The organism is Neisseria flavescens, from assembly GCF_001618065.1.
GTDB lineage: Bacteria > Pseudomonadota > Gammaproteobacteria > Burkholderiales > Neisseriaceae > Neisseria > Neisseria flavescens_A.
Genome location: NZ_LAEI01000007.1, coordinates 57,672 through 106,772, shown reverse-complemented (window position 1 = coordinate 106,772; position 49,101 = coordinate 57,672). Strand labels below are relative to the sequence as shown.

At 48.5% G+C, this 49,101-nt stretch carries 47 protein-coding genes and 1 pseudogene (1 of these 48 cut by a window edge); 30 read left to right on the top strand and 18 right to left on the bottom strand.

Annotated elements, in window-relative coordinates; translation table 11 throughout:
* Positions 1-226: 226 nt before the first annotated feature.
* Entirely contained in the window at positions 227-2,242 is a 2,016-nt protein-coding gene (locus TW89_RS02500) for a prolyl oligopeptidase family serine peptidase (RefSeq protein ID WP_128580445.1), read from the bottom strand.
* Positions 2,243-2,344: 102 nt separating this feature from the next.
* Positions 2,345-4,402 carry a polyphosphate kinase 1 gene (ppk1, locus tag TW89_RS02495; protein WP_070461136.1) on the bottom strand — a complete coding sequence of 686 codons (2,058 nt, stop codon included), beginning with the start codon at positions 4,400-4,402 and terminating at the stop codon, positions 2,345-2,347.
* Positions 4,403-4,610: 208 nt separating this feature from the next.
* Here ppk1 and fabI point away from each other — a divergent pair, with 208 nt between their 5' ends.
* Positions 4,611-5,399: an enoyl-ACP reductase FabI gene (fabI, locus tag TW89_RS02485; RefSeq protein ID WP_003748060.1), complete on the top strand. Its 789-nt coding sequence runs from the start codon at positions 4,611-4,613 to the stop codon at positions 5,397-5,399.
* Positions 5,400-5,848: 449 nt separating this feature from the next.
* Positions 5,849-6,292 carry a large conductance mechanosensitive channel protein MscL gene (mscL, locus tag TW89_RS02475; protein WP_049323121.1) on the top strand — a complete coding sequence of 148 codons (444 nt, stop codon included), beginning with the start codon at positions 5,849-5,851 and terminating at the stop codon, positions 6,290-6,292.
* 243 nt (positions 6,293-6,535) lie between these two features.
* On the opposite strand, the gene TW89_RS02470 is transcribed toward mscL, so the two are convergent.
* Complete coding sequence (locus tag TW89_RS02470) at positions 6,536-9,430, bottom strand: Rne/Rng family ribonuclease (protein WP_128580444.1); 2,895 nt, start codon at positions 9,428-9,430, stop codon at positions 6,536-6,538.
* A 514-nt stretch (positions 9,431-9,944) separates the two neighbouring features.
* Between TW89_RS02470 and TW89_RS02465 the strand changes: the two genes are divergently transcribed.
* From TW89_RS02465 to TW89_RS02425, 9 genes and pseudogenes are all read left to right on the top strand, one after another.
* Entirely contained in the window at positions 9,945-10,931 is a 987-nt protein-coding gene (locus TW89_RS02465; protein ID WP_128580443.1) for an RluA family pseudouridine synthase, read from the top strand.
* Positions 10,932-10,970: 39 nt separating this feature from the next.
* Entirely contained in the window at positions 10,971-11,462 is a 492-nt protein-coding gene (locus TW89_RS02460) for an SHOCT domain-containing protein (protein WP_070826668.1), read from the top strand.
* Between the two features lie 87 nt (positions 11,463-11,549).
* Entirely contained in the window at positions 11,550-12,200 is a 651-nt protein-coding gene (locus TW89_RS02455) for an HAD-IA family hydrolase (protein WP_128580442.1), read from the top strand.
* Positions 12,201-12,256: 56 nt separating this feature from the next.
* A pseudogene (locus TW89_RS02450) lies at positions 12,257-12,774 on the top strand (DUF4189 domain-containing protein).
* Positions 12,775-12,839: 65 nt separating this feature from the next.
* Positions 12,840-13,478, top strand: a complete 639-nt coding sequence (locus TW89_RS02445; RefSeq protein WP_128580441.1) for an MBL fold metallo-hydrolase — start codon at positions 12,840-12,842, stop codon at positions 13,476-13,478.
* Positions 13,479-13,937: 459 nt separating this feature from the next.
* Complete coding sequence (locus TW89_RS02440; protein WP_070587953.1) at positions 13,938-14,453, top strand: outer membrane protein assembly factor BamE; 516 nt, start codon at positions 13,938-13,940, stop codon at positions 14,451-14,453.
* An 8-nt stretch (positions 14,454-14,461) separates the two neighbouring features.
* Entirely contained in the window at positions 14,462-14,890 is a 429-nt protein-coding gene (locus TW89_RS02435; RefSeq protein ID WP_049332858.1) for a hypothetical protein, read from the top strand.
* 301 nt (positions 14,891-15,191) lie between these two features.
* On the top strand, positions 15,192-16,409 hold the full coding sequence (locus TW89_RS02430; RefSeq protein WP_128580440.1) for an MFS transporter: 1,218 nt from the start codon (positions 15,192-15,194) through the stop codon (positions 16,407-16,409).
* A 150-nt stretch (positions 16,410-16,559) separates the two neighbouring features.
* Positions 16,560-17,015, top strand: a complete 456-nt coding sequence (locus TW89_RS02425) for a four-helix bundle copper-binding protein (RefSeq protein ID WP_128580439.1) — start codon at positions 16,560-16,562, stop codon at positions 17,013-17,015.
* Positions 17,016-17,083: 68 nt separating this feature from the next.
* Here TW89_RS02425 and TW89_RS02420 read toward each other — a convergent pair whose 3' ends face one another.
* Positions 17,084-17,617 carry an acyltransferase gene (locus tag TW89_RS02420; protein WP_128580438.1) on the bottom strand — a complete coding sequence of 178 codons (534 nt, stop codon included), beginning with the start codon at positions 17,615-17,617 and terminating at the stop codon, positions 17,084-17,086.
* Between the two features lie 281 nt (positions 17,618-17,898).
* Here TW89_RS02420 and rpmE point away from each other — a divergent pair, with 281 nt between their 5' ends.
* From rpmE to TW89_RS02370, 11 genes are all read left to right on the top strand, one after another.
* Positions 17,899-18,114: a 50S ribosomal protein L31 gene (gene rpmE, locus TW89_RS02415; RefSeq protein WP_003681847.1), complete on the top strand. Its 216-nt coding sequence runs from the start codon at positions 17,899-17,901 to the stop codon at positions 18,112-18,114.
* Positions 18,115-18,349: 235 nt separating this feature from the next.
* On the top strand, positions 18,350-20,008 hold the full coding sequence (locus TW89_RS02410) for an ArnT family glycosyltransferase (protein ID WP_128580437.1): 1,659 nt from the start codon (positions 18,350-18,352) through the stop codon (positions 20,006-20,008).
* Between the two features lie 148 nt (positions 20,009-20,156).
* Positions 20,157-21,044 (top strand): hypothetical protein, encoded by an 888-nt coding sequence (locus TW89_RS02405; RefSeq protein ID WP_283114305.1) that lies wholly within the window; start codon positions 20,157-20,159, stop codon positions 21,042-21,044.
* Positions 21,045-21,266: 222 nt separating this feature from the next.
* Entirely contained in the window at positions 21,267-22,067 is an 801-nt protein-coding gene (locus tag TW89_RS02400) for an ABC transporter ATP-binding protein (protein ID WP_049350936.1), read from the top strand.
* Between the two features lie 47 nt (positions 22,068-22,114).
* The gene (locus TW89_RS11925; protein ID WP_283114294.1) at positions 22,115-22,396 is read left to right on the top strand and encodes a cold shock domain-containing protein; all 282 of its coding nucleotides are present in this window, start codon (positions 22,115-22,117) and stop codon (positions 22,394-22,396) included.
* Between the two features lie 14 nt (positions 22,397-22,410).
* On the top strand, positions 22,411-22,710 hold the full coding sequence (locus TW89_RS11920) for a CFI-box-CTERM domain-containing protein (RefSeq protein ID WP_283114292.1): 300 nt from the start codon (positions 22,411-22,413) through the stop codon (positions 22,708-22,710).
* An 81-nt stretch (positions 22,711-22,791) separates the two neighbouring features.
* Positions 22,792-23,568: a lipid asymmetry maintenance ABC transporter permease subunit MlaE gene (gene mlaE / locus TW89_RS02390; protein WP_128580436.1), complete on the top strand. Its 777-nt coding sequence runs from the start codon at positions 22,792-22,794 to the stop codon at positions 23,566-23,568.
* Positions 23,569-23,617: 49 nt separating this feature from the next.
* Positions 23,618-24,112: an outer membrane lipid asymmetry maintenance protein MlaD gene (gene mlaD, locus TW89_RS02385; RefSeq protein WP_049329454.1), complete on the top strand. Its 495-nt coding sequence runs from the start codon at positions 23,618-23,620 to the stop codon at positions 24,110-24,112.
* Positions 24,113-24,144: 32 nt separating this feature from the next.
* Positions 24,145-24,735: an MlaC/ttg2D family ABC transporter substrate-binding protein gene (locus TW89_RS02380; protein WP_004519056.1), complete on the top strand. Its 591-nt coding sequence runs from the start codon at positions 24,145-24,147 to the stop codon at positions 24,733-24,735.
* Between the two features lie 63 nt (positions 24,736-24,798).
* On the top strand, positions 24,799-25,077 hold the full coding sequence (locus TW89_RS02375) for an STAS domain-containing protein (RefSeq protein WP_128580435.1): 279 nt from the start codon (positions 24,799-24,801) through the stop codon (positions 25,075-25,077).
* On the top strand, positions 25,074-25,898 hold the full coding sequence (locus TW89_RS02370) for an MlaA family lipoprotein (RefSeq protein ID WP_128580434.1): 825 nt from the start codon (positions 25,074-25,076) through the stop codon (positions 25,896-25,898). Before TW89_RS02375 ends, TW89_RS02370 begins: the two co-directional genes overlap by 4 nt.
* A gap of 224 nt (positions 25,899-26,122) precedes the next feature.
* Here the strand turns inward: TW89_RS02370 and TW89_RS02365 are convergent, their stop codons facing one another.
* Genes TW89_RS02365 through TW89_RS02335 form a run of 7 tightly spaced genes read right to left on the bottom strand, consistent with a single transcriptional unit; the run spans position 26,123 to position 36,368 of the window.
* A complete protein-coding gene (locus TW89_RS02365) occupies positions 26,123-27,601 on the bottom strand; it encodes a hypothetical protein (RefSeq protein WP_128580433.1) in 1,479 nt (492 codons plus the stop codon).
* A gap of 45 nt (positions 27,602-27,646) precedes the next feature.
* Complete coding sequence (gene tssE, locus TW89_RS02360; RefSeq protein ID WP_049332879.1) at positions 27,647-28,060, bottom strand: type VI secretion system baseplate subunit TssE; 414 nt, start codon at positions 28,058-28,060, stop codon at positions 27,647-27,649.
* Positions 28,060-28,599 carry a type VI secretion system lipoprotein TssJ gene (tssJ, locus tag TW89_RS02355; protein ID WP_049332881.1) on the bottom strand — a complete coding sequence of 180 codons (540 nt, stop codon included), beginning with the start codon at positions 28,597-28,599 and terminating at the stop codon, positions 28,060-28,062. Before tssJ ends, tssE begins: the two co-directional genes overlap by 1 nt.
* Positions 28,600-28,618: 19 nt before the next feature.
* A complete protein-coding gene (tssG, locus tag TW89_RS02350; RefSeq protein ID WP_128580432.1) occupies positions 28,619-29,728 on the bottom strand; it encodes a type VI secretion system baseplate subunit TssG in 1,110 nt (369 codons plus the stop codon).
* Positions 29,692-31,458, bottom strand: coding sequence for a type VI secretion system baseplate subunit TssF (tssF, locus tag TW89_RS02345; RefSeq protein WP_128580431.1), 1,767 nt, complete (start codon positions 31,456-31,458; stop codon positions 29,692-29,694). Before tssF ends, tssG begins: the two co-directional genes overlap by 37 nt.
* Before the next feature lie 9 nt (positions 31,459-31,467).
* Complete coding sequence (gene tssA, locus TW89_RS02340) at positions 31,468-33,090, bottom strand: type VI secretion system protein TssA (RefSeq protein WP_283114285.1); 1,623 nt, start codon at positions 33,088-33,090, stop codon at positions 31,468-31,470.
* A 2-nt stretch (positions 33,091-33,092) separates the two neighbouring features.
* Positions 33,093-36,368 (bottom strand): ImcF-related family protein, encoded by a 3,276-nt coding sequence (locus TW89_RS02335; protein WP_128580429.1) that lies wholly within the window; start codon positions 36,366-36,368, stop codon positions 33,093-33,095.
* A 415-nt stretch (positions 36,369-36,783) separates the two neighbouring features.
* Between TW89_RS02335 and TW89_RS02330 the strand changes: the two genes are divergently transcribed.
* The 7 genes from TW89_RS02330 (at position 36,784) to cysS (ending at position 41,858) form a co-directional block, all read left to right on the top strand.
* Entirely contained in the window at positions 36,784-37,146 is a 363-nt protein-coding gene (locus tag TW89_RS02330; RefSeq protein WP_003681812.1) for a hypothetical protein, read from the top strand.
* Positions 37,146-37,529: an acyl-CoA thioesterase gene (locus TW89_RS02325; RefSeq protein WP_128580428.1), complete on the top strand. Its 384-nt coding sequence runs from the start codon at positions 37,146-37,148 to the stop codon at positions 37,527-37,529. The genes TW89_RS02330 and TW89_RS02325 overlap by 1 nt, the downstream gene beginning before the upstream one ends.
* Complete coding sequence (locus tag TW89_RS02320; protein WP_004519060.1) at positions 37,526-38,014, top strand: peroxiredoxin family protein; 489 nt, start codon at positions 37,526-37,528, stop codon at positions 38,012-38,014. The genes TW89_RS02325 and TW89_RS02320 overlap by 4 nt, the downstream gene beginning before the upstream one ends.
* A gap of 143 nt (positions 38,015-38,157) precedes the next feature.
* Entirely contained in the window at positions 38,158-39,312 is a 1,155-nt protein-coding gene (gene obgE / locus TW89_RS02315) for a GTPase ObgE (protein WP_128580427.1), read from the top strand.
* 69 nt (positions 39,313-39,381) lie between these two features.
* A complete protein-coding gene (locus TW89_RS02310; protein WP_128580426.1) occupies positions 39,382-39,570 on the top strand; it encodes a hypothetical protein in 189 nt (62 codons plus the stop codon).
* Positions 39,551-40,165, top strand: a complete 615-nt coding sequence (locus TW89_RS02305) for a zeta toxin family protein (RefSeq protein WP_128580425.1) — start codon at positions 39,551-39,553, stop codon at positions 40,163-40,165. The genes TW89_RS02310 and TW89_RS02305 overlap by 20 nt, the downstream gene beginning before the upstream one ends.
* 64 nt (positions 40,166-40,229) lie before the next feature.
* Positions 40,230-41,858 (top strand): cysteine--tRNA ligase, encoded by a 1,629-nt coding sequence (gene cysS, locus TW89_RS02300; RefSeq protein ID WP_283114284.1) that lies wholly within the window; start codon positions 40,230-40,232, stop codon positions 41,856-41,858.
* A 112-nt stretch (positions 41,859-41,970) separates the two neighbouring features.
* On the opposite strand, the gene TW89_RS02290 is transcribed toward cysS, so the two are convergent.
* Positions 41,971-42,576 (bottom strand): nitroreductase family protein, encoded by a 606-nt coding sequence (locus TW89_RS02290; protein ID WP_128580424.1) that lies wholly within the window; start codon positions 42,574-42,576, stop codon positions 41,971-41,973.
* A 15-nt stretch (positions 42,577-42,591) separates the two neighbouring features.
* Positions 42,592-42,987, bottom strand: a complete 396-nt coding sequence (locus TW89_RS02285; protein ID WP_128580423.1) for a DoxX family protein — start codon at positions 42,985-42,987, stop codon at positions 42,592-42,594.
* A gap of 127 nt (positions 42,988-43,114) precedes the next feature.
* Here TW89_RS02285 and TW89_RS02280 point away from each other — a divergent pair, with 127 nt between their 5' ends.
* Complete coding sequence (locus TW89_RS02280; protein WP_128580422.1) at positions 43,115-44,005, top strand: LysR family transcriptional regulator; 891 nt, start codon at positions 43,115-43,117, stop codon at positions 44,003-44,005.
* Positions 44,006-44,062: 57 nt separating this feature from the next.
* On the opposite strand, the gene TW89_RS02275 is transcribed toward TW89_RS02280, so the two are convergent.
* The 5 genes from TW89_RS02275 to TW89_RS02255 all read right to left on the bottom strand — a co-directional run.
* A complete protein-coding gene (locus TW89_RS02275; protein WP_003683849.1) occupies positions 44,063-44,404 on the bottom strand; it encodes a hypothetical protein in 342 nt (113 codons plus the stop codon).
* A 200-nt stretch (positions 44,405-44,604) separates the two neighbouring features.
* Entirely contained in the window at positions 44,605-46,878 is a 2,274-nt protein-coding gene (locus TW89_RS02270; protein WP_128580421.1) for a Tex family protein, read from the bottom strand.
* Positions 46,879-46,941: 63 nt separating this feature from the next.
* Positions 46,942-47,592 (bottom strand): ABC transporter ATP-binding protein, encoded by a 651-nt coding sequence (locus TW89_RS02265; RefSeq protein WP_003747991.1) that lies wholly within the window; start codon positions 47,590-47,592, stop codon positions 46,942-46,944.
* Complete coding sequence (locus tag TW89_RS02260) at positions 47,589-48,386, bottom strand: ABC transporter permease (protein WP_049332909.1); 798 nt, start codon at positions 48,384-48,386, stop codon at positions 47,589-47,591. Before TW89_RS02260 ends, TW89_RS02265 begins: the two co-directional genes overlap by 4 nt.
* On the bottom strand, positions 48,386-49,101 hold the 3' portion of the coding sequence (locus tag TW89_RS02255; RefSeq protein ID WP_128580420.1) for a capsule biosynthesis protein. Its footprint extends 454 nt past the window's final position; only the last 716 of its 1,170 coding nucleotides appear in the window; its start codon lies beyond the right edge, outside the window — the gene reads right to left on this strand; the stop codon is at positions 48,386-48,388. The genes TW89_RS02260 and TW89_RS02255 overlap by 1 nt, the downstream gene beginning before the upstream one ends.

Here is a 49,101-nt window from a genome sequence, read left to right as displayed (position 1 = left end):
AAGGGAGATTAAGGGGATATTTGAGTAGAATCGGTGGATATTTGAAACGAAAACAGCCGAAATCCTGTTTTGGGCTTCGGCTGTTGAGGAAAGGGCTATTTTGCAAAGGTCTCAGGCCGTCTGAAAAACTTTAATATTCGTTTTTCAGACGGCCTTCTTTTCACTTGCCGAAACAAGAGTATTTTGTTTCTCAACTTTACAAAACGGTCAGTCTTGCTGCTTGCTTCTACCCCAAAAATTCTTTTAAAAACAGCAACACGCAGGCAAGTTCGTCGGCGGATTCGCGTTGCGTGCCGTTGCCGGTATGGCCGCCGCCGTCAGGTGAGTAGAGCCAAGATTGCGGCGAGGTTTCGCGCAGTTTGGCGTAGAACTTGAGCGCGTGGGCGGGATGGACGCGATCGTCGCTAAGGCTGGTGGTAATGAGCGCAGGCGGATAATCGATGCCGTCTGAAAGATTGTGATACGGCGACAATTCGCCCAGCCAGCGTTTGCAGACTTCGTATTTCTGCGGATTGCCGTATTCGTCCGTCCAGCTTGAACCGGCGGACAGCAGCGGATAACGGATCATGTCGGTCAGCGGCACTTCGCACACCAGCGCGCCGATACTTTGCGGCTCGCGCACGAAGGCGGCAGCGGTAATCAGGCCGCCATTGCTGCCGCCCTGCAAACCGATGTGTTTGGGCGAACTCATGCCGCGTTCGGACAAATCGCGCACGACGGCAAGCAAATCATCAACGCTTTTATGTTTGCTGATTCCCTGCGCCGCCTGATGCCAACGCGGGCCGAATTCGCCGCCGCCGCGGATGTTCGCCAACACAAAGGCATTGCCCTCTTCCAGCCAATATTTGCCGACGCTACCCAAATAATGCGGCAATTCGGGAATACCGAAACCGCCGTAGGCATAGACTAAGGTCGGCGTGTCGGGCGTGGCGTTTTTGCCGACGTGGAAATAAGGAATGCGCTCGCCGTCGGCCGAAGTCGTCCAAAACTGCTGCACGTTGATGCCGTCTGAATCAAACTGCTGCGGCTGACGGCGCATGACGGTCAGTTCCATCACGTTCAAATCCAATGCAAACAGCGTCAGCGGCGTGGTGAAATCGCTGGCGGCAAGGTAAACCACGTCGCCGCCCCAAGGCTGGTCGGTCATTTCCAACGCACCCGAAGGCAGGCGCGGCAACTCGGCTTCCTGCCATTTGCCATCGGTAAAGCGCCATGCTTTCAGACGGCCTTGTACGTTTTCCAGCAGGCTCGCTACGACAAAACGCTTGGTCGTTTCCACGCTTTCCAATGCCTGCGTTTCATCGGGTGCAAACAAAAGCTGCGCCGCGCCGAGTTCACCCCGATTCAGCTTTACCGCCACCAATGCGCCGCTCGGATAGCTTTGGTTCGCGCGGTTCCAGTCTTTACGCAACGTCAGCAAAAGATGTCCGGCCAAATAGCCCACCACGTCGCAATCGTTGGGCAGGTTTAACGGTTTCGCCTCGCCTTCGGCCGACACTTGCAAATAGGTTTTGGTGTAAAAACCGTCCGATGCTTCAATCAAATCAATCGGCGAACCTTGCGGATCGAGATAACGCCACGCGTTCACCATCATCCCGTCTTCGGCAATTTGATACACCGGCAGGCTTTCCTCGAAACTCTTACCGCGTTCCACCAGCCACACTTCGCGCGGATAGCCCGATTCGGTCAACTGGCGTTCGTCCCAAGCCGGACACACCCACACGCTGTTTTCATCGCGCCACGACACATGGTTTTTGCCTGCCGGAAAGTGAAAACCGCCCTCTACCAATTCCCCTGCTTCCAAATCCACTTCCAGCGTGTACGCCGTATCGCCGCCCGATTTGCTCAGTGTTAACAACGCGCGGTTGGGCTTTTCCACCAAGTGCGACACGCCGCCTAGATATACATCGTCGCCGAGCAACTCGTCGAAATCCGCCACTGAAAACAGGATTTTCCACTCAGGATAGCCGGAACGGTACGTCGCCGCTGTACATACGCGGTACACGCCCTTCGGATATTCCGCGTCCTGATGGAAATGGTACATCCGCGCGCGGTGTTCCTGACAAAACGGAATCTGCCGCGTGTCCTGCAACTGCGCCAAAATGCCGTCAGACAATTCGCGCGCCTTGTCGTTTTCTAAAAAACGCTTGCGCGTTTCGGCATGCGCCGCGGCGGCAAAATCTTGCGTTTCGGGAGATTCGAGGTTTTCAAAATGGAGATAGGAATCGGGGTAAGATTTCATAGGAAAAGGCCGTCTGAAAGATTGGGAAACGGAATTATAACGGCAAAATCAAAAAAGGCCGTCTGAAACCTGCGTTTCAGACGGCCTGAGACATTATCCAACTTAACGTCCGTATATTTTCCACAAACCTTCCTGCAAACCAAACGCAGGCTCGCCGTCTTGCGGCTGGGTGCGGACATAGCTGCCGTCAGGCTGCATCAGCCAAGCCTGGGTATTGTCTTCCAAAGCCATTTCCAAACCTTCACGGATCACGCGTTCTTTGAGTTCGGGCGTGGTAATCGGCGTGGCAACTTCAATGCGGCGGAAGAAGTTGCGACCCATCCAGTCGGCGCTGGAGATAAAGGTATCGTCTGCGCCGTTATTATGGAAGCAATACACGCGCGAGTGTTCGAGTTGGCGGCCGATAATGGAGCGGACGCGGATGTTTTCGGACAAGCCTTTTACACCCGGGCGCAAAGTACACATACCGCGCACAATCAGGTCGATTTGCACGCCTGCCGTGCTAGCTTGATACAGCGCATCAATCACGCTCGGCTCGATGAGGGAGTTCATCTTGGCGGTAATCCGCGCCGGTTTGCCTGCTTTGGCGTGTTCGGTTTCCTGCTTGATGCGGTCGATGACCATTTTGTGCAGGGTAAACGGGCTTTGATAGAGCTTGTTCAGACGGCCCGGTTTGCCCAAACCTGTGATTTCCATAAACAAAGTGTTCACATCGGCAGTAATCTGATCGTCGGCGGTGATGATGCCGAAGTCGGTGTAGATGCGCGATGTGCCTTGGTGGTAGTTGCCGGTACCGAGGTGGGCATAACGCTTGAGCACGCCGTCTTCGCGACGGATAACCAAAGCCATTTTGGCATGAACTTTGTAGCCGAATACGCCGTACACGACGTGCGCGCCTGCCTCTTCCAGCTGTTTCGCCCAGTTGACGTTGTTGGCTTCGTCAAAACGCGCCATCAGTTCGACGACGACGGTAACCTGCTTGCCCGCTAGTGCGGCCTTCATCAATGCGCGCACAAGCTCGGAATTGCTGCCGGTACGATAAATGGTCATTTTGACGGCCAACACATCCGGATCGGCAGCGGCCTCGCGTATCATTTGGACAACCGGATCGAAAGACTGATACGGGTGGTGCAGCAAAATCGGCGACTGTTTGACCAGTTTGAATACGGAGCCATTTTTACGCAAGGCTTTCAGACGGCCTGCATTGCGCGGCGGAAACTTCAAATCCGGCCTGTCCACCAAATCGGGGACGGCATTGAGGCGCACCAAATTGACCGGCCCTTTGACCTGATACAGCTCGGCAGAAGTTAGCTTGAACTGGGCAAGCAAGAAGTCGTGAATATGCGCCGGACAAGTGTCCGCTACTTCCAAGCGCACGCCGTCGCCGTATTCGCGGTCGTGCAACTCGTTTTGAATCGCGGCACGCAGGTTTTTCAAATCTTCTTCATCGACCGTCAAATCGCTGTCGCGCGTGAGGCGGAACTGATGGCAGTCTTTAACCTTCATGCCGGGAAAGAGTTTGCCGACATGGGCGTGCAAAATCGAAGACAAGAACACAAAGCCTGCATCACCGCCGCAAATTTCAGACGGCATGGGGACGACGCGCGGCAAAATGCGCGGCGCCTGAACAATCGCCATTCCGGACGGACGGCCGAACGCATCCGTGCCTTCGAGTTCGACGGCAAAGTTGAGCGATTTGTTTAACGGGCGCGGGAACGGGTGTGACGGATCAAGGCCGATGGGGGTAAGAATGGGCAACAGCTCGTTGTCGAAATAGTTTTCGATCCATTTTTTCTGCGCAGCCGTCCATTTGTGACGGCGATAGAAATGAATGCCGGCGCGGCCGAGTGCAGGCTGCAATACTTTGTTAAACAGATCGTACTGCTCGCGGATCAGAGCCTGCGCCTCTTTCGCCACCGCTTCGATGGTTTCGGCTGCGGTTTTTCCGTTGTCGAGCAGTTGATGCGGACGCAGTTTGTTTTCGCGTTTCAACCACGCCATGCGCACTTCAAAAAATTCGTCCAAATTGGAAGACACGATGCACAGGAAACGCAAACGTTCCAACAAGGGAACTTTCGTATCCTGCGCCTGAGCCAGTACACGGCGATTAAACGCCAACAGGCTGAGTTCTCGGCAAAGAATGCGGTTTTGCTCGGGCATGGTTCACTCCTGAAACATCGGTCATTAAGACTATAAAGTATAACGTTTTGCCGCCGTTCCGTCAGGTTTCAGACGGCCTTGGCAGAAAACCTTATCCCTATTTGAGGCAAGACAAAGGGTTATCCGTTTTTTTCTATGCCGAAACAGCGGTTTTTGCTATAATGCGCAGTTTAATGCAACCGCAATACCACTGCTAAAGGATAAGAAAATGGGCTTTTTGCAAGGCAAAAAAATTCTGATTACCGGCATGATCTCCGAGCGTTCCATCGCTTACGGCATCGCCAAAGCCTGCCGCGAACAAGGCGCGGAATTGGCATTCACTTATGTTGTCGACAAACTGGAAGAGCGCGTCCGTAAAATGGCTGCCGAACTCGGCTCCGAACTCGTGTTCCGCTGCGACGTTGCCAGCGACGACGAAATCAACCAAGTTTTCGTTGACTTGGGCAAACACTGGGACGGCTTAGACGGCCTCGTTCACTCCATCGGCTTCGCACCTAAAGAAGCTTTGAGCGGCGACTTCCTCGACAGCATCAGCCGCGAAGCGTTCAACACCGCTCACGAAATCTCCGCATACAGCCTGCCTGCGCTGGCAAAAGCCGCCCGTCCGATGATGCAGGGCCGCAACGCCGCAATCGTTGCCCTGAGCTACTTGGGCGCCGTTCGTGCCATTCCTAACTACAACGTTATGGGCATGGCCAAAGCCAGCCTCGAAGCCGGCATCCGCTTCACTGCCGCCTGTCTGGGTAAAGAAGGCATCCGCTGCAACGGCATCTCTGCAGGCCCGATCAAAACTCTGGCCGCTTCCGGCATCGCCGATCTCAGCAAACTCTTAGGCCACGTCGCTTCCCACAACCCACTGGGCCGCAACGTTACCACCGAAGAAGTCGGCAACACAGCCGCCTTCCTGCTGTCCGACCTCGCTTCCGGCATCACCGGCGAGATTACCTACGTTGACGGCGGTTACAGCATCAATGCGCTGAACGACGAAGAGAACTAAACGGTTTACACACCAAACGCACTTTCATGATGAAAGTGCGTTTTTTATGGCCATTACATTATGGCTTTAATAACTGCATGATAAAAAAGGCCGTCTGAAAGTCAAATACGGATACGAAACATTACCTTTACAGGATTTCAATGATTATGTTTTTAACATTATTATATTATCATTCTATCTCAATTTGAAATTCCGATAGAGCATTGATTCTAAAGATAACATTCATGTTATCTGATACTTAGCCGCTGATAAAAAGTGGTGCAAAAAAGTAACAAAAAAAATTTAGACGGCCTGTTTTTTCATACAGAAGGCATAGAAGCCGGGCATTTTTAGCATAAAATACAAAATTTAACATTAATGAATTTTTCTTAACCGATAAAGCGTTAATATGCCTGCCGTTTTATTGAACTACATCTGATTTTGACTCAAACACATACAGGAGATTAATTATGTCAATCGCTTCAGAATTTAAAGAATTTATTATGCGTGGCAACGTTGTCGACCTCGCAGTCGGTATGGTTGTCGGTACAGCATTCAGCGGCATCGTCAAATCATTGGTTGACGATGTAATCATGCCTCCTATCGGTCTGCTGATCGGCGGCGTTGATTTCTCCAACCTGTTCATTACCCTGAAAGACGGCGCACAAGCCGCTCCTGCTGAAGGTTACGCCAACCTGGCAGCCGCTCAAGCAGCCGGTGCCGTTACCCTGAACATCGGTCTGTTCATCAACACTGTAATCAGCTTCCTGATCGTTGCCGCTGCCATCTTCTGCGTGGTTAAAGCCATCAACTCCTTGAAAAAAACCGACGCTCCTGCTGAAGAAGCACCAGCAGAGCCTAGCGAAGAAGTTCTGTTGTTGCGCGAAATCCGTGACTCTCTGAACAAAAAATAATCATAATACCCAAACATACACACACAAACCAAGGCCGTCTGAAACCATTTCAGACGGCCTTTTCTCATACTAATCTGGTATAACCTTTAAGTCCTTCCCGCTGAAAGAATTACGCCCTTCCCTTTCTCAGCAAGTTATTCTGCTTTTTTAACCATGAAGCAACCCTCAAATGAGCAGCGCAACTCCTTGCTAATAAAAAAGCCCGATGCATTCAACATCGGGCTTTGAACTAGAAAACCAATCTTAGTCTTTGCGTGTTTCCACCAAAATCATTTCGACTGCTACATCTTCCACTTCTACTTTAGGCACATCCGAACGGCGTGTTTTAGCAACAGGTTCAGGTTGTGGCTGCGCGGCAAAAGCGGCAACGGCTTGCGGATCGGTTTCAACGAAGATCAAATCGCCCAAACCTTCCGGCAAAACAGCGGCAACAGGCGCTGTTTCAGCTACGGCCTCAGTTTGCGTTGCCACAGTTTCAGTTGCTGTTTCAACCGGTTCTGCGACTTCTGCAACGACTGTTTCATTCGGAGACAATACCGCGGAAATGGCTTCTTTGACGTTGTTGACTGCAGAAGTCAGCAGGGCTTGCTCGGCATCGGCGCTTTCAGTTTGCGCGACGGCAGGTTCGTCTTCGCTTTCAATCGCAAATACGAATGGCTCTGCGCTGGCAACTTCAGGCTCGGATACCACAATCACCAGTGGCTCGGCTTGATCGCTTTCAGAAGACAATGTCGTATTTGCGGCTTCAACCGTTTCGTTCAAACCCAAAACATGCGCTACGGCAAAGAGGACTTTGTCGGCGGTATCGGTAATGTTCAGGTATTGCTCGATTTTTGCCGAAGACGGAATATTGCGTTTTTTGCTGTTAGAACGGCGGTCGTTGCGGTTGTTACGCTGACGGTTATTGCGCTCACGTCCTTGACGGCCGTTGTTTTTCGCACCTTCTTCGCTGCGGGCGTTGTCGTCCGCTTCAACTTGCGCCTGTTCGCCATCGGCTTGAACGTTCACGTCCTCAACACGGTTTTCCGCAGGTTGATGACGGTTGCGCTCGTTACGACTGTTGTTGCGGCGGCGTTTATTGCCGTTTTGTTCCGCTTGGTTTTCAGACGGCATCTCAGCCAGTGCAGCCACTTCTTGAACGTTTACGTCTTCAACCACTTCCTCAACACGGTTGCGCTCGTTATTGCGATCATCGCGGCGGTTGTTGTTACGATTGCGGTTGCGGCGGGTGTCTTTACGCTCGTCGTTACGGCTTTCGCTTGATTTGCTTTCTTCAAACTTGCTGTCGGCAACTTCGGCATTCACTTCGCGCACTTCAACTTTGCTGCCGTCGTTTTTGTTGTTGCGGCGTGGATTTTGACGGCGGCTGTTTGAACGGCGGTTGCTGTTTTGGTTGCGGTTGGTTGTAGTGCGTTTTTCGGCAGGCTCTTGAGCAACTGCGGCAGGTGCAGGCTCGCCGCCGAAAATGCGTTTCAACCAAGCTTTGAAGCTGTCCCACCAAGAGGCTTTTTTCTCAGGGGCGACAGTCGGCGCAGGCTGGGTATGGCGCACGCCTTTGACAGCTGGCTCAGGACGGGAAGCTTTGGCTTTCTCGCTACCGAAAGGTTTGGCGGATTCGTCTTCTTCCGGCTCAGCAACGCGTTTGTAGCTCGGTTCGCCATCTTCTTCTACGTCATCGATACGGATGCGGTTGATTTCGTAGTGCGGATTTTCCAAGTGGATGTTTGGAATCAGGACGACATTCACATCCAAACGCTCTTCCATCGCAAACAGCTCGGCGCGTTTTTCGTTCAACAGGAAGGTAGCAACATCGACAGGCACTTGTGCGTGTACTTCGCCGGTGTTGTCTTTCATTGCTTCTTCTTGAATGATACGCAACACGTGTAGGGCGGTGGATTCGATGCCGCGGATGACGCCGGTACCGGCACAGCGCGGACACGCAACATGGCTGCTTTCGCCCAGAGCCGGTTTCAAACGTTGGCGGCTCAATTCCAAAAGACCGAAACGCGAAAGTTTGCCCATTTGCACGCGGGCACGGTCTTTTTTGAGCGCGTCGCGCAGTACGTTTTCAACATCGCGTTGGTGTTTCGGATTTTCCATGTCGATGAAGTCGATCACGACCAAACCGCCCAAGTCGCGCAGGCGCATTTGACGGGCAACCTCTTCGGCAGCCTCCATATTGGTTTTGAACGCGGTGTCTTCAATATCCGAGCCGCGTGTGGCACGCGCAGAGTTGACGTCGATGGAAACCAGGGCTTCGGTGTGGTCGATCACAATCGCGCCACCGGAAGGCAGGCTGACGCTGCGTGAGAACGCACTTTCGATTTGGTGTTCGATTTGGAAACGGGAGAACAGCGGCGTGTGGTCTTGATAGAGTTTCAGACGGCCTACATTGCTCGGCATCACGTAGCTCATGAACTCGGCAACTTGGTCGTAAACTTCTTGATTATCCACCAGAATCTCGCCGATGTCGGGACGGAAATAGTCGCGAATCGCACGAATCAGCAGCGAGCTTTCCATAAAGAGCAGGTAAGGGTCATGATGCGCTTTGCCTGCTTCTTCAATGGCTTGCCAGAGTTGCTTGAGGTAGTTCAAGTCCCATTCCAACTCTTCCGCGCTGCGGCCGATGCCGGCTGTGCGAGCAATAATGCTCATGCCGTTCGGAATGTCGAGTTCGGCCATGGCGGCTTTCAACTCTTGACGCTCCTCGCCTTCGATACGGCGGGATACGCCGCCGCCGCGCGGGTTGTTCGGCATCAATACCAGATAGCGGCCGGCCAGACTAATGAAAGTGGTCAGTGCCGCACCTTTGTTGCCGCGCTCGTCTTTTTCGACTTGGACGATAACTTCCATGCCCTCTTTGAGCACGTCCTGAATACGCGCCCTGCCGCCTTCGTAGTCGCGGAAATATGAACGCGATACTTCCTTAAACGGCAAAAAGCCGTGGCGGTCGGTTCCGTAATCGACGAAACACGCTTCCAGCGACGGCTCGATGCGGGTAATGATACCTTTGTAAATATTGCCTTTACGCTGTTCTTTGCCCAGCGTTTCGATATCCAAGTCCAAAAGGTTTTGGCCATCGACAATGGCAACGCGCAGCTCTTCGGCCTGCGTTGCGTTGAATAACATTCTTTTCATAGTCACCTCGTGAACAGCGGCCGTTTGATTTGTGAATATCTTTTTCAGACGGCCTGTCTGTCCGGTTGGCACTCTTCAAAGGCAAGATGGGAAAATCCCCGTGTAACCAGTATTTGATTTGAAATCCGCAAGGTTGCATGCTTGAGCTCAAGCCATGTGCGGACGGATTCGGATAAAGAAGGAAATAAAGAACAATGCGGCGGAAAGGTTGATGGTTCCGCTGCCGTCCGAATGCTGATGCTTCGGACAAAATAAGGCAGCCTACATCTTCTTATTATCGTAGCGCCGGTAATTTCGGACGGTGCTGCGCAGACTGCGTCTTACGCCCGGCCGGACGGCAGGTTCAATTCAAACTTAATTACGGGATTGCGTTTGCCGGCTTTGAACAAACACAAGGAAATGCTTTGCGGAGTGCGTTTTTAATATAAAATCTCGTTTTAACAATAAATCCGTTTCAGACGGCCTGCGACGGCAGGTTCAAGTCCTGAAACGGACGTTTGGGATTATAGAGAAAATGCACGCAATACGCAAAGATTCAGTCAGCCTGATTGCCGTTGCCGAACACGAGGAAGGCCAACGCCTTGATAACTATCTGATAAAAATCCTCAAAGGCGTCCCGAAAAGCCATATCCACCGCATCATCCGCGCCGGCGAAGTGCGGCTGAACAAAAAACGCTGCAAACCCGACAACCGTATTCAGGCAGGCGATACCGTCCGCATTCCGCCGATACGCATCGCCGAAAAACAAAGGCCGTCTGAAAGCCAGGCCGCGCCTGCGCGCGAATTTGACATCATTTACGAAGACGATGCGCTTTTGGTCATCAACAAACCGTCCGGCATTGCCGTTCACGGCGGCAGCGGCGTGAGCTTCGGCGTCATCGAACAAATCCGCCGCGCCCGTCCCGAAGCGCGTTATCTCGAACTCGTCCACCGCCTCGACAAAGACACCAGCGGCCTTTTGATGATAGCCAAAAAACGCAGCGCCTTGGTGAAACTGCACGAAGCCATCCGCAACGACCATCCAAAAAAAATCTATCTCGCGCTGGGTGTCGGCAGGCTGCCGAACGACCGCTTCCACGTCAAGCTCCCCCTGTTCAAATACACCGGCGCACAAGGCGAAAAAATGGTGCGCGTCAGCGAAGACGGCCAATCCGCCCACACCATCTTCCGCGTGTTAAACCGTTTTTCAGACGGCCTTTTGCACCAAGTCGGCCTCTCCGACCTGACCTTTGTCGAAGCCACCCTGAAAACCGGCCGCACCCACCAAATCCGCGTCCACCTGCAATCGCAAGACTGCCCCATTGCCGGCGACGAACGCTACGGCGACTATCAGGCCAACAAACGCCTGCAGAAACTCGGTTTGAAAAGAATGTTCCTGCACGCTTCCGAGCTGCATCTCGCCCATCCGCTGACCGGCGAAAAACTGATCCTGAAAGCCCCCCTGCCGCAAGAATTGGCGCAATTCGTTGTAATGTTGGAAAATCAGGAAAAGGCCGTCTGAAATCAAATAGATTTACTTAACCCAAAATAAGGAAACGTCATGTCTAAATTTTATCTTCTATTAGCATTAATTTTAGCTGGTTGTACAACTGCATCGGGAATCCAAATCGTTGAAAAGGGAAACTCGGGTTTTGATACAGCAATCATTTACAAAGGCAAAGAAACTATTTTAGATGTTAATGAAAATAATGAACAAGAATATCGCATATTCCACCAAGGAGCATCAGGATTTACTCCTTCAACTGCTGTGAGACACAGTGCTGAAAAAAGAGCACAGGCTTTCTGCAAACAAAAAAATAAAAGTATGAAAGCAATTAGAGAAAGAGCATCTACTCCTCCTCACATCTTAGGGAATTGGCCTAGGATTGAAATTATTTTTATCTGCACAGAGACAAAACAAGTAGATATTGATAATTCAAGCAACAACAAAAAATATGATCAATTAGTAAATTTAAAGAAATTATTAGATCAAGGTATTCTTTCCGAACAAGAATTCAATCAAGAAAAAGTTAAAATATTAAGTAACCCATAGTTCTATTCGTGTATTTTGGTGAATTCAGCTACATCAAAATACACTTTTAAAATAATAAGTTATTCAAGGACGTCTGAAAGGAAAACCATGAAACCCAAACTCATTATTTTCGACTGGGACGGCACGCTTGCCGACACCACCAACCCCATTATCCACACCTTTCAGCAAAGCTTTGCCGATTGCGGCCTGCCTGTTCCCGAAGCCGACCAAATCCGCCCACTCATCGGATACAGCCTCTCCGGCATCATCCGCCGCCTTGCCCACAACGTCAGCGAACACGTTCAGGAAACCCTGATTGAGACCTATGCCGCGCACTATCTCAATCCCAACAACCGCAACATGACCCTGTTCCCCGAAGCCTTGCCCTGCCTGCAACGCTTGAAACAACAAGGCTATTGGCTTGCAGTAGCGACCGGCAAAGGCCGAAGCGGCTTGGACAAAGCCATCGCACAAACCGACACCCAAAACTTTTGGCTGGAAACCGCCTGCGCTAGCGAATATCCGTCCAAACCCGCGCCCGATATGGTACTCGCCCTCTGCGACCGACTGGGTGTTGATCCGGAAGATGCCGTCGTCGTCGGCGACACCACCCACGACCTAGAAATGGCCGCCAATGCCAAAATCCGCGCCATCGCAGTTACCACCGGCGCACATACTGCCAAACAGCTTTCCTCCATGCCCCATGTCGCCATGCTCAACAGCTTGGCCGAATTGCCTGATGTATTGGAAACCTTATAAATGATGGCGTGCATCAACTGACAAAGATTTAGATAACTAACAAATTTGGACTTGAAATGAAAAAAATGCTTTTTGTGTTATTAGGGCTGGCAGGCCTTAATGTCTGCGTTGCCAACCCTACTTATGATGTAACTAGAGGTGCATTGCAAAACAATTCGGCATTGTGTGGGTATGGCTACAATCCTAACTGCAGTTCCTCTGGTCAACACCAACAAAGACGGACTAAGGAAATTGTTACCATTACTGTCCCCTCAAAATACGGGGCATGGGCAATGAATGTTAAAACTGGCATTGCTGCTGGCGCACTTGATATGGATTCACTTTCAGCTGCTAAAAAACAAGCTATTGAAACCTGTGAACAAGGTGGAAAAATAAACCGTGTAAAGTTTTGGTTTGGGTTAGGAATGGCTGTATCGCTGTTGCTCAAGGAAAAGATGGTGAATCATGGAGATATTTTTTTGGGGCAACTTCTCCAGGCTTTTCTGAAGCAGAAGCTTTAGAAAAATGTCAAAAATATGGGCTTACACAATGCAAAATTGTTGTAAATGAAGCCTGCTCAATGCCTAAATTCTAATTAGACCAAAGACCGTCCGAAACGTAAACAAACATTAAATAAATAAGCATTTCCTAGGAACACCCATGGCACTCCAATTTGAAATCAACGCCGTTACCCCCTTCCGTCAAAACTGCACGCTGATTTGGGATGACGAAACAAAAGAAGCCGTTTTGACCGATGTAGGCGGCGACGTCCCTTATTTATTGCAACAAGTCCAAAACAAAGGCCTCAAGCTGACCGCCATTTGGCTGACCCACGGCCATCTTGACCACGCAGGCGGCGTGGTTGAGCTTTTGAAAACCTGCGACGTACCTGTTCTCGGCCCGCACAAAGACGACGAATTCCTGCTCCAAGCCCTTCCGCAAACAACGGCGCAATACGGCTTCCCTGTTTCTCCGTCATTCACGCCGACACACTGGCTGGAAGAAGGGGAAACGCTCAAAGTCGGCAACCATAGCTTCCAAGTCCTCCACATTCCCGGCCACACTCCCGGCCAAGTCGTTTTTTACAACGCCGAAAACGGTCTTTTAGTCGCAGGCGATGTTTTATTTTATGAGACCGTTGGTCGCACAGATTTTCCGCGCGGCAATCATGATGACCTCATAAACAATATCTGCGCTAAACTATTAACCCTGCCCGAAACCACGCAAGTGATAGCCGGACACGGCCGCATGACCAGTATCGGGCATGAGAAAAGGTACAATTCGTTTCTAGTTCGTTAATATGAATGTTGTATAAAGCCAACATTCTGGCATACACAGATTATGCGTATAAAGGAAAACTGGCATACAATTTGCAGGGATAACACCCGAAAGATTAAGTACCTAATCTCCGGCAAATGCCAAAATGAACTAAAGCACAAAGATAACAAGGTATTACGCAATACAACCTGATTTATCGAAAACCGGACATCTCTAAACCCCAAGCCTTACTCGCAGTGAAATTGTTACAAAGTGACAATAAATGTCAGTCAGGCCGTCTGAACGGTTCTGCCGATTCAGGCGGATACAACGGAGATGAGGCGCAATGCCCTGCCGGAATGTGCCGATGTTCTATTTGTCAAACCGTCGGGTACATCTTTAAGAAGCACAACATTATTTGGGTAAACCGGCAAACTCGCTGCCGGCACTAACAGGCCGTCTGAAAAGTTCGGCTGGTAAAATCAATAAAAGGATTATCAAATGAAAAAAATCGCAAAAGTGGGCTTCGTCCTGCTGGCTACCGGCCTGCTGGCCGCCTGTGCTACTAAGAGCAAAATCACTCCTGAAGGCACTACAGACGAGCCACGCTTCCCTAAACCTTACTCCCTGACCTTCAACAAAGACCGCGGTACATTCCCGACTTTTGACGAGCTGGATCAAATGCGTCCTGGCCTGACCAAAGACGACATCTACAAAATCCTCGGCCGTCCTCACTACGACGAAGGCATGGTTGGCGTGCGTGAATGGGACTACCTGTTCCACTTCTACACCCCAGGCGTAGGTGTTGACCCTGAAAACACTTCCGGCGTTGAAGGCATCACTACTTGCCAATACAAAGTGATCTTCGACAAAGACAAATTTGCACGCAGCTTCTTCTGGAATCCAGTATTCCCTAAAGATGCCGTATGTCCTCCTCCAGCACCTACACCTAAACAAGAGCCTCAAGTGATCATCCGCGAGATCATTAAAGAAGCTCCTCAACGCATCCGTCAATAAGGACAAATTTGAAACGGATCCTATTAGGTATAGCCTTGGCAGCAGGCCTGAACTCTTTGGCCGCTGCCGATGCTGTCAGCGACTATATCCAACGCAAAAAAGTTGTGGTCAATACAGCTAAGGCTGAGCTTTGCTTTGCCGATGACGGTCAGTGCCATCCGGTACTGATTGGCAAGACCACGCCGAAAGGCAAATTCAATATGACGCCGATGATGACCAGCAAACCGGGTTACGGTGGCGAGGTTATCGGCTTCAAAGAAGAAAATGACTTTCTGTTTGCGTTACACCGGGTATGGACGCTCAAGCCGCAGGAAAGACGCATGGAACGCATCGCTTCTCCTCATGTGGCCGACCGCATCATAACCAATGGTTGTATCAACGTACAAAATAATGTGTACGAAAAACTGCGTCAGTATTTCATTCTAGAAATCATCTGATGTAAGTCAGTCAAACAAAGGCCGTCTGAAACTTTTCAGACGGCCTTTCTTCTCAAACGAAAATTCAACAGCAATTTGCTTGCTCTGTCAGTACCAAACGAAGAATATTTGACCGTTTCATTCTCAATTCATCCTCAAGCCATATCACTTTTTACCATATCCAAAGAACCAACGGTTATTTATGCCGTTTCCCGCCCAATGCTAGAATCGCGCGTTTATATATCGGCTCGCCGAGAAATCAAATAAATAATATAGTGGCAGGAATAGCTTTTATTCCCTGCCCCCCTTACACACAAACATCATGACCGATTCTTCTGCCAAATTACCCAATTTGTGGCTGCTGATTGCCGCTGCCGCCTCTATCCTACTGATTACCATCGGCATGAGGATGACTTTAGGGCTTTTTGTCCTGCCCGTCGTCAACTCGACCGAATTGAGCATGACCCAGTTCAGCCTGATTATTGCCGTTTTCCAATTGATGTGGGGCATATCGCAACCCTTGTCCGGCGCGTTGGCCGACCGTTTCGGCGCGTTTAAGGTTTTAGCCGGCGGTACGGTTCTGTTGATTGCCGCCTGTCTGATGGTTCCGCAAATGCCGACTTATTGGGGGCTGATGCTGGGTATCGGTTTATTGTTGGCATTTGGTACGGGTTCGGGCGGATTTTCCATCATTATGGGACAGGTCGCCGCCAAAACGCCGCCTCATCGGCGTGGCTTGGCTTCCGGCCTGGTCAATGCAGGCGGGTCCGCAGGGCAATTTTTGTTCGCGCCGCTGGTTCAAGGTTTGATTGCCTTCCCCCACGTCGGCTGGACGGGGACATTTTATGTTTGGGCAGTCATTGCCATCTTGATTTTGCCGATTTCTTGGTGGCTGGCCGGCGGCAAACATGCTTCTCACACCGTCCATACCGACAACGGCGGCCAAACCCTGAAGCAGGCCGTCTGCAAGGCTTTCGCCAACCGCAGCTATATCTTGCTGCATTTGGGTTTCTTTACCTGCGGTTTCCACATCGCCTTTTTGGTTACCCACCTGCCAACCGAAATTTCACTTTGCGGCCTCCCCGCTACGGTCGCTTCGACCTCCATTGCCATTATTGGTTTGGCAAACATCGCCGGCTGTATTTTTTCAGGCTGGTGTACCGGCAGATTTTTGGGCAAATACGTCCTCTTCGGTTTATATGCTTCGCGTGTCGCCATGATATTGATTTATCTGGCCGCACCTAAAACCGATTTAAACTTCTATCTTTTCGCCGCCGGACTCGGTTTCACTTGGCTGGCAACCGTCGCCCCCACCGCCGCCATTACCGGCAAACTTTTCGGCACGCGCTACTTGGCCACCCTCTTCGGGTTGACCATGTTGAGCCACCAAATTGGCGGCTTTTTGGGTTCGTACATCGGCGGCATCGTCATCACGCGCTTCAACGATTACGGCTGGATGTGGTACGCCGACGCAGTCTTGGCAGGCGCGGCCGCCCTGTTGAATTTACTGATTCATGAACGGAAAGCGGCTGCCGCCTGACGCGAAAACCTTGACATTTTAAGGCCGTCTGAACGTGTTATCGATACCTTCAGACGGCCTGTTGTTTAAAAACGAATAACATGATAACCTTTTAATAACGGATGAAATAATTCGTCCAATATTTCTATAAAGCAAAAAGGACTCTATCTTATGAACCGTCGTCAATTTATCGGCAGCGCTGCTGCTGTTTCCCTCACCGCCGCCGCTTCTTTCGCCCGCGCTCACGACCATGCACACCATGCCGGTCATGCTGGTCACGCGCATTCTGCACCGCGCGCCTACGAAGCTGCGCGCAAAGCAGCCGCACATTGCGTTGAAGCCGGTCAAATCTGTTTGGCACACTGCATTGCCCTGTTGAGCGAAGGCGATACCTCCATGAAAGACTGCGCAGCCGGCGTTAACCAAATGTTGGCACTGTGCGGCACCTTGCAAAACCTCGCTGCCCAAAATTCACGCCTGACCCCGTCTTTGGCAAAAGTGTGCATCGAAGCCTGCAAACAATGTGCTGCCGCCTGCAAAGAACACGCCGGCCACCACGCTGAATGCAAAGCCTGCTACGAATCTTGCTTGGCTTGCATTAAAGAATGCGAAAAAATTGCCGCTTAAGCACTATTGAAATTGAAAAAAGGCCGTCTGAAATTCAGACGGCCTTTTATTTTGCTATTTTGTTTACGCTATTCGGCTGCAAGCTCTTGCTCATCCAGCAGTTTTTTCCGAACAATCGCAGGGTTACCCGCAGCCACGCAATAAGGCGGCACATCTTTGGTAACCACCGAACCTGCGCCGATTACCGCGCCCCTGCCGATGGTAACGCCGCCCATGATAATCGCACGCCGGCCGATCCAAACATCGTCTTCAATCACAATCGGGCTGATGTCTGTATAACCTTCAAAGCGGCGGGTTTCAGGGTTGAATTTGTGGTTGGTCGAATAAAACAGGCATTCCGGCCCCATCATCACGTTCTTGCCAAGGGTTAAACCGCGGCAGATTTCGCAATTGACGCCGATACCCGAATTGTCGCCGATTACCGTATCTGGAAAAACATATCCGCCTTTTTCAATATTGACGTTTTTGCCGATGTTAGGGGAAATGCACGCAGCCAAAGCAGCGCGGAATTTTTGCGCAATTCTGCCGAATGGTTTGCAATAAGACGGAGGCAACATTCCTCCCCAAACACGCAAAATGCACGTCAATATCCTTTTCCACATTGATTCCGTCTCCTGTTCGTACAAGCGTAAATATTATTCAGACTATTATTCTTCTTAAAGTTTCACATCTAGAAGAGGTTTTACATCCTCTTTTCAGTTAGATTACAGCCCGATTACACAACATTTGGTTTGAAACTCTATTCTAAACTGTTCTCGCCTGTTGCGAAACTGCCCGCTACGCAAAATATCCGCTTGACGAAACAGCCAAAAATAGCGAAAATCCCACGCTTAACTGAAGTACAGGCAAAACCCCTGTGCCCGCTTAATCGAAAGGAAATCAAATGAAACAAGGTATTCACCCGAACTACCACGAAATCAACGTTACCTGCTCTTGCGGCAACAAATTCGTGACCAAATCCGCAATGGAAAAAGACAGCTTCAACGTTGAGGTTTGCTCTCTGTGCCACCCTTTCTACACCGGTACTCAAAAAATCGTCGACACTACCGGTCGTGTGGACAAATTCAACAACAAATTCGGCAACCTGTTCAAACGCTAATTGCCGCTTTGTCAAAAAGACTGCTTCGTGCAGTCTTTTTTGCATTCAGGCCGTCTGAAACATTTCTTTCAGACGGCCTGAGCTTTTTGTCGTCAACCGAATGCCATATCATTCCAAACACCCGATAAAAACGAGCCGTAAGCATTATTTTACAAAGCTCCCCGGTCCGGCATATCGCACAAACCCGTCAAACCCTGTACCATTGCTATTCAAACCAACCGTTTTTTGACCTTCCATGCTGACTTACACACCGCCCGATCCGCGCCGCCCCCAAAAAACCCATGAAAAACCATGGCTTCTGCTGCTGATGGCCTTTGCCTGGCTGTGGCCGGGCGTGTTCTCGCATGACTTGTGGAACCCTGCCGAACCCTCCCTCTTTACCGCCTCCGAGTCCATGAAAAACGGCGGCAGCCTGCTGATTGCACAAATCTTCGGTCAACCCGACTTTACCATCTCCCCTGCTTTTTTGTGGGCGGCAACCGCATTCCAAACCCTGTTTTCTCCTTGGGCTGCCGATGCCTATGATGCCGCGCGTTTTGCCGGCGTGGTATTTACCGCCATCGGACTGACCGCCTGCGGTTTTGCCGGCTTCAACTTTCTCGGCAGACACCACGGCCGCAGCGTTGTCTTAATCCTTATCGGCAGCATCGGTTTGCTGCCCATCGCCCACTTCCTCAATCCCATGTCGGCCGCTTTTGCCGCGTTTGGATTGATTCTGTGCGGCTTTTCACTGGCACGCCGCCGCGTCATTATTGCCATTTTGCTGTTGTGCGGCGGCTGGGTTTTACTCTCCCTCTCCTCAGGCTACCTGCTGACTGTGGCCATGATGTTTTTGGCACTTGCCCTGTCGTTCCATTCTACTTGGCAAAGCAAACGCTATCTGCTGACCCTGATTGGCGCCATCGTCGTTTCCCTGCCCCTGCTGATTTTGTATCCGCTGGTTTTATCCAAAACCAATCCCGAATGGTTTGAGGTTTGGTTCAACCATTATTCCTTAGGCGTATTCGGCGGTTTCCATCAGATTCAGACGGCCTTCAACCTGCCCTATTATCTGAAAAACCTGCTGTGGTTTACCCTGCCTGCTTGGCCGCTGGCGGCATGGACGCTCAGCCGCACGCGTATCCACGATAAAAACTGGGGCATTCTGAGCCTGTCGTGGCTGGTTATCATGACAGCCCTGCTCGCCATCAACCCTCAACGCCTGCAAGACAACCTCGTTTGGCTGTTGCCACCGCTCGCCCTGCTCGGTGCGGCACAACTGGACGGCCTGCGTCGCGGTGCAGCGGCATTTATCAACTGGTTCGGCATCATGGCATTCGGTTTGATTGCCGTCTTCCTGTGGCTGGGCTTCTTCGCCATGAACTACGGCTGGCCTGCCAAACTGGCCGAACGTGCCGCCTATTTCAGCCCGTATTACATCCCCGACATCGACCCGATTCCGATGGCCGTCGCCCTGCTGTTTACCCCGTTGTGGCTTTGGGCGATTACGCGTAAAAACATCCGCGGCCGCCAAGCCGTAACCAACTGGGCGGCCGGCGTTACCTTGGCTTGGGCTTTGCTGATGACCCTGTTTTTACCGTGGCTCAACGCCGCCAAAAGCCATGCGCCGGTGGTTCACCAAATGGAAGCTGCTCTTTCTTCCGAATTGAAACAGAAACTTTCAGACGGCCTCGAATGTATCAGCATCGACGGCCAAGACCAGCGCACACGCATCGCGTGGACACAATACAGCCATATTAAAACCACGACCGACAACCCGTCCTGCCGCTACCGCCTCATCCGCCAAGCCGCCAATGTCGGCGCACCTTCGGGCTGGCAAACCTTGTGGCAAGGCGCAAGACCGCGCAACAAAGCCGAGACTTTCCTATTACTGGAAAAAACTGCAGCGCAATAAATCCGTGACACTAGCCATAAAGCTGAATATTCCTGCTACATTCAAATAAAAGGCCGTCTGAAAGAACTTTTATACTTTCAGACGGCCTTTGACTCACTTTAACACCGCTTCCCGTACAATGGCCCTTTTCCCTTATCTGCCTAAAAATATGAAGCCCAACCGCCTTTTGCCCCTCGTCCTCTTATTGACCGCCCTCTCCGCCCATGCCAAAGATTTCATCATCTACGACCGCATGGACTACGTCGGCAAACCCGACCTGACCGCCGACAAACTCTCCAAAGTGTTCTTGGTTTACGAAAGCGAGCTGGTCAAACCCGATCCGACGGGCAAACGCAAACACGGCGTACTCAACGAAGAGCGTATCCGCGAATTGGCCAAACAATCGTGCCGCGAAGGCTACCGCACCATTTCTACCGACATCGAAAGCTGGTTTGCCGAAAAAGACGGCCAACTGCTGACACCCGATGAATTGAAAACCGACTTCGCGCGGATGTACCAAATCTTCAGAGAAGAAAACCCGCGCGCCGTCATCAGCAACTACGGCATGCCTTCCGAACACCTGCACGGCATCCGCCACTACCGCCCCAACGTTGACAACGAAACCATCTTGGCCAAATGGCGGCAAGTCAGCAAACGCCGTGCGCCCACCGCAGCCATCAGCGACTATGCCAATCCTGTGTTTTACATCACTTCCCCCGATTTGGTGCAATGGGAAAAAGACGTGAAAACCGCCGTTGACGACATCCATCAACGCTTTCCCAACAAAAAAATCATCGGCTACATCTGGCCACAATATTATTCGGCCACCAACAGCCCTTATTTCAAACAGTTCATCGACCCCGTCCGCTGGCGCAAAATGCTCGAAATCAGCAAAAAATACACCGACGGCGTGATTATCTGGTCAGACAAGCGCGATGAAAACAACCAAATCGTGCGTTGGAACAATCCGCGCATCCAAGCCACGATGAAAGCGACTCAAGCCTTCATCAATGCCAATGCCAAAGAAATCAAGGTAGAAGGTTTGCAGAAATATTAAAAACAAGGCGGGCATATTTGCCCGCCTCTTTATATACCTACACAGCTGTCTGTATGTTTGACACAACACGCGACAAAACGACCGTGCTACCAACGCTTCTGCATTCTTTCACACGTTTTTACCCGTTATTCCTACGCGCAGGCCGTCTGAAAATTGCCCGAATATCCAATACCCTTTACAATACCCGTAATTAAAATACATTTTTCGACACCCCTCTCCTGCATGAGTTCCACACCCTTCATCGAAATGAAAGACGTTGCCTTCGCATATGGCGACCGTCCTATTCTGAACAACATCAACTTCAGCATTCCACAAGGCAATTTCGCCGCCGTAATGGGTGGTTCGGGCAGCGGTAAAACCACGCTGATGCGCCTGATTACGGGTCAAATTCACCCGCAATCGGGCAAAGTGCTGATTGAAGGGCGAGATTTGGCCGCATTTTCGGCGCAGGAGCTGTACGAACACCGCCGCCGCATGGGCGTTTTGTTCCAACACGGCGCATTGTTCACCGACTTATCCGTCTTCGACAACATCGCTTTCCCCATGCGCGAGCTGACAGATTTGCCCGAAGCGGTCATCCGCGATTTGGTGGTGTTGAAACTGAATGCAGTCGGTTTGCGTGGTGTTGAAAACCTGATGCCTTCCGAGCTTTCCGGCGGTATGTCGCGCCGTGTCGCCCTCGCGCGTACGATTGCGCTCGACCCTGAAATCATGTTGTATGACGAGCCTTTCACCGGCCTCGACCCGATTTCGTTGGGCGTTATCGCCCACCTCATCAGTCGTGCCAACAAAGCCCTGCGCTCAACCAGCGTGATGGTAACGCATGACATCGAAAAATCGCTGGAAATTGTCGATCAAGTCATTTTCCTGGCACACGGCAAAATCATGTTCTCCGGCTCGCCCGAAGAAATGCGCGAACTCGACTCGCCTTGGGTACGCCAGTTTGTCGGCGGTTTGGCAGATGGCCCCGTCGCATACCGCTATCCGGCGCAAACGACTTTAAAACAAGACTTGCTTGGGTAGTTTTCAGACGACCTGTTATCACTCAACCTAAACCTTAAAGGCTCATTATGAACGGCAAAGTTAAATGGTTTTCTGAAAGTAAAGGATACGGATATATCGTTTCTGAAGAAGGAAAAGAATACTATTTCACAGTAAAACATATTCAAGGGGCAGAGTTGCCACATAACGGCGATGCCGTTACTTTTGAAGCACGTACAAGCAAACGAGGACCGGTTGCAGGTACTGTCGTTATTACTGAAAAAGCATCGGAAAAAAGAGCGGCTGAGAAACAAGCTAAACGTGACGAAAACGATCCAAGGGTAAATTGCTACACTTGCAACAAAAAATGACTCCACGGATTATTATGCGTAAAGGCAGTATTAGCCATTCTATTTGTCCCTACTGTGGCAGTGTCTATAAAAATTTTAGCAATTGCTTTATTGCTACAGCAGTTTATGGAGACTCATTCGCCGAAGAAGTTATTGCCTTACGCCGCTTCCGTGATGAAACTCTTTTAACCAATACTTTAGGTAAGGTTTTGGTAAAGGCATATTATAAAGTTTCACCACCTATTGCGGAAAAACTAAAAAATATGCCTAAAACATCAGCCTGTGTTCGCAAATGCCTAAATAAATTAGCGGCATATTATGGTGGTAAAATCTAAACTCCTCTCCACCTTTCAAACAATCTAAAACTTAATCAATCAAGGCCGTCTGAAAACCATTTAACCAATCAACTGAAACCTATGAATTTTATCCGTTCCGTCGGGGCAAAAACCCTCGGCTTCATCCAATCGCTGGGCAGCATTACGCTGTTTTTCCTGCAGATCCTGGCCAAATCAGGTACGGCGTTTACCCGTCCGCGCCTGAGCATCCGCCAGGTTTACTTTGCAGGCGTGTTGTCTGTCCTGATTGTTGCCGTGTCCGGCCTGTTTGTCGGCATGGTATTGGGCTTGCAGGGCTATACGCAGCTGGCAAAATTCAAATCTGCCGATATTTTGGGCTATATGGTTGCCGCTTCCCTGTTGCGCGAATTGGGTCCAGTATTGGCGGCCATTCTGTTTGCCAGCAGCGCGGGCGGTGCCATGACCAGCGAAATCGGTTTGATGAAAACCACCGAGCAGCTTGAAGCGATGACCGTGATGGCGGTCGACCCCGTGGCGCGCGTGGTTGCGCCGCGCTTTTGGGCGGGTGTGTTTTCCATGCCTTTGCTGGCATCGATTTTCAACGTTGCCGGCATTTACGGCGCGTATTTGGTCGGCGTCGAATGGCTGGGTTTGGACGGCGGTATTTTCTGGTCGCAAATGCAAAACAACATTACCTTCCATTACGACGTACTCAACGGTTTAATCAAATCCGCCGCTTTCGGCGTAGCCGTTACGCTGATAGCCGTACATCAGGGCTTCCACTGCGTACCGACTTCCGAAGGTATTTTGCGCGCCAGTACACGCACCGTAGTGTCTTCCGCCCTGACCATCCTCGCCGTCGACTTCATGTTGACCGCATGGATGTTTACCGACTAAAGGCCGTCTGAAACGACACTTAAAAAGAATGAAACAAGGACAATAGCACATGAAAAAAAATGCTTTGGAATTTTGGGTAGGACTGTTTGTCTTACTGGGCGCGGCCGCCATCGGCTTTCTCGCCTTCCGCGCCGCCGGCGGACAATCGTTCGGCAAATCATCACAAACCTACACCGTCTATGCCGATTTCAGCGACATCGGCGGCTTGAAAACCAACGCTCCGGTCAAATCCGCAGGCGTATTGGTGGGTCGCGTTGCCTCCATTCAGCTCGACCCTAAATCCTATCAGGCAAAAGTCGCCCTCAATCTGGACAGCCAATATCAGTTCAGCAGCGACGTTTCCGCACAAATCCTGACTTCAGGCCTGTTGGGGGAACAATACATCGGCCTGCAACAAGGCGGCGATACCGATTCTTTGGCGGCAGGCGACACCATTACCGTCACCAGCTCCGCCATGGTTTTGGAAAATCTTATCGGCAAATTCATGACCAGCTTTGCCGAGAAAAACGCAGACAGTGAATCTGCCGGTCAAAACAAACAATAAACACATATCAACCCAATATTCAGGACACTCCCATGAAAAAAACATCCTTCATCAGCGCATTGAGCATCAGCGTATTGAGCATCAGCATGGCCTTTGCCTCTCCTGCCGACGCAGTCAACCAAGTCCGTGAAAACTCCGTTCAAGTGCTGAAAATCCTCAACAGCGGCGATGCCAACACTGCACGCCAAAAAGCCGAGGCTTACGCCATCCCTTACTTCGACTTCCAACGCATGACCGCTTTGGCCGTCGGCAACCCATGGCGCACTGCGACTGACGCACAAAAACAAGCGTTGACCAAAGAGTTCCAAACCCTGCTGATCCGCACCTACTCCGGCACCATGCTGAAATTCAAAAACGCCAAGGTCAACATCAAAGACAACCCAGTCGTAAACAAAGGTGGTAAAGAAATCGTTGTCCGCGCCGAAATCAACGTTTCCGGCCAAAAACCGGTCAACATGGACTTCACCACCTACCAAAGCGGCAACAAATACCGCGCATACAATGTCGCAGTAGAAGGCGCAAGCTTGGTTACCGTATACCGCAACCAATTCGGCGAAACCATCAAAGCCAAAGGCATCGACGGCCTGATTGCCGATTTGAAAGCCAAAAACGGCGGTAAATAATCCACCCCCGCACCATGCCACCTGATGTTCAGACGGCATGGTGCCTTACATCATAAAGACACCATGCAAACAGAAATCCGCAACGGCACGCTCTACATCAGCGGCGACGTTACCGTCAAAACCCTGACTGCCTCCGCCTTTGCGCGCTACGAACAACAATGCCGTCTGAAAAAAACAGACAGCATAGACTTCAGCCAAGTAGGCAAAGCAGATTCCGCCTGCGTTTCCCTGCTGCTCAACGCTCTGCGCCGGACAGACAAAAAACCGACCATTCAAAATATTCCCGATTCCGTCCGAGCACTGGCCGAACTTTACGAAATCAAAGACTGGTTGCAATCATGAAAAAAACCACCGCTTCCCTCTGCCTCCTCATCAGCATAGCCTCCGCTCCCGCACTTGCCGAACGCAATCCGGCCGACCCTTACGAAGGCTACAACCGTACCGTTTCCAAGTTCAACGACAAAGCAGACAAATACGTCCTTTCCCCTGTCGCACGCGGCTATCGCAAAGTAACGCCCAAACCGGTGCGTACCGGTGTGAGCAACTTCTTCAACAACCTGCGCGATGTCGTCAGCTTCGGCAGCAACGTTCTGCGCCTTGACGTCAAACGCGCCAGCGAAGACCTCGTCCGCGTCGGCATCAACACCACCTTCGGCCTTGGTGGTTTAATCGACGTAGCCGGTGCAGGCGGCGTACCCAGCAATAAAAATACCCTCGGCGACACCTTCGCCTCATGGGGCTGGAAAAACAGTAACTACTTCGTCGTCCCCCTACTCGGCCCGTCCACCGTACGCGATACCGTCGGCAACGCCGTCACCACCGTCTATCCGGTTAAAAACGCTGTCTTCCACACCAGTGCAGGACGCTGGGGCACAACCGGCCTGCAAGCCATCAACACCCGTGAAGAGCTCCTCGACCTGACCGACAGCCTCGAAGGCGCAGCCATCGACAAATACAGCTACACACGCGACCTTTACATGAAAGTCCGCACCCAACAAACCGGCGGCACGCTCCCTCAAAGCGAAGACGACAATATCGACATCGATGACTTGGTGGACAGCAACACTTCTTCCGAACCGGTAGCACCCCAATCCGCTCCGGCAGAAATCCCCGATACAGCCAATCCCCAAACCCTGTATCAAACACCATCAGAAAACCCCTGATTTTCTGGGTATAAGAGCTACGAATAATTCATATGCCTACTGCCCATTAAATACAAAAAAAAGCTTACTTAATGATATAAGTAAGCTTTTTTATTCACGAAAACGAATTTCTTAAGACCTTTTACAATTGCCTGAAGAATCAAAATCCATTTAACTTAAAACTAAGATTCTTCAGACGGCCTTTTCTCATAACTGAAAACTAACTCGACTATATTAGTTACCTTTTACTCAGCCACATCATCTTCATGCACAATAATGTGATTCACATAAACTGGCTGTGCAGAAACTTCATTCGATAATGAATCAGTTATTGGTGTTGATGCTTCGGTTCCCGATAAAGTATCGTGTGTAGATTGAGTTTCTTCTGTTACCTGGTCGGCTTGCGTCCCTACAGACGGAATACCCTCTAATTGTGTAGATTCTTGATTATCAGTTTTAGGCTGAGTTTCAAATACCGTTACACGATCTTCCACAGAGGACGATGCTGGAGTAACAACCTCTGGTACAGACGGTTTCTCTTCTACCCTATGATCGGCCTCTATAGAAGTCTCTTCTATTATAGGATTGTGTACCGTTTCAGAAGATCCAGTCTGTTCAAATGATTTGACTTCCTCAGGTTGTTCTACAACTTTATGCTCATCTACTACTGGTGGTTGTACTACCGCGGATGCTTCCACTTCCGAAGACTGTTCTACAGTCTTAGCCGTTGCTGCATCCACTGGCTGCTCAACTTTAAACTCATCCACTATAGGTTGCGCCACTACTGCAGGCATATCTGCTTCAGACGGCTGTTCTACAGTCTTAGTTTCTACAATCACTGGCTGTTCTGCAGCTTTAGATTCACTTGCTATTGGTTGTTCTACTGCCTCAGGTGTTTCTACTATAGATGACTGCTCTACGGACTTAGTTTCTTCAACCACTGATTTTTCCACAGCCTTAGATTCATCTACTGCAGGTTGCTCTACCTTTTCAGGAGTCTCTACAGATTGAACATTTGGCTTAGATGTATTTAACGTTGCAGGATCAACTGGAGTAGCATTTCCTCTATCCAATTTTTCAATATCTGTCTGTTTAGCATCTTCTGTTTTAACCTGCTTATCAAGAAGATTATCAGAAGAATATTGATCATCTTTAGACTTTTTACCGTCTTCAGCTTGTGTAGTTTTTGAATGATGAGCCGGCTCAACTGATATCGTTGTTCCTGGTTCTTCTGCTGTTTGTTTCAGATTTTCTGGCTCTGTCACCGCTGGTTCTGCTTCCACCGGCTTCAATGCAGGATTGTGTGGCTCAGCCTTAGAATTTTTGTCTTCTAAATCTGGCTGCTGGTTTTCACTTGGATATTTCTGAACAGCTTTTTCAGGAGATGAGGATTTAGTTTTGGCTGTATGGCAGTTTTCCCCTATTTTGATGAGTTCAATTCCAGAAACTAAAAAATTGGGGCTTTCTAATTTTCCTTTTAAAGCAACATAGATTGGCGTGCTTTCAGGCATATTTTTTCTGGCGCTGACAATCTCTGCTGTCGCCTCATAGCCATTTCCACTACCGGGTAATAAAGCATAAGTATTTTTCAGATTACAACTCTGAATTCGTACATAATTATTTTGAGTAACTAATGTACCTTCTAAATCATACTCTTTAGCTAAGGCTGTCTGGGTAGCTGCTGAAAGCAATACACTGCAAGTAAGAAAAAAGTGTTTAACCATATATTTAGTTCTTAATTTTAAAGTAATCTGTTGATACCTAAAAAGTTACGCTCGGCTGCGTTTAACAGAAACCGTTCCTTCAGGCATGAAATAAGTGTCTATGACTACAGCACCGGCATTTTCAATTTCACATTCAAGCTGATAACATAAAACCATAATATTGTCTTTAGACTCAGTCAGTCGAATGTCCAAATTTCTCAATCTGGGTTCATATTTCAATAAGGTCTTCCTCATGAAATACCGTAAATCATGTGCACTAGACGGTAAATTCTTATAAACCATACTAAGGTCAGGGATTCCATAATCAGGCAAATGCTTCAAGGAACCACTCCGACTATTGAGAATGCGTTGGATATTATCTAAAACACTCCTAACTAACTGGAAACCATCTGGAAGCCCATCTAGTGGCAAGCCATCAGAATAAAACCCCGTCAATTTCTCATAGAGGGCTGCATCCATTATTTGACTTTCTTTTCGGTCTCTTGAATGACAACTTTATTATCTACCAACTCAACAACTAAAGGCTTTTTATTTTTCAGCTGTTTTTTGGATAGAAGCATTTTCCACGGTTGATCCTCTCCTACCCGATTATAAAAAGCCACGATACCAACATACTTGGTCTCTTTATCCAAGGTTTCATCCAAGCTGATAGTTTCACCAGGTCGAATGGTATATTGCTTATACCCTTCTACCAAATCATTGCCCAAAATGGTTTTATCTTGATTAAGCAAGTCACGATAAGATGCAACTTCATAATTCTGCTTATCTCTAAGCTGATAAATGCGAACAACTGTCGATAACGATTGACCCCGTTCATTTTGATTCAAACCATTACGAGCAACCAAGTCAATCTTTAATATCTTTAACTTAGTATAAAAGATACTTTTAGTTACATTGGTCGTACCATCTTTTACGCCTTGCAAAACCCCGCAACCTGATAATACCGCGCACAACAAGGCTAATGCACAGACTGACTGAATTCTAGTTTTCTTATTCATGATTTTCCGTTTTCTTAAATTAGTTTGAATATGTATAGTTCGCTATTTTTATTTGTTTGTCTTGATGCATCGTACCTAAACCGGTATTAATCCCCAACATTTGTTTTTTTGCCAAACGGCTTTGAGGTATCCATTGCTTCTTGATGTTTAGGTAAATGCTTGCATCAAAACGGCAACCCAAATAGAGCTTCAATAATTCAAGTAATTTTTGGTGTAATGTTTGTTTTGGTAATAGAAGTTGTGCATTCTCAAATGTATCTGGTGTAATCTCAATACGTATCAGATGACTATGATCTTTTATTCTACTGCCTAAAGATGCACTTCCTCCATCCAATCTCAAACCGGCTTTCCCCAACTCACGATTTTTTTCCAATATTACCCACTGAGGCTGAAATTCTTTTACTTTTACATCTGCAAAAGGTAACAAATATCTAACTATACTGATAATACCTTCTTTTGTTCGGGTGCGCTGATAAAAAACACTGAACAATCCCAAGATTCTACTATCTAGCAAAGGATGTATAAATTTACCGTTTACCATCCCCTGCCCAATAAGGTGCAGAAGAGAGCGAGATAAATCATCTTGCCCTTCATTTTGAAACAAAAACGGATAGCGGTATTTTTTCCATGCCTGAAAAAACAGGGTTGTAATTCTATGGTTAAAAATATCCAAAAATGCAGCTAAGCTTTCACTACCGTCTTTATGCGTTGCAATATCGTTCAGGAAATAATCCGGCAAGACAGCATCTACGCCATACAAACCTAAAAATGTTGTTCTTACAGTTGGTAACTCGGCTTCCGCATCATATTCAACCGATGCAATTTCCCCAGAAGGGAAAGATAGAGACTTCACCCTTCTGAATCTTACCATTGACTCTACAGCTTTTTCTTCAGCACTATCGGCAAGAGTTTCCAAAACCCGACAAAATTGGAAAAAATTCATTGTTGCTGCATTGCGTACAATAAACTCTCCCAATTTCTCTTGAAAAATTTCAGATGCTATACCTTCGCGATGAGATTTATTTCTGGGAATCTCCCATAGAGGAAGTGTCTGTCTGCCGTTATTTTCTTTAGCACTTTTATGCGCTGTTTCTAAAACCGTGTGATAGTTGTTTTGCTGTCTTTCCATGTATATGTTTTCCCGGATGGCAGAGAAACTATGCTGAACCGGGTAAATAGGTTCAAATCAGCATACATTGCAAAAAATTCGTTCAATAATTCTCCGAACAAATAAATTTCTGCTTCCCCATTAAATGCAGTTGAATCAAATGTTACTGTAATATGAACTCCACGATGAACTGCACCACGCTCGATTCTTTGTACCGTTTCATGCTTAACGTCAACAATCCCGTTCAATCTGCGCTTATTCAATTCATCTTCGGTCCAATCGTAAATCGACAATGCACCTTTCAAACTATCAACGTTTAGTAATGATAGATAATTTGGTGACAAATGGGACAAGATACGCCATTGAAATCTGTCTTCTGTTGGAGGATAGCATGACAACGTCGGAGTCGTAAGGTTTCTTACCATTTTAATATTGGGCTCGGCTATATCAGTGTCTTGAATCTGGGTTTCCCTCAAACTCTTACGTGGCAAAGCACCATTGGTCCCTACTACTTTTAGAGAAAGTGTTTCAGTAGGCAGAATATCTTTTCTATCCCACAACAATCCTCCAAGCATAATAAATGTTTCATGCTTTCCAGATACTCCTCGTTTTACCTTCGTATGGTAATACCGTTCCGGAGCATCATATCTCATCAACCCACCACGATGTTGGAATGACGAGAAAGGAATATATGAGTAGCGCTTGCCTGTCTCATGATTTACAGCTTCCACTTCATTTACTGAATACACCTCTACTGCCATACCTTCATGCAACAAAGGCTTAACAGGGTATTCAAATGCCTTGTGATCCACCCGAATAGGCTCAGCCTCCATGTTAAAGAGGTTAATGGCAGGAACACAGTTTAATTTCAGGCAATCTGGAGGAAATCTAAGCTCTGAAGGATATTGTTTGGATAGAACTACATTAATACTAAACTCATTAATGCGTTCCGACCATTCTTCGGCATCAATACCAATCAAATCAATAAAGAAAAACTTCTGTTTAAAACAAAAATATTCCAATAGTAATTGATATCCACTGAAACTGTTATTTACTTTTTCCCACAATCTCTCATTTTCGGCAAATCCGACGGCCTTAAACCGTATATTACCTCCAGATGGTAGTTCGGCATGATGGATACTGATTTGAGCAGCCTGATTTAACAAGGCATGACGTAATGCGAAAGCGACTGGTTCATCAGCAGAAATATAAATTCTGATTTTAGAAAAATCCAAATTGTCTTTCTGCGTCTGCCTGTGAATACCAAAAGTCAATTTGATGACACTTTGACCATTTGCATCATAATCCAATAACGTATGCAAGATACTCAAGGGCTGGAGTTTAACATCACCTGTAGTTCGGTACAGGCATCTCGTCAACCTGTCATTAATATTAATGGGCTCAGATTGTACGGATAGTCCTTTTTTAACAAGCTGCCCACCCTGCAACTTTTTATCATCTGGAATTAACTCTAAAACAGTCAAAGAAGGAATCATCCTCAGATAATGAGGCCACAGCATATTGACCAAACCCTCAGTCAATTCTGGAAAGTCATCATCAAGTTTTTGTCTGATTCTTCCTGTTAAGAAAGCAAAGCCTTCAAACAATCGCTCCACATAAGGATCACGTGTACCTACTCTGTCTAAATTCAGCATTGCGGCACGATCAGGGTGAGCTTTTGAGAACTCTAACCCTGCTTCCTTGAGATACCGCATCTCTTCTTCATAATAACGTAATGTGGGATCTGACATAATATATATTTAATCGATTAATTCTAATGCACGGACAATATCAGTCTGCATTAATTCAGTTCGTAAAAATTCAAGTTGCCCAGTAGCTTCCGTATCTTTCTTATCAAAATTTTCATTTAACAATTGATACCACAAAGCATATACATCAAATGCAAAATGTTTATCCCACTCTTTTACTGTCAAAACCTGCATCTGCCGTGAAGCCTGTTCCAACAGTTTCAATGCCCAATCTGCTTTTTGATTGTTTGCAGCCAAACGGGCCATCATCAACCACTTTTTAACCTGCCCAGCACCTGACTGCAACTCTGGTAATGTTTCCAACCAAGCAAAAGCAGCATCCAAGCCTTGTTCTTGCGTTTTGGACAAAGCCTGTTGCCATTGACTTTCTTGGTTTTCTACCTGAGATGATGATTCTATTACTGCTTTTTGAACTGTTCGACTACTAGTCTGCTTGCGCGTGGATGACATAACCTTTTGCTCCAACCACGTAAGCGTATCGGCTGAGACAAACGGAAATCCGTTATCAAAACTCAATCCGGTCAAGCCATCACATCTGGTCAGTAAAGATTTCAGCTCAAATAATGATGAGTCAACCTGAGAAAGATATAAACCACCCAACGCCTGCTGTCCTTGCCACGCGTAATATTGCAAATCGAGCCAATACTGATTAGCGCCTTCTAAAAAAGCCGCTTCTACTCTATCAAGCAAATCCCGCCATTGCTGCTCATTAACCAAACGATTTAAAGTTGCCAATAAATCTGTCCTTGGAGCTTTCAAACGAGTCTGACCATTTTGATGAGGAGGGATACCATTTAGCCCACCCCAACGTACAGCACGAATCATCTTATATGCAGGCCAATATCCATCATCCTGCTCTCTTAAATAGGCAGCATTAATCCTAACTTGATCGAGTAATGCTTTAGAAGAGTTAACTTGAGTGACAGCTAAACTTTCAGACGGCCTCTGACTCTCTTGACGAATTTGCGGTACAACCTCCTGGTCAATAGGCGCACTGACTTCCTGACTTTGACTTGTACTTGTCTGAGGTGATGAAAAACGAACAGATGACTCTTCAAAATATTGCAATAACGGAAACAGGCTGGGGCGTACTGATTCTTCCCATCCCTCAAGATGATGTTGCAACGACATTAACGCCGATAATGTCCGCTTAAGGTCTACCGAATTAGATAATTCAGTCCCTTTGAGCGTATCCAACACTCTTTCCCCAGACAGCCAATTTAATGCATTGCGTTTTTGTACCGGCTTTTTCGGCCATAGTGATTGATCAAATTTTTGCAGCAATCCACATAAAATTTCCAAACCATCTGAAAAACCTGCCAACCCCCTATCTCGCAAAGCGGCAAAAATATAATAAGTTGCTACTCTCAAGTCTTTAGATTGACGTTTTAACAAGCGTTCAGAAGCATCCAAAATCAATCGGCAATCAATACCTGAAAGCTTGGCCAATTCAATTTTAATAGCCTCGAAATCATCGGCATATGCAACATCCTCGCCACAAGGGTGGCCGTCTGAAACAGGTTCCAGCCACTCTTGCCAGCGACGAATATTGTTATCGGTGATTGATGTACCCTCATCACCAAGTATCGGCTTTACCCATTGGGGTAATGTCATAATTATTTAACCTCAAAAATCTTATTCGGCAGATGGATATTCTTCAGTTCCAACAATCCCAAAGGTCCTTTACCGGAATTAGTTCTCATATAGAACCTCATCAATTTGTCTTTCTCCAATGGGAATTCGACTAAATAAGTGCCGCTGTCAATCGGTGTAACCCTAGATTTTTCAAGCATACGGATAAAACCGAAGCGACCACTAATTTCTTGAGTCTTACGCATACCTTCTGCCTCAGTTTCCCAAGAAATACGAAGACCGGCATTGCTGACATCTCCAGGCCATTTGAATGTTTTCCACTCTGTTTGTTGGTTGAAATAATCTAAAGACTGGCCGTCGATAATTAAATCATACTGAACAATGCCTTGAGTAGATGTCGGTTTCAGCTCAAAGCTATAGCCACCCTCTCCGTTAACAAAGAAGTCTTCAGAAATAGCACTCAATTTATTCAATTGTTGTAGCAATCCCGGATTAACTTTCAATTCACTTCCGGGAGCAACAATCCATTGGTTACCTTGTTTGGTTAAAACACCTGCCAATTGGGTTGTTACAAACTGATTAAGTGCACCTTTGTTAACATCCAAATATTTTGCCAATACCGGAATCGAAACTTCGATTTCTGATCGAGCAAATGGATATCTGCCACCCAGTTCAGACTGCATAGGATTGACAAAATTGCTTGCCCACAAATTATTGATGTCTTTTTGAGCAACACCGGCAATTGAATCCCATACGGAATTAAACGGCAATACAAAAACATTTCGTGCAAACGGCAACAATCTGTCACCCACACCGGCCTCAATCAAACGTGCGTACTGTATACCGTCGAGGAACTCATTATCACCACCGTTTAAAACACCTTGCACGGCCGTTCTTGCCGCACCTCCGGTATCAGAGGATGCCGTCATTTGAATCAAACGCTGCTTCACAGTAGTTACACGTTCAAGGTAACGCTGCAAACTCAAATCACTCTTTGGATTAATTTGTGCATCAATCAATTGCAACAGAGTTTCAAATTCCGCTTCTAACGGCCCTGCCAGATAATCATTTACCTTATCTTCCAAAGCATTAATATTTTCAGTTTGAGAATTCAATACCGCATCCGCAACCTTACGCGAGCGAGTAGACAGTTGTCTTGCGGCTACACGTTTAGCCGCATCTGCAACAGCAGGATTGACATCAACCTTCTTGCTATCCAGCTGACTGCTTTCTTTCACTGCATTAAATAATGCCACCAATGGCGAACGTTGAGGATCCGCATAGACGTGAAGCTGATTGACTGCATCCAAGCTGGTTGTTCTCGGTTGCCATGTAATGCTGTTCATCATGTTATACCAAGCGGTAGCATATTCCTTAAAGTAGCGTTCTTTCAGGCTATTGATTGCCGCTTCTGTTACCGAAGCTTGGTACACATTACCGCCCAATACCCAATCATTGCTCTTGCTGTCTTTAATTGCCTGCTCTAATCCCGGCTTAATATATTTTTCCCAACCCTCAACCGTATATATACGCGGCAAAGGTTTTCCAACATTCCAAATACCTTTCAAATCCTTATTAAGCAATTTGTCTAAGGTAATGGTTTGCAACTTGGCATTCGTACCCTGAATAATGCGTTTATACAATTGCTCACTGCCTTGGTCGCGATTGATCCAGTCCACCAAGACCTGACGGCTTCTTGATACCAATTCAGTTTGTTCAGGCTCTGCCAAATTATTTTTCTGTGACATACGCGACACAAAAAATTGTGCCAACGTTTGCGCATCTTTTGCCGCCACATTTTGCGTCGTCAACATCTGCGTCAATTTGGTTACTAAGAATTCCGCATCTTTTGTGCCTTTTGTTTTCTCAACATGAGATGTCAGCATCAAATATGCTTTCAAATCTTGATAAGCACTATCCTGAAGTTCAAAGTCATCAGGAATTCTGCCTTCCAACATTACCAATTCATCTAACTTGTTCTCAAAGAATGCAGTAGCAGGACGGCTAATAACATCTTTTGCCAAATTATTATATTTACGGTAAGCAACAGCTAAGAGCTCTTGTCGATGCTCATACCCCAAAAACTTAACCGCATATTGTGAGAAGCTTCGACGAGACTCCAAATCTGTAATATCTTGTTGCAATCGAATAAGTATAGCTACTTTCTCTGCACGAGATTTTACTTTCTGTACGCTTTCAAAATCGGTCTTCAAACGGCTGATTTCTTGATAGCTGCTATATGCACTGACTGCAAACGCACCACCGACAAGCAAGGCAACTGCACTTAAGCCCAAATAAATTTTTTCCGTTTTAGAAAAACGCAGTTTCTTTCCGGAACCCAAAACAGATAAATCGTTGAATGCACGGAAAATCAAATCTCCTAATTGTTCAGGTTGATTTGATTGGATAAAAGAAATACCTGCAACAGTATCCAGTTTTCCCAATCCCCGCTTTTCTGCAGCAATATAATCAGCCAACGCCTGAGTTTGTGACGGCAGTTTGGCGGACAATTTCGCAATGGGTGTTTGTTCTAAATCTGCCTCAATCAATCGTGTACCCGCAGCTGCCAACCGATTAGCAAATTGATCCAACTCTTTCATCAACTCTGCTGAAGATACTGTTGAACCATATTTCAAAGCATGGCTGACTGCTGATGGCATTTCATTGGCATCATTTACAAAATGAACTTGATTAATTGGAAGTTTCCAGCCAAGTTTTTTCATTAACTCAAGCAGTTGAGCGGTATTTTCCTGAACTGAAAACTCTCCTTGAAGCTCAACAATACCTTCTGCAGGACGTTTTCCCACACCCCTCAGATACTGCCAACCATTCGCAGGTTCCATTGCCTGAGCATCTATCCAAATCGCAGAAGCCGTTTCTACCCAAAGTTGCGGGCGAATATTAGGCAAAACTCTATCCAAGAGCATTGGTTCTTGGGTTACAACGAAAATCCAAGGCTTACGATGTTTTTTATATTGTCTAGTCAATAAGTAAATATGGCGCAGCTGCTCCCAACGTTCCGCTATACCAATCAGAGTTGAAGACTCTCCATTATCCCCACTTAAATCTTCAGGATTTAAATGTTTCAAACCGGAGTATTTATCGGAGCTCCTAGCCCAAAAAAATCTCGTAATCAAAGGAGTAAGGAGTATCAATGAGATCACAATTGATACACATGCCCAGACCACAATTTTTGCAATAGTCGACGTAATGCCAAGATTTTGGCCAAAAAAGTATAATAGGATTGCGCTGATGGCACTTCCAATAAAGATGATTACCCCTGTTGTAATAGGCTTCATAGTAGAGTTTTCTCGAAAAAGATAAGGGATGGATTATAATAGGATATTTCCTCTCCGTCATTATTACATATAAATCTTATTTGAATAAATATTCATTTAACCCAATATTTATCTCCACCTTTCAATGTTGCTTCAGCCTCTGACTCATAAAAACTATTCGCTAGTCGCACATACAATCAACCAAACCTACACCCCTTCCGAAACTATCAAAGTTATATTCAAAACTTGATATTTTCTCCTCATACCATATAGATGCAGAAAATAACCGTGTTGTTTACACAACAGATTTAGGAAACAAACCCTATCTGGCTATACCTTATACCGTATTTTTTCAGACGGCCTTTATCCCCCAAAAGATAGCCAGTCCACCACCTTTGCTATATCATTCAACTATACAGAAACCAAGGAAAACACCATGTACGAAGTCAACCGCAGCGTCTTCCTGCTCATCCCCCTCGATCCATTTTGGAACTGGCTGAAATCCCTGCCCGGCAATCACCTTGACGGCCTGACGCTTGAAGATATCCAAGCCGATGCAAACTCCTACCTCGTTCGCCCGTGCGAAACTGCCGACGAAGTATGGGACGAGATCGAAGCGCGTTTTGAAGACATTTTTGCTGCCGAATTGGCCGACTGGTGCGAAGACGAAAGCGAATGGCCGGATTTGGACGCCGACATTTTCAACGAATGGTTCGACATCCAACTCTCCACCGTGATTACCGACCTCGAACACGAACCAATCGCACGCGAAGAGTTCCAACCCATCAATCTCAACTGATGAAACTGACCGTCCGCAACTACCACCTCGACGGCTACGGCCACGTCAACAATGCGCGCTATCTCGAATTTCTCGAAGAAGCGCGCTGGACGTTTTTTCAAGAGCATGACCTTCTGTCCGAACTCGAAGGCATCATGCTCGTTGTTGCACGCGTCGATATCCGCTATCGCCGCCCGTCGCTTGAAGGCGATGTTTTAACCTTCACAGGCCGTCTGAAAGACATCGGCACACGCCACATCATCCTCAGCCAAACCGCAACCCTGCCCAACGGCAAAGCCGCCATCGAAGCCGAAGTTACCCTTATGCCCGTCAGCAGCGAAAGCGGCCGCAGCATCAACGTTCCCCAAACCTTAGCACACGCCATTCAAAACCTCGAATCATGAAAAAAATACTCACACTCCTTGTCGTTGCCACGATTGGCGCGCTTCTTGCCTTTGTCCTTATCCCCAGCAACAAAGCCGCCCCTGATTTCGCCCTGCCCGACCTGCAAGGCAAAACCATTACCAACGCCGATTTGAAAGACAAAGTTACCCTCATTAACTTCTGGTTTCCCTCCTGCCCCGGCTGCGTGAGCGAGATGCCTAAAATCATCAAAACCGCCCAAGATTATCAAGGCAAAAATTTCCAAGTCCTCGGCATTGCCCAGCCCATCGACCCTATTGAGAGCGTCCATCAGTACGTCAAAGAATACGGCCTTCCTTTCACCGTCATGTACGATGCCGACAAAACTGCCGCAAAAGCCTTTGGCACACAGGTTTACCCGACTTCTGTCCTGATCGACAAAAACGGTAACATCCTCAAAACCTACGTTGGCGAACCCAATTTCACCCAACTCTACCAAGAAATCGACCAAGCCCTCGCCCAATAAATCCAAGGCCGTCTGAAACCATATTTCAGACGGCCTAAAACCGAAATATCCTTTATAATAAGCAACATTTTATCCGTTCAGACACCAAGCTCCTCTATTAACAAAGGCCGTCTGAAACAACCGAATACCCATAAGAGAACATCATGAAATTTATCGACGAAGCAAAAATCGAAGTCGCCGCAGGTAAAGGCGGTAATGGCGCAACCAGTTTCCGCCGCGAAAAATTCGTACCGCGCGGCGGCCCTGACGGCGGCGACGGTGGCAAAGGTGGCAGCGTTTGGGCGGAAGCCGATGAAAACACCAACACCCTCGTCGAATACCGCTTCGTCAAACGCTACCAAGCCAAAAACGGCGAAAAAGGTCACGGCTCCGACCGCTACGGCGCAGGGGCGGACGACATCGTCCTCAAAATGCCCGTCGGCACCCTCATCCGCGACCTCGACACCGACGAAATCGTTGCCGACCTCACTTATCACGGCCAACGCGTCTGCCTCGCCAAAGGCGGCAAAGGCGGCTTGGGCAACATCCACTTCAAATCGTCCGTCAACCGCGCGCCTAAACAATCCACACCCGGTGAAGAAGGCGAAACCCGTTCCCTGCAACTCGAGCTTAAAGTCCTCGCCGATGTCGGCTTATTAGGCATGCCCAACGCCGGTAAATCCACACTGATTACCGCCGTGTCCGCCGCACGCCCCAAAATCGCCAACTACCCCTTCACCACCCTGCATCCCAACTTGGGCGTCGTGCGCATTGACGAAAACCACAGCTTCGTCATGGCAGACATCCCCGGCCTGATTGAAGGTGCAGCAGAAGGCGCAGGCCTCGGCCACCGCTTCCTCAAACACTTATCGCGCACCGGCCTGCTGTTGCACGTCGTCGATTTGGCCCCCTTCGACGAAGCCGTCAACCCAGCAGAAGAAGCCCTCGCCATCATCAACGAATTACGCAAATACGACGAAGAACTCTACGGCAAACCGCGCTGGCTGGTACTGAACAAACTCGATATGCTCGACGAAGAAGAAGCCCAAGCACGCACCGCTGCCTTCCTCGAAGCCATCGGCTGGGATTACCCCAAACCCGATGACCGCTTCCAATTCGACATGGAAACCCCGCGCCTCTTCCAAATCAGCGCCCTGACCCACCAAGGCACGCAGGAATTGGTACACCAAATCAACCAATACCTGACCGAGAAAAAACGCATCGAAGCCGAAAAAGCAGAAGCGGAACAGGCAACGGCAAAAGCCGAAATTGCCGAGCAGCAGCCTAAAACGGATACTGGCGTGTTTAAACCGGAGTAAAAAATTTCAGACGGCCTTTTTAATATAATTAGGACTGTCCGAATATAGGAATAAAAAACAAGGAAGACCATGATCTCTGATAAACAACGTGTCGAATTGGCGAAAAAGCAAGCCATGCTTAAAATTTTGTATCAGGCATGGCTAACAGAAAAACGGAAATACGCCGTAATCACGGTAGTCGATAATGAAGGCAACCTTATCGAATACCACCCTTCCGGTAATCAAAGAACAGTAGGCCATGTCAAACAACCGGCCTAAAGCGATTTTTTACTGTGGTGCTAACGGTTCGGGCAAATCTACCCTGCGCCAATTCAATCAAGATCGTGTCTCGTTAGTGATTGATTCTGACCATATCGCAGCAGAAATTAACCCTGAAATGCCTCGCTTGGCCGATATGGAAGCGGGAAAAACTGCATTGCGCTTATTCCGTCAAGCGTTGGATAATCGAATTTCTTTTTCCATGGAATCGACCTTATCCGGCAAATCCGCCCTTACCCGCATTCAAACGGCCAGCAATGCCGGATTCTACGTCATACTCAACTATATCGGTCTTGCGACGCCCGAATTAAATATCCGCCGTATGCAGGAGCGCGTCGCAAGCGGCGGACACTGGATAGATCCTGAGTTAATCCTCAAACGCTACCATGTGAGCCTGCAAAACCTTCATATCGCATTACCGTTTGCTGACGAAAGTTTTATTTTCGATAACTCATCGGTTTATCCTCAGCTGCAAATATGGATAAATCAACATCAATATCTGAAAAACAAACATTTAGTCGACTGGGTAAAGCCAATCGAGCAAACCATACTTTCAAATGGATTAATTTTTGATTCTTTTTTAGCTTATGAATAAAGAATTTGCCTGCACAAAAAATCCAAAATAATTTCCCTCTGTTTATACAAATTTTGAAAATCCCATGACCACAATCTACAACACCCTTACCCGCCAAAAAGAACCCTTTGCCCCCATCGACCCTAAAAACGTGCGCATGTACGTTTGCGGTATGACTGTTTACGACTATTGCCACTTAGGCCATGCCCGAGTGATGGTGGTATTCGACATGATTGCCCGCTGGCTGCGCGAGTGCGGTTATCCGCTCACTTATGTGCGCAACATCACCGACATCGACGACAAAATCATCGCCCGTGCGGCTGAAAACGGCGAAACCATCGGCGAACTGACCGCGCGTTTCATTCAGGCTATGCACGAAGATGCCGATGCTTTGGGTGTGTTGCGTCCCGACATCGAGCCGAAGGCAACGGAAAATATTCCGCAAATGATTGCCATGATTGAAACCCTGATTCAAAACGGCAAGGCATATCCTGCCGCAAACGGCGACGTTTACTACGCCGTGCGCGAGTTTTCTGCTTACGGTCAATTGTCGGGAAAATCGTTGGACGACCTGCGCGCAGGCGAACGTGTGGAAGTGGACGGTTTCAAACGTGACCCGCTGGATTTTGTGTTGTGGAAATCCGCCAAAGCAGGCGAACCTGCATGGGAAAGCCCGTGGGGCAACGGCCGTCCGGGTTGGCACATCGAATGCTCTGCCATGAGCGAAAACCTGTTCGGCGATACTTTCGATATCCACGGCGGCGGCGCGGATTTGCAGTTCCCGCACCATGAAAACGAAATTGCCCAAAGCGTCGGCGCGACGGGGCATACCTGCGGCCACGACCACGCGCAAACCCACCACGGTCAAAGCATTGCCAGCCACGTCAAATACTGGCTGCACAACGGCTTTATCCGTGTCGATGGCGAAAAAATGTCCAAATCGCTGGGCAACTTCTTCACCATCCGCGAAGTGTTGAAACAATATGACCCGGAAGTCGTGCGCTTCTTCATCCTGCGCGCCCACTACCGCAGCCCGCTGAACTATTCCGACGCGCATTTAGACGACGCCAAAGGCGCACTGACCCGCCTGTACACTACGTTGAAAAACACTCCTGTCGCCGCGTTCGAATTGTCCGAAAACGCCAACGACTACACCCGCCGCTTCTACGCCGCCATGAACGACGATTTCGGTACGGTCGAAGCCGTTGCTGTATTGTTCAAACTTGCCAGTGAAGTAAACAAGACTAATGATGCGCACCTTGCGGGCTGTCTGAAAGCCTTGGGCGGCATCATCGGCCTGCTGCAACGCAATCCAATCAAGTTCTTGCAAGGTGGGGCGGCTTCAGACAATCTTTTCAAAAAAGAAATCGAAGATTTAATTGAGCAAGACAAACAAGCACGCGCAGATAAAAACTGGATAGAGTCTGACCGCATCCGCAACCTGCTCTTGGATACATATAACATTATTTTGGAAGATAACGCCAGCGGTACGACTTGGCGGCAAGGAAACCCAATCAAATTGACTTATAAAGATTACTTTAAAATCAATCCTAATAGCCTCTCCAACGAAGAAATCGAAGATTTAATCGCACGACGCAAACAGGCGCGTGCCGATAAAAATTGGGCAGAGTCCGACCGTATCCGCGACCTTCTGAACGAACACAAAATCATTCTGGAAGACAACGCCGGCGGTACGACTTGGCGCCGCGGTTGATTTCATGGCATAGATAAAAGGCCGTCTGAAACTGTTTTCAGACGGCCTTTTTAATTTTGCTATTTCAAAAAGGGCGCAAACATCACGCCCTTTGTTTAAAACATCATTTCATTTATGCGCCGAATACTTTCAGACGGCCTTCTATTGGTTGGAAGGCTTTTTCTCCGGCTGGAGCCGCGATACCGCCGATCACCATTTGCGCACGCAACAACCAGCTTTCCGGCAAGTTCCATTCTTTGGCAATGGCCGCATCAGGCAGCGGATTGTAGTGTTGCAGATTGGCGCCGATACCGGCAGCCGCCAATGTTGTCCAAACAGCATATTGAACCATGGCATTTGCCTGATCTGCCCAGATCGGGAAGTTGGCCGCATAAGATGGGAACTGCTCTTGCAAGCCTTTGACAACATTTTGATCTTCAAAGAACAAAACTGTTGCCGCGCCTGCTTTAAACAAGTTCAGTTTTTGTGCGGTGGCTTCAAACTGCTCGGCAGGAACAACTGCACGCAAAGCTTCTTCGACAAAATGCCACACTTTGGCATGTTCTTCGCCAAACAATACGACCACTCGGGCAGATTGCGAATTGAAAGAAGACGGCGTATGCAAAACGGCGTGTTCGATGATTTTGCTTACTTCCTCATTGGACAGAGGCAGGGTGTTGTTCAATGCATAGATAGAACGACGGGTTTCAGCAGCTTGTTGCAAAACAGAATAAGTCATGATCTTTCCCTTAAATTAATCTTTATCTTTACCAAAAACGTTATCCAAAGCCCACGCTCCGCCACCGGCTACTGCCAGATACAAAAACACGAAGCAGAACAAAACGGCAGATTCGCCATGGTTAGCCAATGGGAACAAAACATTACCAGAAGACGCGTGCGCCATAAAGTAGGCGACTGCCATCTGACCGGACAAAACAAACGCGGCCGGACGCGTAAACAGGCCCAATATCAATAAGATACCGCCGACAATTTCCAAAATACCGGCCACCAGCATCAAGCCTTCGGGCACGCCGCCCATAGACATTGGAAAACTGAAAAACTTGGCCGTACCATGCAGCAAAAACAAATACGCTGTAACAATGCGCAAGACAGATAATACAACAGGTTGGAATGATTTGAGGGCTGACATCTTAATAATCCTTATTTTAATGATTACCTGAAGAAGTAGGGAGCAATTTCAATAAGTGCAGTATAGATAATTCCCAGTAAGAGATATATACTCGAATTATTGATACAACGTTTCCTAATAAGAAATAATGGATACCCTATTTAGCCTAAAAGTTTTCCGCCAAGTTGTTCAAAGCGGCAGTTTTACCCGTGCCGCCGATCAGCTCGACATCTCCACCGCCATGGCCAGCAAACACGTCAGCCATCTGGAAAACACCATTCAAGCCAAGCTCTTACACCGCAACAGCCGCAACCTCCACCTGACCGAAGCAGGCGAAGAATACTACCGCCAGTGCAGCTACGCGCTGGATACCTTGGATACCGCCGCCCAAAAAGCGGCAGGCGGCGCCGACACGCCGCAAGGTATGTTGCGCGTTACCATGCCCCTGTGGTTTGCAGGCGGCAATATGAGCGCATGGCTAGCAGAATACCGCCAGCGTTATCCCAAAGTAACGCTTGACCTCGTCCTCGACAACCGCCATATCGACCTCATTGCCGAAGGTTTCGACCTCGCCTTACGCGTTTCCAAAACCCCCTCTCCTTCGCTGATCGTCAAACCGCTGGCCAAAATCGAGTTCGTCCTGCTTGCCGCTCCCGACTATCTGGCCCGACACGGCACACCCGATACGCCCGAAGCCGTCATGCAGCATCAATCCATCCTGCCTTCCTATACCAGTCAACAAAACTGGGAGATTACCCACCGCATTACCGGAGAAAAAGCCATTCTCCACCTCTCCCCCGTTATCCGCAGCGACAACACGCTGATGATCCGCGAGCTGATTAAAGCAGGCGTAGGCATAGGCTATCAGCCCCTTTGGGCAGTTCAGCAGGAATTGAAGGACGGCACATTGGTCCAACTCCTGCCCGATTACACCATCTGGACAGACCAACTGAACGCCACTTATGTCGACAGGGCATTTCTCAGCGCGAAAGTACGCAGCTTTATCGACTTTCTCAATGAAAAAATATCGGAGGGATAAACATCAAGGCCGTCTGAAACACTTTTCAGACGGCCTTTAATCAAAGCAACAATCCAATCAATAATTGGTCGAGCAGAACTGTTCGCGTTTGTCCGCATCGGCGGCATAGCATGTCAAACCCATGCCTGAAGCATTACTGTTGTTCGCTTTCGCACCCGGTTTTTTGTTCACCAAAACCTTACCGTTTTTTCCGATTTCCACGGTGACGCCTTTGCCGTTTTTCAGCTTCCATTTCAACACTTGCGCATCGGCACTCTGGCATTTGCTGACCGTACAGCCGCCTTCTGTCGCAACATTGCCGTTTTTATAAATCACGCACTGCTGCTGGCTGTCGGTACAGGCCGCATACGCAGCAACGGAGAAACAGGAAATCAGCGCGGCAAACAAAACAGGTTTCATGGTTTGAACTCCTAAGGTTGTGATGATGGGTTTGTGATATTTGGAACTATACGCTTATTTGCAGATACCTACTACAAAATGTATCGGTAACACTCAACGGGTGCATTACTATATACATTCCACCAATTATCTCATTCACCCCATACAATAAAGGCCGTCTGAACATCACTTTTCAGACGGCCTTCAATTGGTTTTCTACCTTACCGCTTCAACTTCGCAAACGCATCTGCCATTGCTGAATTGGTTGGGGCACGCTCGTTACGTTGGGGTTTACGGTCGCAGCGTTTCTGATGTCGAGTTTCAGACGGCCTGTTGCCTTTGGCTGCGCCGCCCGCTTCGTCATCCAGCCGCATGGTCAGCGCGATGCGTTTTCTGGCGGCATCGACTTCCAGCACTTTCACTTTCACCACGTCGCCAGCTTTCACCACTTCGCGCGGATCTTGGACGAATTTATTGGATAAGGCAGAGATGTGCACCAAGCCGTCCTGATGGACGCCGATGTCCACGAATGCGCCGAAGTTGGCGACGTTGGAAACCACGCCTTCGAGTATCATGCCAACTTGCAAGTCGCTGATTTCGTTGATACCTTCGGCAAATGAGGCCATCTGAAACTCGCCGCGCGGATCTCGGCCGGGTTTTTCTAGCTCGGACAAAATATCCAAAATGGTCGGCAGGCCGAAGCGTTCGTCGGTGAAGTCGGACGCTTTAATTTGCTTCACGCGCTCGCGGTTACCGATAAGTTCGGCGGCGGTAATGCCTTGTTGCGCCAGCATTTTGGCGACGACGGGATAGGCTTCGGGGTGGACGGCACTCGCGTCCAGCGGCTCTTTGCCGCCGTTAATCCGCAAAAAGCCTGCCGCCTGCTCGAAGGTTTTTTCGCCCAAACGCGGCACTTTCAGCAATTTTTTGCGGCTGTCGAACGCGCCGTTTTCATCGCGGTAGGCGACGATGTTTTGAGCAAGGGTTTGATTCAAACCGGAAATTCGCGCTAAGAGCGGGGCGGAGGCGGTGTTCACGTCCACGCCGACGGCGTTCACGCAGTCTTCGACCACCGCGTCCAGCGATTTAGCCAGCTGGCTTTGGTTCACGTCGTGCTGATACTGACCCACGCCGATGGATTTGGGGTCGATTTTGACCAACTCGGCAAGCGGGTCTTGCAGCCTGCGGGCGATGGACACCGCGCCGCGCAGGGAAACATCCAAGTCGGGGAACTCGCGCGCCGCCAGTTCGGACGCGGAATAAATCGATGCGCCGGCTTCGGACACGACGATTTTGTGCAGCCCCATTTCCGGCATTCCGCGCACCAGTTCGCCCGCAATTTTGTCGGTTTCGCGGCTGGCGGTGCCGTTGCCGATGGCGATGAGCTTCACGCCGTGTTGTTTAATCAGGCGCGACAGCGTTGCCAACATATTGTTTTCTTGGTGTAAATAGACGATGACGGTATCCAGCAGCTTACCCGTGTCGTCCACTACGGCGCATTTCACGCCGTTGCGGTAGCCAGGGTCGAGACCCAAAGTCGTCAGCCGTCCGGCGGGCGCGGCGAGCAACAAGTCTTTGAGATTACGGGCGAACACGGTAATCGCGTCGGTGTCGGCGGCTTCTTTCAGACGACCTAAGGCTTCAAGCTCCAGCGACAAAAAGATTTTTGCGCGCCAAGTCAGGCGAACGGTGTCGCGCAGCCATTTGTGGCCGTCTGAAACCTTGAAGCGACGGGCGATGAGTTGCTCGTATTCGCTTTGCTGCGTAATCGGCGTGTCGTCGGGCTGGTATTTGAGCGCGATGTTCAACACACCTTCGTTGCGGCCGCGCAAAACCGCCAACGCGCGGTGGCTGGGCATGGCGCGGACGGGTTCGCGGTGGTCGAAATAGTCGCTGAATTTTTCGCCTTCGGTTTCTTTGCCTTCAACCACTTGCACGTGAATTTCGGCTTCGTTCCACAGCTTGTCGCGCAGCGTGCCGATGAGTTCCGCGTCTTCGGCACACTGTTCCATCAGAATCGCGCGCGCGCCGTCCAACGCGGCTTTGGTGTCGGGGACGTTTTCGTTCAGGTAGCCTTGCGCGGCGGCTTCCACGTCCTGCGGCTGCTCGGCAAGCAACACGTCCGCCAGCGGCTGCAAACCGTGTTCGCGCGCGATTTGCGCCTTGGTACGGCGTTTGGGCTTGTAGGGCAGATACAGGTCTTCCAGCGCGGTTTTGTTGTCGGCGGCTTCGATTTGCGCCCTGAGGTCGTCTGAAAGCTTGCCTTGCTCTTCAATGCTTTTTAAAACAACGGCTTTGCGCTCTTCCAACTCGCGCAGGTATTGCAGCCGCTCGGCAAGCTGTCGCAACTGCGTATCGTCCAGCCCGCCCGTGACCTCCTTGCGGTAGCGGGCGATAAACGGCACGGTTGCACCGTCGTCCAAAAGCTCGACGGCGGTGGTGATTTGGGCGGCGGTGGCGGAGAGTTCTTGAGAGAGGATTTGAGTAATGTTCATCAATAGAATTCCAACGGACAGGCCGTCTGAAATTTCAGACGGCCTGATTTAAAAACAATCGCTTTAAGGCAGCGAATTATAATATTCGTAGGCTTTGTCCATGTCTTCAAACTGGTACATATGCCCTTTTTCCAGCACCATCGCATTATCGCAATATTGCTTCATGGCGCTGTGGCTGTGCGACACCAAAATGATGGAACGGTCTTTGCGCTTTTCAAACAACTCGTACTTACATTTATCGGCAAAGCGCGAGTCGCCTACTGCAATCACTTCGTCAATCAGATAGCAGTCAAATTCTACAGCCAACGACAAAGCAAATGCCAAACGCGCCTTCATACCTGAAGAATAACGCTTGACCGGCTCGTAAAGATACTGACCCAGCTCGGAAAACTCTTCGGTAAAGTTCTTCACATAATCGATATCTACATTGTAAATCCGGCAGATGAAACGCAAATTGTCCATACCGGTCAGACTGCCTTGAAACGCACCAGAAAATGCCAGAGGCCAAGAAATACTCATTGTCCGCTTGATTTCGCCCGTGGTCGGCGGCTCAACGCCGCTAATCAAACGAATAAGCGTCGATTTACCTGCACCGTTGCGGCCGAGAATACCGATTTTCTCGCCCTTCTCCATTTTGAAGTTGATATCGTGCAAGACTGTCCGCCAACCTTGGCGAGTCAGATAGCGTTTGGAAACGTGTTCAACTGAAATCATTGCGGCTCAACCCCTTTGCTGAATCTCGCCACCATTGCCAAACCAAGCAGCAGCAAAACCAAGTTACACAACAAAATATACCAAGGATTTTCGTAAGTCGTAACGCTGTTACCAAAATATCCGGCACGGAACATTTCTGTACCATGCACCATCGGAAGCATCAGCACATAGTGTTGCAACTGCTGAGGCAGGTTGTGTACGAAGAAAAACACGCCGGACAAAGGCATCATCACAAAACTGATGGTACTCCAAACTTTGCCAAACGGCTCAAAATGAAACGCCACCGAACAGATGACCAGCCCCAATCCAACGGCAAACATTGCCATCAAAAGCCAAGCCAACAGCATATAAAAAATATCTGCCGGTACATCAATCCAACCGATGACGACCAATGCGAACATAATCACGACCTGCGCAATCGTAGCACCGGCAATCTCCAACAACATACGCGCAAAAATGGTATCTAAAACACGTACATTTCGGTGATACAGCAGGCTTGTGTTGGCCGCAATCGAACCGATGGCGCGATTAGAAGCATTACGCCACATCATCATCATCGGATAGCCTGTCAGCGTGAATGCCACGATATTCAAGGCGGACACGTTGTTCATGCGGAAAAACTTCCACATCAACACCATAACCAAAGTCAGTAGCAAAGGTTCGACAAACAACCACAAAAAACCAATGTTATTACGACCGTAGCGAGTAATAATTTCACGCATTAAGAGTGCGCCGATTACCCTTTTTTGGATAAGCAGCGACTCCAAAAACGATGTTTTATGTAGCTCTTTCATCAGTTTTTATGCTCACGGATACTTGCAGACAGCAACACGGCAATACCATAGACAATCAAACCGATGACAAACGTTGCCACGATGTTGTACAGACGGTTTGGCTCATGTGCCAAGTCAGGTTTGTTTGGCTGGGAAATCACTTCCAAATACAATTGCTGACGATCTGCTTCCGCTTTTGCACTTTCCAAAGAAGTCATCGCCGCCGCCAATTGTTTCTCAGCCAATTCGTTTTCCAAATACACGCGTTGATATTCCGCCGCCTGATTGGACAACGAACCCTCGCCACCGCCGGAAATCGCTTTCATTTGTTGCGAGATTTCTTTACGCAAGCTCTTCTCACGCGCAATCAAACCTGGAATTTGTGGGTTTTCAGGCGTAACGGCTTTTACCTGGTCAAGCTGGGTCTGAATGACAATCAACTCGTCCTGCAATTTGGATACCAAACCCATTTGCACATCAGATTGCGCCTTCAAGTCGAAAATACCATTGGATACACGGAATTTTGTCAATTGGGCAGAAGCTTCTTTAGCTTTCTCTTCAGCCGAATTGACCACTTCCTGAGCATAACGAATCGTATCCTGACGAGCACGCTCGTTCAGCTGGTTGATCAATACCTCACCCTGTTTGAGTAAAGCATCATTGATCTTTTGAGATTCACCGGCATTGAAAGATGTAACGCTCAAATTAGAAATGCCTGAGACAGAGTCAAAATGGA

Coding starts and splice junctions, on each gene's coding strand:
- TW89_RS02500 (WP_128580445.1), bottom strand. CDS start 2,242: ATGAAATCTTACCCCGATTCCTATCTCCATTTTGAAAACCTCGAATCT.
- ppk1 (WP_070461136.1), bottom strand. CDS start 4,402: ATGCCCGAGCAAAACCGCATTCTTTGCCGAGAACTCAGCCTGTTGGCG.
- fabI (WP_003748060.1), top strand. CDS start 4,611: ATGGGCTTTTTGCAAGGCAAAAAAATTCTGATTACCGGCATGATCTCC.
- mscL (WP_049323121.1), top strand. CDS start 5,849: ATGTCAATCGCTTCAGAATTTAAAGAATTTATTATGCGTGGCAACGTT.
- TW89_RS02470 (WP_128580444.1), bottom strand. CDS start 9,430: ATGAAAAGAATGTTATTCAACGCAACGCAGGCCGAAGAGCTGCGCGTT.
- TW89_RS02465 (WP_128580443.1), top strand. CDS start 9,945: ATGCACGCAATACGCAAAGATTCAGTCAGCCTGATTGCCGTTGCCGAA.
- TW89_RS02460 (WP_070826668.1), top strand. CDS start 10,971: ATGTCTAAATTTTATCTTCTATTAGCATTAATTTTAGCTGGTTGTACA.
- TW89_RS02455 (WP_128580442.1), top strand. CDS start 11,550: ATGAAACCCAAACTCATTATTTTCGACTGGGACGGCACGCTTGCCGAC.
- TW89_RS02445 (WP_128580441.1), top strand. CDS start 12,840: ATGGCACTCCAATTTGAAATCAACGCCGTTACCCCCTTCCGTCAAAAC.
- TW89_RS02440 (WP_070587953.1), top strand. CDS start 13,938: ATGAAAAAAATCGCAAAAGTGGGCTTCGTCCTGCTGGCTACCGGCCTG.
- TW89_RS02430 (WP_128580440.1), top strand. CDS start 15,192: ATGACCGATTCTTCTGCCAAATTACCCAATTTGTGGCTGCTGATTGCC.
- TW89_RS02425 (WP_128580439.1), top strand. CDS start 16,560: ATGAACCGTCGTCAATTTATCGGCAGCGCTGCTGCTGTTTCCCTCACC.
- TW89_RS02420 (WP_128580438.1), bottom strand. CDS start 17,617: ATGTGGAAAAGGATATTGACGTGCATTTTGCGTGTTTGGGGAGGAATG.
- rpmE (WP_003681847.1), top strand. CDS start 17,899: ATGAAACAAGGTATTCACCCGAACTACCACGAAATCAACGTTACCTGC.
- TW89_RS02410 (WP_128580437.1), top strand. CDS start 18,350: ATGCTGACTTACACACCGCCCGATCCGCGCCGCCCCCAAAAAACCCAT.
- TW89_RS02405 (WP_283114305.1), top strand. CDS start 20,157: ATGAAGCCCAACCGCCTTTTGCCCCTCGTCCTCTTATTGACCGCCCTC.
- TW89_RS02400 (WP_049350936.1), top strand. CDS start 21,267: ATGAGTTCCACACCCTTCATCGAAATGAAAGACGTTGCCTTCGCATAT.
- TW89_RS11925 (WP_283114294.1), top strand. CDS start 22,115: ATGAACGGCAAAGTTAAATGGTTTTCTGAAAGTAAAGGATACGGATAT.
- TW89_RS11920 (WP_283114292.1), top strand. CDS start 22,411: ATGCGTAAAGGCAGTATTAGCCATTCTATTTGTCCCTACTGTGGCAGT.
- mlaE (WP_128580436.1), top strand. CDS start 22,792: ATGAATTTTATCCGTTCCGTCGGGGCAAAAACCCTCGGCTTCATCCAA.
- mlaD (WP_049329454.1), top strand. CDS start 23,618: ATGAAAAAAAATGCTTTGGAATTTTGGGTAGGACTGTTTGTCTTACTG.
- TW89_RS02380 (WP_004519056.1), top strand. CDS start 24,145: ATGAAAAAAACATCCTTCATCAGCGCATTGAGCATCAGCGTATTGAGC.
- TW89_RS02375 (WP_128580435.1), top strand. CDS start 24,799: ATGCAAACAGAAATCCGCAACGGCACGCTCTACATCAGCGGCGACGTT.
- TW89_RS02370 (WP_128580434.1), top strand. CDS start 25,074: ATGAAAAAAACCACCGCTTCCCTCTGCCTCCTCATCAGCATAGCCTCC.
- TW89_RS02365 (WP_128580433.1), bottom strand. CDS start 27,601: ATGGTTAAACACTTTTTTCTTACTTGCAGTGTATTGCTTTCAGCAGCT.
- tssE (WP_049332879.1), bottom strand. CDS start 28,060: ATGGATGCAGCCCTCTATGAGAAATTGACGGGGTTTTATTCTGATGGC.
- tssJ (WP_049332881.1), bottom strand. CDS start 28,599: ATGAATAAGAAAACTAGAATTCAGTCAGTCTGTGCATTAGCCTTGTTG.
- tssG (WP_128580432.1), bottom strand. CDS start 29,728: ATGGAAAGACAGCAAAACAACTATCACACGGTTTTAGAAACAGCGCAT.
- tssF (WP_128580431.1), bottom strand. CDS start 31,458: ATGTCAGATCCCACATTACGTTATTATGAAGAAGAGATGCGGTATCTC.
- tssA (WP_283114285.1), bottom strand. CDS start 33,090: ATGACATTACCCCAATGGGTAAAGCCGATACTTGGTGATGAGGGTACA.
- TW89_RS02335 (WP_128580429.1), bottom strand. CDS start 36,368: ATGAAGCCTATTACAACAGGGGTAATCATCTTTATTGGAAGTGCCATC.
- TW89_RS02330 (WP_003681812.1), top strand. CDS start 36,784: ATGTACGAAGTCAACCGCAGCGTCTTCCTGCTCATCCCCCTCGATCCA.
- TW89_RS02325 (WP_128580428.1), top strand. CDS start 37,146: ATGAAACTGACCGTCCGCAACTACCACCTCGACGGCTACGGCCACGTC.
- TW89_RS02320 (WP_004519060.1), top strand. CDS start 37,526: ATGAAAAAAATACTCACACTCCTTGTCGTTGCCACGATTGGCGCGCTT.
- obgE (WP_128580427.1), top strand. CDS start 38,158: ATGAAATTTATCGACGAAGCAAAAATCGAAGTCGCCGCAGGTAAAGGC.
- TW89_RS02310 (WP_128580426.1), top strand. CDS start 39,382: ATGATCTCTGATAAACAACGTGTCGAATTGGCGAAAAAGCAAGCCATG.
- TW89_RS02305 (WP_128580425.1), top strand. CDS start 39,551: ATGTCAAACAACCGGCCTAAAGCGATTTTTTACTGTGGTGCTAACGGT.
- cysS (WP_283114284.1), top strand. CDS start 40,230: ATGACCACAATCTACAACACCCTTACCCGCCAAAAAGAACCCTTTGCC.
- TW89_RS02290 (WP_128580424.1), bottom strand. CDS start 42,576: ATGACTTATTCTGTTTTGCAACAAGCTGCTGAAACCCGTCGTTCTATC.
- TW89_RS02285 (WP_128580423.1), bottom strand. CDS start 42,987: ATGTCAGCCCTCAAATCATTCCAACCTGTTGTATTATCTGTCTTGCGC.
- TW89_RS02280 (WP_128580422.1), top strand. CDS start 43,115: ATGGATACCCTATTTAGCCTAAAAGTTTTCCGCCAAGTTGTTCAAAGC.
- TW89_RS02275 (WP_003683849.1), bottom strand. CDS start 44,404: ATGAAACCTGTTTTGTTTGCCGCGCTGATTTCCTGTTTCTCCGTTGCT.
- TW89_RS02270 (WP_128580421.1), bottom strand. CDS start 46,878: ATGAACATTACTCAAATCCTCTCTCAAGAACTCTCCGCCACCGCCGCC.
- TW89_RS02265 (WP_003747991.1), bottom strand. CDS start 47,592: ATGATTTCAGTTGAACACGTTTCCAAACGCTATCTGACTCGCCAAGGT.
- TW89_RS02260 (WP_049332909.1), bottom strand. CDS start 48,386: ATGAAAGAGCTACATAAAACATCGTTTTTGGAGTCGCTGCTTATCCAA.